The following is a 55,419-nucleotide window of genomic DNA, read 5'->3' on the forward strand; positions in this document are numbered from 1 at the left end:
ACTTCTTCGTTGAAATGGCCACCCAAGGTTCTTGGGTGGCCATTTTGCGTTAACGCGCAGTGTGCGTCAGGCAGTACGCCTGAGCACACGCACCGCGTGAAGTCGACGTCTCACGAGTAGCGTGGGATACAGGATTCAGCACACAGACGCCGGGTGACGGCGTTCGAACACCGTGGAGATCATCGTGAGTGACCAGTCAGCAGACCAGCCCGACAAGGGCGAGCGACGAGCACCGCGATCGTCCGGTGATGGACGCCCGAACACGAACGCTGGTCGACGAAACGACAGCCCGCGGGGCGACCGGCCGCAGCGTGGCGACGGTCCTCGAGGCGACCGGCCACAGGGCTCTGATCGCCCCGCTTGGCAGCGGGACCGTCCGTCGTCCGGCGACCGGCCGCAGCGATCGGACCGGCCGGCACGGAGTGGCGACCGTCCGTCGTCCGGCGACCGCCCGCAGCGGTCGGACCGACCCGCTTGGCAACAGGATCGTCCTGCCTCCGGTGATCGGCCGCAGCGTTCCGACCGTCCCGCGCGGAGCGGGGACCGCCCGTCGTCCGGTGACCGGCCGCAGCGTTCCGATCGGCCTGCTTGGCAGCGTGATCGCCCGGCGTCGGGTGACCGCCCGCAGCGTTCCGATCGTCCCGCACGAAGCGGCGACCGTCCTGCATCGGGCGACCGTCCGGATCGCGGGAACCGCACGGATCGCGGGCACTCGTCCGATCGTGGCGGCCGTGCCGACCGCGGACGCGACGGCGGCGCACGGAGCGGCGGCCGCGAGCTGTGGACGCGCGACGGTGCGCCGGCTCGGGGCGACCGCGACGCGTTCCGCAAAGAACGTGAGCTGACGGAAGAGGAGCGCATCGCGTTCGAGCTCAAGTCGATCCGTCCTCGTCACGACGACCCGGAGATCCCTGCGGACGTCACCCCTCAGGATCTGGACAAGGGTGCGCGGAACGAGCTCAAGACGCTCAGCAAGGAGAACGCCGACGGCGTCGCGCAGCACCTGGCCATGGCGGCCCGGTTGATCGACACCGACCCCGCGCTCGCTCACCTGCACGCCATGTCCGCTGCGCGTCGTGCCGGTCGGATCGCGATGGTCCGAGAGACCCTGGCGATCACCGCGTACGAGACCGGTGACTATGCCCTCGCGCTCCGCGAACTCCGGACCTACCGGCGGATATCCGGCAAGGATGATCAGCTGCCACTCATGGTCGACAGTGAGCGCGGTGTCGGCCGCCCTGAGCGTGCCCTGGAACTCGGCCGATCCGTCGACCGCTCCACGCTCGATGTCCCGGTCCGTGTCGCACTCGCGATCGCGATGTCCGGGGCCCGCCTCGATCTCGGCCAGACCGAGGACGCCCTGACGGAGCTGCAGATCCCGCAGCTCGACCCGAAGCGGGCGTTCTCCTACAGCCCCGCGTTGTTCAACGCCTACGCCGAGACGCTCGAGGTGCTCGGCCGGATGGACGAGGCAGCCGTCTGGCACGATCGTGCGACGATCGCCGCTGAGGCGCTCGAGCAGTCGGCCGCCGACGACGAAGGGGAGACCATGGTCGTCGTCGAGGAGTTCTTCGACATCGATGCTGATGCTGATGCTGATGCTGCTGCTGCTGCTGCTGCTGCTGCTGCTGCTGCTGATGTTCAGGACGACCTGCCAGAGGAGACGCCGGCCGATGAGTCCGCTGCTGACGAGAAGGCCTAAGCCCGTGACCCCCCTCGACGGTGTCGACGTCGTGCTCGCCGACCTGGACGGCGTCGTCTACGCCGGACCGAACGCGATCCCACATGCGGTGGAGTCGTTGAACCTCGCTGCGACACATGTGCGGGTCGGCTACATCACCAACAACGCCTCCCGCACCGACGCCTCGGTCGCGCAACACCTGACGGACCTCGGTCTCACCGTGGCACCCGCCGAGGTCGTGACGAGCCCCCAGGCCGCCGTGCGGCTCCTGTCGGGCCTCGTACCCGCCGGCTCCACCATCCTGGTCGTCGGCGGCGCCGGCCTCGTCGACGAGGTGGAGAAGGGCGGCTTCGTCGTCACCCGATCCGCCGAGGACTCGCCGGCCGCCGTCATCCAGGGCTTCGCCCCGGAGGTCGGATGGTCACACCTCGCCGAGGCGGCCTTCGCACTGCAGACGCCACGGCCGGACGGGACTGAACTGCCCTGGGTCGCCACGAACACGGACTGGACGATTCCCCAGGCCCGCGGTATCGCACCCGGTAACGGAACGCTCGTCTCGGCCGTCCACACCGCCATCGGACGACTCGCCACGGTCGCCGGCAAGCCCGAGGTGCCGATCTTCGACGAGGCCAAGGTGCGCTTCAGCGCGTCCAAGCCGCTGTTCATCGGCGACCGGCTCGACACCGACATCCTCGGGGCGAACCGCGCCGGCATCGCCTCCGCGCTCGTCCTCACCGGGATCGATCGAGCCAAGCACGTCCTCGCGGCTGACCAGCACTCCCGGCCGACGTTCATCCTCGAAGACCTGCGGCAGCTGCACGAGCCGTACCCGGTCACGACGATGTCTCGGGACGGCAAGGCGGCGACCGTCGGTGCGGCGACGGTCCGCATCCGCGGCAACGACGTCGTCGTGGAATCGAGCGGTCCGTCGAAGATCGATCTGCTCCGTGCCGCGTGCGCGGCGATCTGGGCCTCCGGCCGGGCGATCTACGGGCTCAATGTCCCGGAGCACCTCTACGCGGAATGAACGCGCTGCCGGCCGCTGCCGGCCGTGTTCGCCCTCAGCGCTCCCTCCCGATGACGGAGGTGGTGGCCGGTAGGGTTGCCCTGTGACGAATGAACCGGAGGACCCGAGCAACAGCCTCCTGTCCCGCGTCCGCCGCATCGACGAGCAACCGCTCGGGGAACGTGCCGCCGCCTACGGCGAACTCGTCGACGAACTCCGGGCAACGCTCGAAGGGAGCGACTCGCCGAGGACCTCGGCCTAACGCATGCAGAACCTACCCGAACCGCCCACAGTGCCGGACACCGCGGAGGATGACCGCTCGCCGGTCCGTCTCGACGCCGCCCTCGCCGCCCGTGGGCTCGCCCGGTCCCGAACCCACGCAGCCCAACTCGTCGCCGACGGGCTGGTCACCGTGGACGGACGCACCATCGTCAAAGCAGCGCACCGGGTGCGCCCCGACGCGAAGCTCACCGTCGCCGCGACCGACCACTACGTGAGCCGCGCCGCACACAAACTCCTCGCCGCGCTGGACGCCTTTCCGGTGTCCGTCGAGGACGCACTGGTCCTCGACGCCGGGGCCTCGACCGGCGGGTTCACCCAGGTCCTCCTCGAGCGCGGAGCCCGCCGGGTGGTCGCGCTGGACGTCGGCCACGACCAGCTCGTCCCGCAGCTGCGCGAGGACGAGCGGGTGCAGGTCGTCGAGGGCTGCAACGTCCGGTTCCTCACCCCTGAACAGTTCCGCGAGTTCACCGGTGACGACGAGCGACCGTCCGTCGTGGTCGGCGACCTCTCCTTCATCTCCCTCACGCAGGTGCTTCCTGCGCTCGTGAGCGTGGCAGCGGTCCCCGCCGAGCTCGTCCTCCTCGTCAAGCCGCAGTTCGAGGTCGGTCGCGGAGGGGTCCGGGAAGGCGTCGTCACCGACGCCGCGCTCCGTGCGGACGCCGTCGCCGGCGTCCTCTGGGCGGCCTGGGACCTCGGACTGGGCACGGCCGGGCTCATCCCGTCGCCCATCGTCGGCACGCACGGCAACCGTGAGTACGTCGTGTGGATATCGGCTGAGCACGGCCGCAATCCGACAGAATGGATGCAGCAGATCACCTCGATGGCTGGAGCGTAACCCGATGCCACACCCCACCGATCCGACCGTCGCGGCGAGGAACATCCTGGTCGTCGCGCACACGGGCCGTGACGACTCACGCGACGCCGCGGTCCTCGTCTCCCGATTGCTGCTGGACGCCGGCGTCCGCCCGGTGCTGAGCGCCCTGGAGCGCGCCGACCTCATCGCCGTCGACCCGGAACTCTCGGTCGTCTCCGTCCTCCACGACGAGGTCGGACTCGGCGACATCGAGCTGACCATCGTGCTCGGCGGCGACGGCACGATCCTGCGCGCGGCCGAGGTCACGCGCGGCTCGGCCGCACCGCTGCTCGGCGTGAACCTCGGCCACATCGGGTTCCTCGCGGAGAGCGAACGCGACGACCTCACCGAGACGGTCGAGCGGGTCGTCCGACGCGACTACTTCGTCGAGGAGCGGATGACGCTCTCGGTGCGGGTGAAGGTCGGGGCCGAGGTCGTCTACGAGACGTGGGCGCTGAACGAGGCCACGGTCGAGAAGGCGAGCCGGGAGCGCATGCTCGAGGTCGTCATCGAGGTCGACCAGCGTCCGCTCTCGTCGTTCGGTTGCGACGGCGTGGTCATCTCGACGCCCACCGGCTCCACCGCGTACAACTTCTCGGCCGGCGGGCCCGTCGTGTGGCCGTCGGTGGAAGCCATCACCCTCGTCCCGCTCAGCGCGCACGCGCTGTTCGCCAAACCGCTGGTCGTCGGCCCGGAGTCCGCACTCGCCGTGGAGGTGCTGGAGCGCACGGACGGGCTCGGTGTCCTCTGGTGCGACGGACGGCGCGCCCGCGACCTCCAGCCGGGCGCCCGGGTCGTGGTCCGACGCTCGTCGGTGCCGGTACGTCTGGCGCGTCTGCACGAGAGCACCTTCACCGACCGCCTCGTCAACAAGTTCCGGCTCCCGGTCACCGGCTGGCGTGGCCCCGTCGGTCGGGAGGAGCCCATGACCGGCACGATCCACCTGCCGGGTCCGACGACCACCGGCCACGACGACGATCAGGACGGCACTGCATGATCGAAGAGATCGAGATCCGCGACCTCGGGGTCATCGCCTCGGGCACCCTCCCGCTCGGACCCGGCTTCACGGCCGTCACCGGTGAGACGGGCGCCGGCAAGACCATGGTCGTCACCGCACTCGGCCTCCTTCTCGGACAGCGCTCGGACAGCGGCGTCGTCCGTGCCGGTCAGAAGCAGACGAGTGTGCAAGGACGCTGGCTGGTGCCGGCGTACGGCGCCGTCGCCGATCGGGTCCGCGAAGCCGGGGGAGACCTGGACGAGGCGGGCGAGGCGGCGGAGCTGTTGCTCGGACGCATCGTGACCGCCGAGGGACGCGGTCGCGCGATCGTCGGTGGGCGCACAGCACCCATCGGGATCCTGTCCGAGCTCGGCGAGCAGCTCGTCGTGGTGCACGGACAGTCCGATCAGATCCGCCTGCGGACTGCACCCGCCCAGCGGGACGCCCTCGACCGGTTCGCCGGCGAACCGCTCCACCAGGCGTTGGCCGCCTACCAGGAACGGTATCGCCGACTCATCGAACTGCGGACCGAGCTCGAGACCCTCACCGGGGAACGCGACACCCGCCTGCTCGAAGCCGAACAGCTGCGCGCCGCGCTGGCGGAGATCGAACAGGCGGACCCGCAGCCCGGTGAGGACGCAGAGCTCGCCGAGCGGGCGGACCGGCTCACGAACCTCGAGGAACTCCGGCTCTCGGCGGCCGGAGCACGCGAACTCGTCTCCGCCGAAGCCGGCGAGGAGAGCGACGTCGTCGGACTCCTCGAAGGCGCACGGCGGCAGCTGGACCGCGCCGCGGTCCACGACCCTGCCCTCGGCGCGATCGCCGCGAGTGTGGCGAACGCGAGCTACCTGGCTGCCGAGATCGCCGCCGAGCTCTCCAGCTACCTGGCCGGACTCGACGAGGACGGCGCCCGCGAACTCGAGGTCGTGCAGGAACGTCGCGCGACCCTCGCCACACTGGCCCGGAAGTACGGCCCGACCGCCGACGACGTCCTGCAGCTCCTCGAGACCGGGAGCACCCGCCTCCTGGAACTCGACGGCGACTCCGACCGCATCACCGAGTTGGAGGGTGAGGTCGAGCGCCTCGTCGGCGAGGTCGACACGGCCGCCGCGGCGCTGAGCGCGGTCCGGGTCGAGGCGGCGGCACGCCTCGGAGCGGCAGCCAGCACCGAACTGCGTTCGCTCGCCATGGCCGAAGCCGAGCTGGTCGTCGAGGTCACCGACCGCGACGACCTCACGGTGTACGGCAAGGATGTGATCGCCTTCCTCCTCCGACCCCACGCCGGAGCGGAACCGCGCCCGCTGGGCAAGGGCGCTTCGGGTGGAGAGCTCTCTCGCGTGATGCTGGCCCTCGAGGTCGTCATCGCCGGAGCGGACCCCGTCCCGACCTTCGTGTTCGACGAGGTCGACGCCGGTGTCGGCGGTGCTGCGGCGATCGAGATCGGTCGCCGTCTCGCGGCCCTCGCCGAACGATCCCAGGTGATCGTCGTCACCCACCTCGCGCAGGTCGCGGCCTTCGCCAACAACCATCTGAGCGTGGTCAAGGGCGGAGACGGGTCCGTCACTGCCTCGAGCGTCCGTCAGCTCGTCGGTGCGGAACGCGAAGCGGAGATGGCGCGGCTGCTCTCGGGCCTCGCGGAATCGGACAGCGGCCTCGCCCACGCCCGCGAACTGCTCGCCCTCGCCGCCTCATGACGACGGTCCGGTGCAGGAATCGACACGGAAGCCCGAACTGGATGGTAGGATAAAAGCCCGTGGTGAATACTTCTGAAGCGGGCAACCTGAACTCCTCGACCGACGACATCGTCCCGGGCTCCAACCGCACGACCAAGCACATCTTCGTGACTGGTGGTGTCGTTTCTTCGTTGGGCAAGGGGCTCACTGCCGCCAGCCTCGGCAACCTGCTGACCGCACGCGGGCTCCGGGTCGTCATGCAGAAGCTCGACCCCTATCTCAACGTCGACCCCGGCACGATGAACCCGTTCCAGCACGGCGAGGTCTTCGTGACCGACGACGGCGCCGAGACCGACCTCGACATCGGCCACTACGAGCGCTTCCTCGATATCGAGCTGAGCCAGGCGGCGAACGTCACGACGGGCCAGATCTACTCGACCGTCATCGCCAAGGAGCGCCGCGGTGAGTATCTCGGCGACACCGTGCAGGTCATCCCGCACATCACCGACGAGATCAAGCGTCGGATGCGCCTCCAGGCGTCCGAGACGCCGCAGCCCGACGTGATCATCACGGAGATCGGTGGCACGGTCGGCGACATCGAGTCACAGCCGTTCATCGAGTCGGCCCGGCAGATCCGTCACGAGCTCGGCCGGAACAACGTCTTCTTCGTGCACGTGTCCCTCGTGCCGTACATGGGCGCCTCGGGGGAGCAGAAGACGAAGCCGACGCAGCACTCGGTCGCGGCCCTCCGCTCCATCGGCATCCAGCCCGACGCCCTCGTGCTTCGCAGCGACCGCCCCGTGACGGAGAGCAACAAGCGCAAGATCGCGCTCATGTGCGACGTCGACGAGGACGCCGTCGTCAACGCGGTGGACGTGCCGAGCATCTACGACATCCCCACCATGCTGAACGACCAGGGCCTCGACGCGTACATCGCGGACCGGCTCGGCCTCGTCACCAACGACGTCGACTGGAGCGGCTGGGCGGACCTCCTCGAGGCCGTGCACCACCCGAAGCACGCGGTCACCATCGGCCTCGTCGGCAAGTACATCGACCTCCCCGACGCCTACCTCTCGGTCACCGAGGCGCTCAAGGCCGGCGGGTTCGCTCACGACACCAAGGTCAGCATCCGGTGGATCCCGTCCGACGACTGCGAGACCGTCGAAGGAGCGATCAAGGCCCTCGCCGATGTCGACGGCATCTGCGTGCCGGGCGGCTTCGGTATCCGCGGGATCGAGGGCAAGCTCGGCGCCCTGAAGTTCGCCCGTGAGAACGGCATCCCGGTGCTCGGCCTCTGCCTCGGCCTGCAGTGCATGGTCATCGAGTACGCCCGCAACATCGTCGGACTCGAGGGCGCGAGTTCCTCCGAGTTCGACCCCGACACGCAGTTCCCGGTCATCGCGACGATGGCCGAGCAGGTCGAGATCATCGCCGGCGGCGACCTGGGCGGGACGATGCGTCTCGGCCTGTACGCAGCGAAGCTCGACGAGGGCTCGATCGTCGCCGAGCTCTACGGGTCGAACGAGGTCTCGGAGCGCCACCGTCACCGCTACGAGGTGAACAACGGGTACCGCCAGCAGATCGCGGACGCCGGTCTGCAGTTCTCCGGCCTCTCGCCCGACGGCACGCTCGTCGAGTATGTCGAGCTGCCGCGCGAGGTGCACCCGTTCTACGTCGCGACGCAGGCCCACCCCGAACTCCGTTCGCGTCCGAACCACGCCCACCCGCTGTTCGCCGGCCTCGTCGGCGCCTCGCTCGAGCGCCAGCAGGCGAGCCGACTGTTCGACGTCGCCAATGGTTGAGTCGAACGACACCGTCGGAGCGTTGCGCGATGAGGCCCACCCGGTCGAGGTCGTCTCCTCGGAGCGCGCCTTCGAGGGCAAGGTCTGGGACATCCGTCGCGAGACGTTCCGGTACGGCGACGGCGAGGTCGTCCGCGAGTTCGTCGATCACACCGGAGCGGTCGCCGTGCTCGCGCTCGACGCCGAGGACCGGGTGCTGCTCATCCAGCAGTACCGGCACCCGATCGGTGAGCGCGACTGGGAGCTTCCGGCCGGGCTGCTCGACATCGCGGGGGAGGACCCTGCGGTTGCCGCCGGTCGTGAGCTCGAGGAGGAGGCCGACCTGGTCGCCGGCTCGCTGCAGCTCCTGACGGAGTTCTACACCACCCCTGGTGGCAGCAACGAGTCGATCCGCATCTACCTCGCCCGCGACCTCACGGCGACCACCGAGGCGTTCGCCCGCGCGGAGGAGGAGGCGGACATCCGCATCGAGTGGGTGCCGCTCGACGATGCGGTGGCGGCGGTGCTCGACGGCCGGCTCCACAACTCGATCCTCATGATCGGTATCCTGACCGCTGCCGCGGCTCGCGATCGCGGGTGGTCGACGCTGCGCGACAGCGGCGACTCCACGATCGGACCGGGCGGAGCCTGAAGCGTGGCGCTCGATCGCGCGGTCGCCGACTACCTGCGGCACATCGCGATTGAGCGCGGCCTGTCGGCCAACACGCAGGCCGCCTACCGGCGGGATCTCGAGGGGTACCTGGCCTGGCTCGGCACGCACGGCGTCGATGAGGCGGCCGCCGTCACCGCCGCGCACGTGTCGGAGTACACCGCTTCGCTGAAGACGCCCGAGGGACAGCCGGTCCGCGCGTCCTCGCTCGCCAGGGTCCTGTCCTCCATCCGTGGGCTCCACCGGTTCCTCCTCGACGAGCAGCTCGTCGAGGTCGACGTGGCACGGGAGGTGCGCCCGCCGAAGCTCCCCGGGCGCCTGCCGAAGGCGATCACGATCGACCAGGTCCGGGCCTTGCTCGAGACGACCGACGGCGACGAGCTGCTCGCCATCCGCGACAAGGCGCTCCTCGAGCTGCTCTATGCGACCGGCGCCCGCGTCTCGGAGGCGGTCGGCCTGAACGTCGACGATGTCATCGACACCGACATCGTCCGGTTGCTCGGCAAGGGTGGCAAACAACGGATCGTGCCGCTCGGGAGCTTCGCCCGCGAGGCGGTCGACCGCTACCTGGTCCGGGTCCGTCCCGTCTTCTCAGCCCTCGGTCGTTCCACGCCGGCACTCTTCCTCGGGCAGCGTGGCGCACGCCTGTCCCGCCAGAGCGCTTGGCTCATCCTGCAGCGTGCGGCCGAGCGCGCGGGACTCGAAGCGCACATCTCGCCGCACACGCTGCGGCACTCCTTCGCCACCCACCTGTTGCAGGGCGGGGCGGACGTCCGGGTCGTGCAGGAACTCCTCGGTCACTCCTCCGTCGCGACCACGCAGCTGTACACCCTGGTGACAGTCGACAACCTCCGCGACGTGTACACGCAGTCGCATCCGCGGGCCAGATGGACCGCGGGCGGAGCGGCACCCCGGGCCTGAGCCGCGGCCCGGTAGACTCGTCACTCGAACGACAGCAAGCGGGAGCGAGGCAACACCGGTGGCCGGTACGAAGCACACGAGCGCAGTGCAGCACGCTGCGCGCAAGACCGCCGCCGAAGCGAACCCGAACGGCCCCACCGGCCGGCCGCGTCGCGAATTCGCGGTCCCGCCGACCCTGGCCCAGCACGGCCCGGCACGCATCATCTCGCTCTGCAACCAGAAGGGTGGAGTCGGGAAGACGACGACCACCATCAGCCTCTCGGCCGCGTTGGCCGAGTACGGCCGTCGCGTCCTCGTCGTCGACTTCGACCCGCAGGGCGCCCTGTCCGCTGGTCTCGGCATCTCGACCCACGATTCGAACACCGTGTACGACCTGCTGCTCGGCACCGTGAAGGACCCGGCGGAGGTCATCCAGCACACCGCCATCGACGGTCTCGACGTCCTCCCGGCGAACATCGACCTCTCCGCCGCCGAGGTCCACCTCGTCAACGAGGTCGCACGCGAGACGATCCTGGCCCGGGTGCTGCGGAAGGTCTCCGACGACTACGACGTCATCCTGATCGACTGCCAGCCCTCGCTCGGCCTGCTCACCGTCAACGCCCTCACGGCGAGCCACGGCGTGCTCATCCCGCTCGAGTGCGAGTTCTTCGCGCTGCGCGGCGTCGCGCTGCTGATCGAGACCATCGACAAGGTCCGCGACCGCCTCAACCCGGCGATCGAGCTCGACGGCATCCTCGCGACCATGTACGACTCCCGGACGCTGCACTCTCGCGAGGTGCTCGAGCGGGTCGTCGACGCCTTCGACGACAAGGTGCTCGAGACGGTCATCGGTCGTACCGTGAAGTTCCCGGACGCGAGCGTCGCCGGAACCCCGATCACCGAGTTCGCACCGGAGCACGCGGCGGCGAAGGCCTACCGTCAGCTGGCGAGAGAGCTCATCTCCCGTGGCGCGATCGCCTGATCCCGCGCGGTCGTCCGTGGCCGTCCTCCCTCCGGCCGACGAGACCGGCACGCACCCCACCGAGGCGCCGTCCGTCGAACCTGCGGCGACTCCGTCGTTCCGGGTGTCGTTCGACGGCTTCGAGGGCCCGTTCGACCTCCTGCTGTCGCTCATCGGCAAGCACGAGCTCGACATCACCGAGGTGTCGCTCAGTCGCGTGACCGACGAGTTCATCGCGTACCTGCGCACCCTCGAGGCCGACGACGAGCTCGATCAGGCGAGCGAGTTCCTCGTCGTCGCGGCCACGCTGCTCGACCTCAAGATCGCCGGCCTGCTGCCGCAGGGCGAGCTGGTCGACGCCGAGGACGTCGCCCTGCTGGAGGCGAGAGACCTCCTGTTCGCACGCCTGCTCCAGTACCGTGCCTTCAAGCAGGCGTCGGCCTGGTTCGCCGAACGCCTCGAGCTGGAGTCCGCGCGTCATCCCCGTTCCGTCCGCCTGGAAGAGCGGTACCGACGCCAGACCCCGGAACTCGTGTGGACGCTGACGGCCCAGGACTTCGTGGCACTGGCGACGCTCGCGTTCACGCCGCGAGAGCTGCCGACCGTCGGACTCGACCACCTGCACGCCCCGCTCGTGAGCATCCGCGAGCAGGCGGCGCACGTCGTCGCCATCCTCCGCAGCGGCGGATCCCACACCTTCCGCGAACTCGTCGCCGGTGCCGAGCTGAAGGGCGTCGTCATCGCCCGGTTCATCGCCGTGCTCGAGCTGTACCGCCACGCCGCACTGTCGTTCGAGCAGATCGAACCGCTCGGCGAGCTCACCCTGCGTTGGACGGCCGAAACGTGGGACGACGACAGCCTCGCGAACCTGGGAGCCGATTACGATGCCTGAGCTCGCAGACGAGCCGATCGACCGGCCTGCCGACGTGGCGACGAGCCTCCCGCCCGAACCCGAGCCGGTACCGGCACCGGACGTCCCGAGGGCGCTCGAGGCGATCCTCATGGTGGCCGACGAGCCGCAGAGCCTCGTGAACCTGGCTGCCGCCGTGCACGTCCCGGTCGGGACGGTGCGGCGTGCCATCGCCGAACTCGTGGCCGACTACGACGGCGAACGCGGCGGCGTGCGACGCGGCTTCGAGCTGCGCGAGGTCGGTGGCGGGTGGCGGTTCTACGTCCGAGCGGACCACGACGCCCTCATCGCCGACTACGTGGTGTCCCAGAACCCGACGAAGCTCTCGCAGGCGGCGCTCGAGACCCTCGCGGTCATCGCCTACAAGCAACCGATCAGCCGCGGGGCGATCGCATCCATCCGTGCCGTCAACGTCGACTCCGTCGTCCGGACACTCCTCGGACGCGGTCTCATCACGGAGATGTTCACCGACAGCGAGACGGGTGCCATCAACTACGGCACCACCGATCTCCTGCTCACCCAACTTGGTATCAACGCCATCGAGGAGCTGCCGCGGATCTCGCCGTTGCTCGACGATGGCCGGGAAGGATTCGACAGTGACCAGCACTGAACCAGAGGGCATCCGCTTGCAGAAGGTGCTCGCGAACGCGGGCGTCGCCTCCAGGCGCGTCTCCGAGCAGCTCATCGAGGACGGGCGTGTGGAGGTGAACGGCGTCGTCGTGACCGAGCTCGGCTCACGCATCGACCCGGAGCACGACCTCGTGTCGGTCGACGGAAGCGCCATCCAGCTCGACGCGTCGAAGCGGTACCTCATGCTCAACAAGCCGGTGGGCATCTACAGCTCGCTGAAGGACGACCGCGGTCGCCCCGATCTGCGCCGCTTCACCGAGCAGTACGAGGAGCGGTTGTTCAACGTCGGGCGCCTCGACGCCGAGACGAGCGGCCTGCTCATCCTCACGAACGACGGCGATCTGGCCCATGTGCTGGCGCACCCGTCCTTCGGCGTCCAGAAGACGTACATCGCGAAGGTGACCGGCAAGGTGACCCCGCAGGTCCTCGCGAAGCTGACCGCGGGCATCGACCTCGAGGACGGACCCATCTCCGCCGACAAGGCGCGGCTCCTGGGCACCGAGGACGGCTTCAGCCTGGTGGAGCTCACGCTGCACTCCGGTCGCAACCGGATCGTCCGTCGCATGCTTGACGCCGTCGGACACCCCGTCGTGGACCTCGTCCGTCGCCAGTTCGGCCCCCTCCACCTCGGCACCCTCGGGTCCGGGCAGCTGCGGGAGCTCACCAAGGACGAGCTCGGCGCCATCCTCACCATCGCGCGTGCGCACGGCCCTGAGGCGCGCGCAGCCGACGGCACCGCGGCGGAGGCGTCGGAGCCGACCGAATGACCGACGTCGTCGCATCGCCACCGCGCGTCCAGGGTTCCGTCCGCATCGTGGGAGCCGGACTGCTCGGGGCGAGCATCGGTCTCGCGTTGCGCGCCAAGGGCGTCGACATCATCCTCGACGACGCGTCGCCCAGCCAGTTGCGTCTCGCGATCGACTACGGAGCGGGTCGTAGTGCCGAGGCGACCGACACCCCGTCCGTCGTCGTCATCTGTGTCCCGCCGGACGTCACGGCCCGTGTGATCGAGGCCGAGCTGGAGGCGTTCCCGGACGCGGTCGTCACCGACGTCGCGAGCGTGAAGCTCGAACCCTATCGGGCGCTGCTCGAGCGCGGCGTCGACCTCACCAGGTACATCGGCTCTCACCCGCTCGCGGGGCGTGAGCGCGGCGGGGCCATCTCCGCGCGTGCGGACCTCTTCCTCGGTCGTCCCTGGGTGATCTGCCGCGACGCGGAGACCCCCGCCTGGGCACTGGCGCAGGTCGAGGGACTCGCGCTCGACCTCGGCACCATCCCGATGGAGATGACCCCGGAGGAACACGACCGGTTCGTCGCCCTCGTCTCGCACACGCCGCAGCTTGTCGCGAGTCTCCTCGCCGCGCAGCTGCGGGACGCGGAGGAGGGTGCCATCCAGCTCGCCGGCCAGGGCCTTCGCGACACCGTCCGCATCGCCTCGAGTGCTCCCGAACTCTGGGTGCAGATCCTCAGCGCGAACCATGCCGAGGTGCTTCCGGTGTTGGAGCGGCTGTCCACCGACCTCGACTCGGTCATCTCGGCTCTCCGTGACCCGGAGGTGCCAGGCGCACGCCGCACGGTCGCGGACACGATCGCCGCCGGCAACACGGGCGTCGCACGGCTGCCGGGCAAGCACGGCCAGAACCGCCGGTTCGCCAGCATCGTCGTCCTCCTCGACGACCGTCCCGGCCAACTGGGCGCCCTGTTCACGGAGCTCGGCGAGATCGGCGTGAACATCGAAGACCTGCGTCTGGAGCACTCGCCCGGCGCGAACATCGGTCTCGCGGAGGTCCAGGTCCTCCCTGAGGTCAAACAGCGCACCGTGGATGACCTCGAGTCGCGCGGTTGGCGCATCGCAGAGGTATAGGAAGAGACATGACTGAACAGCACCCCACCAGCACCGACGCGTCGACGCACGCCGTACCCGTCGTGGTCGCGATCGACGGGCCGGCCGGCAGCGGGAAGTCGAGCGTCAGCAAGGCCGTCGCGCGCCGACTCGGCTACCGCTACCTGGACACGGGTGCCTGGTACCGCGCACTCGCCCTGCACACCGTGGAAGCAGGTGTCGATCCGGAGGACTCGGCGGCCGTCGTCGCGTCGCTCGAGGCCTTCGGCGAGGCGTTCTCCGTCTCGCTCGACCCGGATGTCACCGCCTTCTCGTTGGGCGGGCAGGACGTGACGGAGGAGATCCGCGGGCAGCGCGTGACGGCGGTCGTGTCGGCCGTCGCGAGGGTCCCCGAGGTGCGTGCGTGGATCAACGACACGTTCCGATCGATCATCGCGGGCGTCGATCGTCCGGGCATCGTCGTCGAGGGACGGGACATCACGACCGTCGTCGCACCGGATGCTCAGGCTCGGATCCTGCTCACGGCGTCCGAAGCGGCTAGAATGGCCAGGCGTTCAGCGGAATTCGAGAGCCACCCTGCCGGCGACGTCGCGGAACAACTGCAGCGGCGTGATCGGGCGGACTCCAGGGTCGTCGACTTCATGAACGCGGCGGACGGAGTGACCACGGTCGACTCCACGCACATCGACTTCGACGAGACGGTCGACGCGGTCGTCCGCGTCACCGAATCCCTCACAGCAAGGAACTCCCATGGCTCACGATGACGAGCAGTTCGACGGAGGCCCCGACGACCTCGCGGACCGCCTCCAGGACATGGACGAGGAGCTCGCGACCCAGCGGGCCGCGTCCCTCCGCTCCGGCCTGGCCGACTACGACCTCGAAGGCGACGACCTCGACATCCTCGACGGCGCGACGGAGGACCCCGACGAGATCCGGTTCCTGCCGGCCCTGCCCGTCGTGGCCATCGTCGGCCGTCCGAACGTGGGCAAGTCCGCGCTGGTGAACCGCATCCTCGGCCGCCGCGAAGCCGTCGTCGAGGACACCCCCGGCGTCACCCGCGACCGCGTCAACTACAAGGCCGAGTGGAACGACCGTCGCTTCACGGTCGTCGACACCGGTGGCTGGGAGCCGGACGCGAAGGGCATCGACGCGTCGGTCGCGGCGCAGGCCGAGATCGCCATCGACCTCTCCGACGTCGTCATCTTCGTCGTCGACGCCATGGTGGGTGCCACTGCGACGGACGAGCAGGTCGTCAAGCTCCTCCGCAAGACCGGTCGTCCGGTGTTCCTCGTCGCCAACAAGATCGACGACGCCCGCCAGGAGCCGGAGGCCGCTGCGCTCTGGAACCTCGGCCTCGGCGAGCCCCACCCGGTCTCCGCCATCCACGGTCGCGGCGTCGCCGACCTCCTCGACACGATCCTCAAGGTCCTGCCGCAGGTCTCCGCTGTCGCGAAGGACGAGTTCGGTGGGCCGCGCCGCGTCGCGATCCTCGGACGCCCCAACGTCGGCAAGTCCAGCCTGCTGAACAAGACGGCGGGGGAGGAGCGCGTCGTCGTCAACGACCTCGCGGGCACCACTCGCGACCCGGTCGACGAGCAGATCGAGCTCGGCGGCAAGATCTGGCGCTTCGTCGACACCGCCGGTATCCGTCGTCGCGTGCACCTCTCGCAGGGCGCCGACTTCTACGCTTCGCTCCGCACGAGCACCGCACTCGAGAAGGCCGAGGTCGCGGTCGTGCTCATCGACGTGACCGAGGTGATCAGCGAGCAGGACGTCCGCATCATCGACCTCGTGCTCGAGAGCGGCCGTGCGCTCGTCCTCGCGTTCAACAAGTGGGACCAGCTCGACGACGAGCGCCGCAAGTACCTGGAGCGCGAGATCGAGCAGGACCTCTCGCACGTCTCGTGGGCTCCGCGCGTCAACATCTCGGCCCGCACCGGTCGTCACCTCGAACGGCTCGTTCCGGCACTCGAGGTCGCCCTCGAGTCGTGGGACATGCGGATCCCGACGGGCAAGTTCAACGCCTTCCTCGCCGAGCTCACCGCGGCGCACCCGCACCCGCTGCGCGGTGGCAAGCAGCCGCGCATCCTGTTCGGGACGCAGGCGGCGAGCCGTCCGCCGACCTTCGTGCTCTTCACCACGGGGTTCCTCGACCCGGGCTACCGCCGATACGTCGTGCGGCGCCTGCGCGAGATCTGGGGCTTCGAGGGCACGCCGATCAACGTGAACATGCGCGTCCGCGAGAAGCGTCAGCGCTGATCCGACGCACGGTGCCCCGCCGCAACGGCGGGCGCTGACGAAGGCCCGGGACCGCTCGATGAGCGATCCCGGGCCTTCGTCGTGCGTGAGGCCTGGTCAGTCGCGCACGGGGGCAACGTCCATCGCCGGGGCGAGCACCGACTCCGCCTCCGTGTCGAACGGCCACCAGCTCGGCAGCAGTTCCCCGGTCAGCTGCAGGAACCCTTCGATGTCGCGTGGCTCCGGGGTGTCGAGCCACACCCGGAATGCGCCGACGAACCCGGCCGACACGAAGTTCGCCGCCGAGCGGATGAAGACGTCACGCTGTTCGGGGCTGAGTGACTCCTCATGCGGAAGCGTGATCGCCCCGCGGTCGAAGATGTCCAGGATCGTGGCGGTGAAGATCCGGTTGAGCATCGGTTGCAGGCTCGCTCCGATGACGTCGTCGTACAGCCCGACCCGGTAGATGTCGGCGCGGTCGTCGATGTGTCGGAGGGTCGCGACGGTGAGGCGCGCGATCGCGGCGGGTGCGTCGTCGGCCGATACCGTCGCGAGGTGGGTGACGCTCAGCTCCGTCAGTTCCTCGGCCAGCACCGACTCGAGCAGCTCGCATGGAGCCGCCGCGTGCTGGTAGAAGGTCGACCGGTTGATACCGGCACGGGCCGCGATCTCGGAGACGGACATCTCACTGGTGGGGCGCTTGGCGGCGAGTTCCAGGATCGTTTTGGCGAGGCGAGCCCGCGTCCTGCGTTGACGTGCATCCATGGTGGTCCTTCGCGTGAATCGTGGGGAGGGCGCGGCTGCGTCCGGTGTACTGATATTCAAGATACAACATACCCCGTCAGGTGGTGGAGAGTTTGTGCACAGCGGGCGTGCGGCGAGGGGTTTCGTGACAGGCTTGAAGCATGACCGACACGCATCCGCCGAGCGACCCCGTGCGCGACGCGGGCGACGCGTGGGTCGAATCCGGAGACGGCCGCAAGTTCTGGGGTCGCTTCGGAGCCGCGGGTCTCTTGGTGCACGATCCCGCGCGCGGGGTGTTGCTGCAGCATCGAGCCGGGTGGAGTCACTTCGGCGGGACCTGGGGCATCCCGGGTGGTGCTCGTCACCAGTTCGAGGACGCCGTCGACGGTGCCGTCCGGGAGTCGAACGAGGAGGCCGGCGTGCCGTCGGACTCGATCGAGCTCCGGTTCGCCTCCGTGCTGGACCTCGGGTTCTGGTCGTACACGACGGTGATCGTCGAGGCGGTCGCACCCTTCGAACCGGTCGTCTCCGACCCGGAGAGCATCGCGCTCGCCTGGGTGCCGGTGGCGGAGGTCGAGACCTTGCCGCTCCACCCTGGCTTCGCCGACTCCTGGCCTGAGCTCCGGGCCCAGCTCGACCGCCGGGTCACGGTCGTCGTCGACGTCGCCAATGTCGTCGGATCGCAGCCGAACGGGTGGTGGAAGGACCGCGCGGGCGCCGCGCAGGGGTTCGTCTCTCGCCTGGTCGGCCTCGCCCATGACGGTGTCGACGCGTCCGCCCTCGGGCTGGACTTCGACCGGTGGTGGCCGGCATACGTCGCCGTGGTCGAGGGTCAGGCTCGTGGAGCCCGGCCGGATGCGACCGCAGCCGGCACCGGTCCGGAGTTGCGCGCAGGCGTCTCTGTCGTGGATGCGGCGGGGAGCGGCGACGACGCGATCGTCGACGTCGTCGCCGGGCTCCAGGGTGCCGTCGTGGTGGTGACCTCGGATCGCGGACTCCGCGAGCGGGTCGAGCGACTCGGCGCGACGACGCGTGGCGCAGCCTGGTTGACCGACAGGCTCGACCACACCGTCTGACCCCGGAACCGGACGCGGATCTGCGGTTGTCAAGCGGTCCGGTCGCATCCCCGGCGGAGCATACGGGTCCACCTATCCTGGGATGATGCGTGCGGTGTGCACGGCTCGTCTGGAGGATCAGCGTGGACCATCGAGGAAAGACACCCGAGCAGCGCGAGGGCGAATCGTCGTCGGAGCCGACCGAGGCCGGCGAGGCGCAGCGTCAGCGACTGGCCGAGCGGCCGTGGTTGTCCTCCTACGCGAGCGGCGTGCCGGCCGACATCGACGAGGTCACCGAGACGCTCGTGGACCTGCTCGACACCTCGGTGAAGCGGTTCGGCGATCGCATCGCTCTCGAGTTCTTCGGGGCCGAGACGAGCTACGCGGAGCTGGGCGAACAGGTCGCTCGGGCGGCCGAAGGGCTCCGGAAGCTCGGCGTGAAGCCCGGCGACCGCGTGGCGCTCGTGCTGCCGAACTGCCCGCAGCACGTCGTCGCCTTCTATGCGGCCCTGCGGCTCGGTGCGACGGTCATCGAACACAACCCGCTCTACACGGCTCGTGAGCTGCGCCATCAGTTCGAGGACCACGGCGCGCACGTCGCGATCGTGTGGGACAAGGTCTACGACCTCGTGGCAGACCTGCCGGCCGACGTCATGCGCGGCCGGATCGTCTCCGTCGACATCACCCAGGCCCTGCCGTTGTCGAAGCGCCTGGCGCTGCGGCTGCCCGTGAAGCGTGCGCGCGAGTCGCGTGCGGCGATGACCGCGACCCCGTCGGCGAAGCATGTGCTCCCGTGGGAGCGGCTGATCGGCGGGCGGAAGCTCTCGAAGCGGGTCGTGCGTCCGACGCTCGACGACACCGCGCTCCTGCAGTACACGAGCGGGACGACGGGGGCGCCGAAGGGCGCCATCCTGACGCATCGGAACCTGCGGGCGAACGCCGCCCAGGGGCGTGCTTGGGTGCCTGGGCTGAGCGAGGGCGAAGAGATCTTCTATGGGGTGCTGCCACTGTTCCACGCGTACGGGATGACCCTGTGTCTGACGTTCGCCATGAGTATCGGCGCGCGGCTCGTGCTCTTCCCGAAGTTCGATCTGGAACTCGTGCTGACGGCGGCGAAGAAGTCACCGCCGACGTTCCTGCCGGCGGTGCCGCCGATCTACGACGCGTTGTCGCGTGCTTCGACCCGGAAGGGTGTCGACCTGACGAGTGTGCGGTTCGCGATCTCCGGGGCGATGAGTCTCCCGGTGTCGACGGTCACGCGCTGGGAGGAGGCGACCGGCGGGCTGCTCGTCGAGGGCTATGGAATGACGGAGTCGTCGCCGGTGGCGCTCGGCAACCCGATCGGTCCGTCGCGTCGGCCGGGCACCGTCGGCGTGCCGTTCCCGAGCACCGAGATCCGCGTCGTCGATCCGGAGCACCCGGACGTCGACCGCCCGGCGGGGGAGGCCGGCGAGTTGCTGCTCCGTGGGCCGCAGGTGTTCCAGGGGTACTGGGGCCGCGCCGATGAAACCCGCGAAGCGCTGCTCGAAGGCAGCTGGCTGCGGACCGGCGACATCGTGACGGTGTCGGCGGACGGTTTCGTGACCGTCATCGACCGGGTGAAGGAGCTCATCATCACCGGTGGGTTCAACGTGAGCCCCTCCGAGGTGGAGGAGACGCTGCTGTCGCACCCGGACGTCGAGTCGGCCGCCGTCGTCGGACTACCGCGCGATTCCGGCGGTGAAGACGTGACGGCCGCGGTCGTCATGCGTGCCGGAACGGTCTTCGACGCCGGTTCGCTGCGCGACTACTGCCGTACGCGCCTGACGGCGTACAAGGTGCCGAAGCGGGTCGAGCAGCTCGACGAGCTGCCCACGTCGCTCATCGGCAAGGTGCTGCGCCGCAAGGTGCGCGATCAGCTCGTCGAGGCGCGCAAGGCCGAGTAGCGGCTGCCGGCGGGCGAGCGCCGGTGGTCAGCCGCGCGATTCCGGGTGCAGCCAGTGGCGCACCACGGGGATGAGCAGTGACAGCGCGACGAAGGTGATGGCGCCGCCGATGATGGCGTCGTCGATCGGCGTGTTGCGGCTGACCTGCACGATGCCGGAGACGATCGCGACGGGCAGGGCGGTGAGTGCCGCGACGCGGACCTCTTTCCAGTAGTGGCTGTAGCGCATGATGGTCCTTCGTCGGGCGGCCGCAATGGCCGGTTCATCCTGTCGCGCGGGTGCGGACGAGTCACGGTAGCGTGCCCCGTTCGAGGGTGGGCAGGGGGGACCTCCCGTGTGTCGTGACGGCGGTGCGCTCGCTCGCCGGCACGACCGTCGGAGACGTGTCACGAGGTGGTCGCCGGATCCGCTAGACTGTTCGAGTTGTCTTCTCCGCCCAGCGGAGATGGCATCGGGCTGTGGCGCAGCTTGGTAGCGCACTTGACTGGGGGTCAAGGGGTCGCAGGTTCAAATCCTGTCAGCCCGACCATGAAGTCCCGGAAACCATCTGGTTTCCGGGACTTTTTCGTTGTTCGCAGGGCGGCAACGGTCAGAACCGCTCGTCGTACGCGTTCCGATTCGCTTCGATCGTCGGGACGTGCTCGCCGGCCCACTCGGCGAGCGCCACGGCGTGGGGGATCAGCGATTCGGCGAGGTCCGTCAACTCGTACTCGACCCGCGGTGGCACCTCCGCGAAAGCGGTGCGGGTGATCAGTCCGTCGCGTTCCAGGTTTCGCAGGGTGAGGGTCAGCATGCGTCGGGAGATGCCCGGGATGCGCTGCTCGAGCTCGGTGAATCGGAATGGGCCGTCGTGGAGTGTCGCGATGAGGAGGAGCGCCCACTTGTCGGCGATGCGGTCGAGGAGGGAGCGGATGGCTTTGCCCTGATCGCCTCGGACGGAACACAGCTTCGCGTAGCGGAACATGACACCTCTCGGGACTCGGGTACACGCGTGTGCCTTTTGTACGCCGGTCGATTCCGGCCCACACTTGCTTTGGTTACTCATCGTAACCCTCACGAGACGCAAACGGAGGTAGCTGATGGTCATCGCTTATTGGATCGTGGCAGGACTGCTCGCGGTCATGTACCTGTACTCGGGCGGCGTCAAGCTCGTCCGCTCGGCGGAGCAGCTCCGCCCGATGATGGCGTGGGTCGACACGATGCCGCTCGCAGCGGTCCGAGTGATCGGGCTCCTCGAGATCCTGGGCGCGGTCGGTCTCATCCTGCCGCCACTCGCCGGCGTCCTCACCTGGCTGACCGTCGCTGCGGCGGTCGGGCTGGTCCTGGTGCAGATCGGCGGCATCACCCTGCACCTGCGTCGCGGCGAGGTCCGCGTCCTCGGGCTGAACGTCGTCCTGCTGGTGCTCGCCGCGATCGAGGTCTGGCTGGCGACCGTCTGGCTGTAGGGGTGGCGGATCGGTGCCTGCCTCGTCAGCCGACTCAGGGGACGAGCACGACGCGCCCGAACACGTCCCCGGCGTCCATGAGACGGTGCGCCTCGGCTGCGTCGCTCAGCGGCAGGATGTCGTGGACCACCGGCGAGAGCGCGCCTCGGACGGCGTCATCGAACACCTCGGCTCGCACCCGGGAGAGTTCCGCGCGCGGCACGGTGTCGAGGCTCAGGGTCCCGAAGGTGATCGATCTGCGGAAGCCGGCCAGGAGAGCCGTGCCGAAGTCGGCGGGCGGGAACCCGCCCACCACGCCCACGGCGATCAGGCGGCCGTTCGGCGAGAGCCGCTCGATGAACCGGGGGAGATCGGGACCGCCGACGATGTCGAGGATGACGTCGAACTCCGCCGGGGCGTCCGCATCGCCTGCGCCGGAGCGGTCGAGCACGTGGGTTGCACCGAATGCCCGCAGACGTTCCCCGCGTTCGGAGGACGAGGTGGTGACGGCGATGACGTCGGCGCCGGCACGGGCGGCCAGCTCGACGCCGGCCAGGCCGATACTCCCGGCGGCCCCGCGCACGAGGACGGATTCGCCCTGGGCCAGGCGAGCGCGTTCGAGCGCGAAGTGCGCGACCGGGAACGCACTGCCCAGCGTGACCGCCTGGACAGACGTAAGGTCTGACGGCAGCTCGACGATCTCGTCGGCGCGCGCGATCAAATATTCGGCGTACGCGCCCGAGGTCCCCGTGAATGCCCAGACCCGTCGACCGACCCATGCGGGGTCGACGTCGGGCCCGGTCGCGGTGATGACGCCGGCGGCTTCACTCCCCGGGATCATCCCCGAGTCCCGGGCGGCTTCGGCGATCCCGCCCCGGCGGATCACGACGTCGACCCCGCCGACGCCGGCGGCCTCCGTTCGAACGAGGACCTCACCGGCCCCGGGCGTGGGGACGGGCAGGTCCGCCACCTCCATCCCACTCGGGTCACCGAAGGTCCGGATGATCACTGCGCGCATGGGTGCACTCCGTTTCGCGGCGGGGGATCTGACCCGCCTCCCGAAACGTAACGGACGCACCCGTCCACTTGAGTAATGTGAGACACATGTCCGCGACACTGCCTCAGAACCTGCGTTCCGACGCGCAGGAGAACCGTGACCGCGTCCTCGCGGCAGCCCGCGAACTGTTCGGGACCGACGGTCTCCACGTGACGATGCGAGAGATCGCCCGACGAGCCGGTGTCGGGCCGGCCACCCTCTACCGACGGTTCCCGACCAAAGCCGATCTCGTCAGAGCCGCCTTCGAGAACGAGCTCGACGACTGCCGCTCGATCGTGGTCGGCGCCCTCGCGGACGTCGACCCCTGGCGTGGCTTCCGCAGCATCGTCGAGGAGGTCCTGGTCCTCAACGCTCGGAACCAGGGGTTCACGGACGCGTTCCTCGCCGCTTACCCCGATGCCGTCGACTTCCGGACCCAGCGCGAACAGGCCGTGCGGGCGATCACAGCCGTCGCTCGTCGTGCCATCCACGCCGGTGCGCTGCGCGCGGACTTCGTCCTTGACGACTTCCTCGTGATCCTGCTCGCGGCTCGCGGACTCTCGAGGACGACGGAGACGGAGCGCGTCCGAGCTGCGCGACGCTACGCCGCACTCGTGATCGACGGACTGCGCACGTCCGACCGGCACGGACCGCTCCCTCCAGCGCCGCGACTCATCCCGACCGTCATCCCGGTGTAGCCCGCGGCTGCAGGTTCACGATGCGACGCGTTCACTTGCGTCGGCGGTGATCGGGGTGAAGACGTTCACGAGGTTGCCGTCGGGGTCGCGGAACAGGAGCGACCGGTTGCCCCACGGCATGTCCGTCGGCTCGTTCACGAACGTCTCCACGACGCCCTGCAGCGTCGCGTAGATCGCATCGACGTCGTCGACGAGCAGGTCGAGGATGACGGACCGATTGGCACGGGGCGCGGCGGCGTTCTCACCCAGCAGCGGAATGGTCGCCGAACTGGCGATCGCGAGGGTGCCGGTGTCGGTGCGCACCTCGGCGAACAATGGGTGCAAGCGTGCCGCGATCACGCCGGTGACCCGCTCGTAGAACGCGACCAGGGTGTCGACGTCGTCAGTGATGATCCGGGTGGCTGCGAGTTGCATACGTGTCTCCTTCAGATGGGGTTCCCCGCGGGTGCGGCGGCGGTGACGACGATAGGACGAATACCGGACGTTTTTCGCCCGGTATTCTGATCGCATGGGAACCGCCGGCTCGCCGATCGCTCGCGCGCTGCAGCTCCTCGAGTTGCTCCAGTCGGCGGAGATCCGCACCGTGCCTGAGCTGGCTGAACGGTTGGGCGTCGATGAGCGCACCGTGCGCCGCACCGCGCAGCGTCTCGTGGACATGGAGGTTCCGATCGAGTCGGTGCGCGGCCGCTACGGCGGGTACCGCCTGGCCGGCGGACGCGGAGTGTCGCCGCTGATGCTCACTGACGAGGAGGCGGTCGCCGTCTTCCTCGGCTTGAGCGAAGCCCAATCGACCGCTGGCTCCCCGGACGTCGCGGCGCAGATCGCGCTCGCGAAGATCCGGCGTTCCCTCCCCGCCGCATCCCTGGACCGCATCGAAGCGGTCATCGACGCCGCAGCGCTGAACCCGTCGCGCCTCGACGTCCCTGATGCCGGCATCCTGCTCACCGTGTCGGACGCTGTTCGCTCGAGACGTCCCCTGGAACTGCGGTACCGCGACGTCGAGGAAACGCCTTCGCGCCGCAGGGTGCATCCACTCGACCTGCTCGTCCTTGCCGGTCGTTGGTACCTGGACGCGTTCGACGTCGAGCGAGCGGAGGAGCGCACCTTCCGTGTCGACCGCATCCGATCCGCGCGGACCCTGCCCGGCGTGATCTCGACCCCGGTGACTCGAGTGGAGCGTCCTCGACTCGTCGACCGCTTCGCGGGAGCGGACTACCGATGGAACGTTCGATTGCGCATCCAGGCGACCGTCCCGCAGATTCGGGCCCGCTTCCCGGAGAGCGTGGCCATGGTGGAGCTGATCGAGGACGCACCCGGCTGGCATCGGCTTTCGATCCGAGCCAAACGCCTCGACTGGCTTCCAGCGGTCATCGCGGGGCTGGGAGATCACGCGGTGATCGTCGACGAGCCAGAGGATCTCCGTGAGCTTCTCCGCGCGACGGCGACACGGATGCTCGACACCGCTCGCGGTGCTGACACGGCACCACCGGTCGCCGACTAGCGTGCGGTGGACGTCGAGGGGCTGATGCTCAGCGCACCTCATCAGCGAGCCCGGCCACGGCAGCGCCGACACGAGCACGCCCCCGAGCCCGAAGGCAACCCCCTGTCCCGTCGACGACGCCGGCGGCCGCACCGGGCTACAGTGCGAGCCAGGCACCACCACGTCCCGTGACTCGCGGGACAGGCACGCACATCGAAGGAGAGCACCCCATGTCAGACCTCCGTATCGCCATCATCCTCGGCAGCACCCGCCCGGGCCGCAACGGCAAGGCCGTCGCCGACTGGGTCGTCGAGCAGGCTGCCGGTCGGAGCGCCAGCTACGAGCTCATCGACCTGCTCGACCACCCCCTGCCCCTCCTCGACGAGCCGACGCCGCCGTCGTTCGGGGCGTATGAGAACGAGCACACGAAGGCCTGGGCGGCGACGATCGCGCCCTACGACGGATTCATCTTCGTCACGCCCGAGTACAACCACTCCACGTCCGCCGTCCTGAAGAACGCCATCGACTACTTGTACGCCGAGTGGAACAACAAGGCCGCCGGGTTCGTGGCATGGGGCAGCCTCGGCGGTGCGCGCGCGATCGAACACCTTCGTGGCATCAGTGCCGAACTGCAGATCGCGGACGTGCGGCAGCAGCTGAGCTTCTCGCTCTTCTCCGACTTCGAGGACTTCAGCACCTTCACGCCCGGACCCCAGTACGCCGAGGCAGCCGGAGTCCTCTTCGACCAGCTCGAGGCGTGGGCAGGCGCTCTGAAACCACTCCGCGGCTGATCGAAGGACTGCACGCTCGGCGATTCCGCAGTGCACCGAGGTAGGCGGGCACGTCAACGTGCCTGGGGATCCTCCGCTCGGGTGTCCGCTCAGCCCGTCGGCTTTCTACGCGTCCGGGAAGGGGCGCAGCTCCAAGCGGCCGTTGCGGGCCATCGGGTGACGGCCGGCGATGTCGAGCGCCTCGTCGAGGTCGGCGCAGTCGAGGATGTCGAAGCCCCAGAGGGTGTCGGTCGCGCCCGGGATCGGGCCCTTGGTGACGAGCCGTTCGCCGGCGCGGACACGGACGCCGCGCGCCTCACTCGGATCGAGCACATCCCCGAGGAGACGTCGGCCAGTCGAGTCCAGTTCCTGGACCCAGTGGTCGACATCCGAGTCGTCGGTCGGTTCGTCGGGCACGGGGTCCGCGAGGACGAACATCATGAAACGCATCAGGTGGTTCCTCTCTCTCGGCACGCGTGGTCGCGCACTCGTCGTTGGTCTCAGATCTCGGCGGCGAGCGGTGCTGAGCTGTCGTCGCGCCACAGGGTGTCGACGGGGATCGGCTGGCCGAGGACGCGTTCGGCGGCGCGATGCCCGGAGTGCAGGGCGGCCGACACCGTCGCCGGGTCGTCCGTCCACGTCGCCTCTCCCGCGAGGTGCAGGACGCCACCGACCGGCGTCGCGAGGGCGTCGTGGTCGTCGGTCGTCGAGCCGACGGTCATGTAGGCGTAGGACCCACGGGTGAACGGATCCTCGTGCCAGCGGGTGATGTGCACCTCCGTCGGTTCCTCGACGCGCTCGCCGTACAGGCGCCGCAGCTGCTCGAGGATCGACTCCACGACGCGCGAGTCCTCCCAATCCCGGATCTCCACGGCCGTCGGGCCGGCGGCGAAGGTGAGCAGTGTCGGTGAGCCGTGCGCCGACGTCAGGTCGTACCAGGAGTGCCAGCGACGACTCTCCGGCCCCTGCTGCCTGACCGCGTAGACGTCCTCATCCCAGAACCGCCGCTCGAACCGGAGGAACACCTTCTCGAACGCGTTCATCCGCAACCGGGAGAGCGCACCGGCCACCGGCTCCGGCAGTGGGGGATCGATCGTGAACGCCTCCGACTGCAGCACCCCGACCGGCACCGTCACCACCGCCGTGCCCGCGTGCAGCACCACTTCGCCCGAGGGACCCTGGGCAGCGACCTCGACGCCGTCCGCAGACCACCGGACGCTCGTCACCACGTGCTCCAGGCGCACGTCGAGCCCCTCGGCCAGCCGTCGGGGGAGCACGTCGTAGCCGTCGGGGAACACGACCTCGTCGCCGTCGATCGCGTCGTCGTCGAGGCCGTGCGCCGCGAGATCCTCGATCGTCGCGCCGTACTGCTCCTCCGAACGATGCTCCAGGTACTCGCGGACCCGCTCCACCCGCTCGGCGTCCCACCCCTGCTGCGCGAGCGCTACCTCGGTCACGTCGCGGTACGACGCGTCAGGAGCGGACTCGGCGACGACCCCGAGCAGGGTCGCGTCGAGCGTGTGGACGTCCTCGGCGAAGCCGCGAGCGTCGGCGTCCGACAGGCGCTCGCCGTCGGGACCGTAGTAGGCGATCGGGCGGCTGTCGGGTTGGTAGCCGCCGACGGTGAACTCCACCGTCCGCATCCCGAACGCCTCGGACGCCGCCGCGACCGCACTGCCAGTCACGCCGTGCACCCACGACGCACCGAGATCGGTCGCCAGGCCGTCGCGGCGCTGGGTCGACACGCGCCCGCCGACCCGGTCCCGCGCCTCGAGTACGACGACCGTCCGACCGGCAGCCGCGAGGAGCCGTGCGGCGACGAGGCCGGCGACACCCGCGCCGACGACGATCGTGTCGAAGCGGGCGTCCGCGGGCGGGCGGGATGCGGACGCGTCGTCCGACCCGCTCATCGAGGATCACCCATGTCGCCGGTCGCCGGTGCGCCCTCCACCCGCTCATAGCGGAGGTGGACGGTTCCTGCGGGCGAGGTGGTCGCCGGTCCCAGGAGCCGCAACGACGACGGCACCGTCCCGTCGGCGAAGACGCGCTTGCCCGTACCGAGCGTGATCGGGTACACCCAGAGGTTGAGCTGATCGAACAGGGCCTCCGCAAAGAGGGTCTGCACGAGATCGAGACTGCCGATGACGTGGATCTGCGCGTGACGCTCGCGCAGGTCCCGAACGGCCTTCGGGAGGTCGGGTCCGAGCTGTGTCGAGTTCGCCCACGCCAGGTCCCGCGGCTCACGCGACGCGACGACCTTCGGCAGGCGGTTGAAGAGCCTGGCGATGCCGTCGTCCTGACCGCCTTCCTGCTGCGGCCAGTACGCGGCGAAGATGTCGTAGGTCCGTCGTCCGAGGAGGAGGGCGTCCATGCCGACCATGCCGGCATCGATCTGCTGACCGTCGACCTCGTCGATGAGCGGCGCCTGCCACCCGCCGAACGCGAACCCGCCGCTGGGATCCTCCTCCGGCCCGCCCGGCGCCTGAGCGACGCCGTCGAGGGTCATGAAGAGGTCGATGTGGATGCGTCCCATGTCCTGCTCCGATCTGCTGCACTCACGATCCACCGGAGGGTGGGCGGTGTCAACGCCTGTCGGCTGAGAACGCACTGACGAAAGGGCGCCGGGCACCTCGCGGGCGAGTAGCGTTCGAGGAGGCACGCACGCGCGTCACGACGCTCGTGGACGAAGCCGTTCCGCTGATGAGAGGCACCGCACCATGACCGATCTGGACACCATCCCCGTCACCACCCTCGACGGCCGCGACACCACCCTGGCGGAGTGGGACGGTAAGGCGAAACTCGTCGTCAACGTCGCCAGCCGCTGTGGTCTCGCCCCGCAGTACGAGAAGCTCGAGGCCCTCCAGAAGGAGTACGCCGACCGCGGCTTCACCGTGATCGGCTTCCCGAGCAACCAGTTCCTGCAGGAGCTCGGCGACAACGAGAAGATCGCCGAATACTGCTCGGCCACCTGGGGTGTCACCTTCCCGATGATGGACAAGGTGAAGGTCAACGGCCGGAACCGCCACCCGCTCTACCAGGAGCTCGTGAAGACCGCCGACGCCAACGGCAAGGCCGGCAACGTCAAGTGGAACTTCGAGAAGTTCCTCATCGCCCCCGACGGCACCGTGCACCGCTTCCGTCCGACGACCGAACCCGATGCTCCCGAGGTCATCGCGGCGATCGAGGAGAGCCTGCCCGCGTAGCGGTGTGGCGTCCGGCGCCGATCAGGGGAAGGTGACGCCGGTGAGCGTCTCAGCCTTCGTCCAGAGCTCGGCGGCGACGCGTTCGTCGCGCGCCGCCGTGGTCCGGCCGACGGACTTCGGATCGCCGCGCATCTCACCGAAGCCGCTCGGTCCGTAGTAGCCGCCCGGTTCGACGTCCGGCGACACCGCCGCGTAGAGCGTCGGGAGCGCGCCCATCTCGGCGCTCTGGCCGAGGAGTCGCGTTCCCCAACCGAGGAGCGGTCCTTGCGCGGACTCGGTGTGCGACTGGAGTTCGGTCGACGCGAAGCCGGGGTGCGCCGCGACGGACAGCACGGGGGAGCCGTTCGCCGTGAGGCGTCGCTGCAACTCGGCCGAGAACATGAGGTCGGCCAGCTTCGACTGGCCGTAGGCGGCCCAGCGTCGGTACGTCCGGCTGCGCCAGTTGAGATCGGCCAGGTCGATGGTGCCGGCCCGGTGGGCGGCGCTCGACAGGGTGACGACCCGCGTCGTGATGCGGTCCAGTAGCAGACCGGTCAGCGCGAAGGGGCCGAGGAAGTTGGTTCCGATCTGCATCTCGAAGCCGTCGGCCGTGCGTCGTTCGGGAACCGCCATGACCCCGGCGTTGTTCACGAGCACGTCGACGCGCTCGACGCCCTCGGCGAAGCGGCGGACCGATCCGAGGTCGGCGAGGTCGAGCCGGCGCACCTCGACGTCACCCGTCATCGTCGCCGCGGCCCGCGCGCCCTTCTCGGTGTCGCGGCAGGCGACGATGACGGTTGCGCCGTGCGCGGCGAGTTCGCGAGCCGTGACGGCTCCGATCCCGCTGTTCGCGCCGGTCACGATCGCGATGCGGCCGTGCTGGTCGGGAATGTCTGCTGTCGTCCAAGCGCTCATGAGGCTGAGGTTACGCCATGGATTTCTCGTGACTACACATATCGTTCACAGCTTCACCGATATATCGTTGAGCATCGTTCACGAACTACGAAGGAGAGCAATCATGGGTGGATTCCCAAGCGGTGGCGCAGGTTTCGGTGGCGCAGGATTCGGGAACGGCGGCGGATTCGGCAGCGGAGCCGGCTTCGGTACCGAGAACATGTGGCAGATGATGGAACAGCTGCGTTCCAAGTTCGAGAAGAGCGCCGGATCGCGCGCCGGGCGCGGCGACGTCCGCTCCGCCGTGCTGGCCCTGCTGGCAGAGCAGCCGATGCACGGCTACCAGATCATCCGCGAGATCGACGAGCGCAGCGGCGGCTCCTGGAAGCCGAGCGCAGGCTCGGTCTACCCGACCCTGCAGCTGCTCTCCGACGAGGGCATCATCACGGCCGAGGAGTCGAACGGCCGGAAGACCTACGCGCTGACCGAGGCCGGCCGCGACGAGGTCGCCGAGTCCGGAGCGACCGCTCCGTGGCAGACCGGTGAGCCGACCGAGCACCCCGGCATCACCGCGCTGCCGAAGGCCGGCGTCGAGCTGGCGCAGGCTGCAGCGCAGGTCGGCCGGACCGGTTCGCCCGAGCAGGTCCAGCAGGCCGTCGCGGTCCTCGACGAAGCTCGCAAGCGCCTCTACGCGATCCTCGCCCAGGACTGACCGGGTGTCGTCGACCGGCGGGACGCCCAGCGACTCAGCGTCTCGTTTCGGCGACGTCCCAGGCGTCGTGCGGGCCGGTGTCCACACCGGCCCGCCCGCCGACGGGCGCGCGCGGTACCGCCGCATCCTCAGGTTCGCGAGTTGGCATCTAGCCAACGCATGGTGGTTCGAGATCGTGCTGCCGCGCTTCGGGCTCATCAAGCTGACCGAGCGCACCCGTACGCGCCGCATGCAGCGGTTCGCCCGCCGCTTCCACGTGCTCGCCGTCGATCTCGGCGGACTCATGATCAAGGTCGGGCAGTTCATGTCGTCCCGGCTCGACGTCCTGCCGCCGGAGATCACCAAGGAGCTCGAAGGCCTGCAGGACGAAGTGCCGCCGGTCGCGTTCCCGGAGATCCGCGCGCTCGCCGAGTCGGAACTCCGTGTGCCCCTGTCGCAGGTGTTCGCCACCATCGACGAACGGGCAGTGGCCGCCGCCTCCCTCGGCCAGGCCCACCGCGCGCATCTCGTCCCCTCGCTCGCCGCGGATTCCGGCCTCGACGCCGTCGTGCTCAAGGTGCAGCGTCCCGGTATCGACCGGATCGTCGCCGTCGACCTTGCCGCGCTGCGGAAGGTCGGCGGATGGCTCCGGCGCGTCCGCCTCGTCTCGGACCGCGTCGACATGCCGGCGCTCGTCGAGGAGTTCGCCGCGACAAGCCTGGAGGAGATCGACTACCTCCACGAGGCAGCGAGCTCCGAGCGGTTCGCCGCCGACTTCGCCGGTGACGACCGCGTGGGCGTCCCCGCCGTCGTGTGGGAACGGACCTCGCAACGCGTGCTGACGCTCGAGGACGTCACCGCGATCAAGATCACCGACACCGAGGCGCTCCTGGCCGCCGGGATCGATCCGGTCGAGGTGGCCCCGGTGTTCGCGGCGGTCATGTTCGACCAGCTGTTCACCAACGGGTTCTTCCACGCCGACCCGCATCCGGGCAACATCTTCGTCACGCCGATCGCCGCCGCCCCGGGTGAGCGCTCCTGGAAACTGACGTTCATCGACTTCGGCATGATGGGCGAGGTCCCGCCGACGACGCGGCGCGGCCTGCGGAAGCTCCTCATCGCCGCCGCCTCCCGCGACGGCAAGGGACTCGTCGGCGCGATCCGCGACCTCGGGGTCCTCCTGCCCTCGGCGGACACGACCGAGCTGGAGCGCGCGATGACCGCCCTCTTCGGGCGGTTCGGCGGCATGGGCTTCGCCGAGCTCCGCGACGTCGACCCGAAGGAGTTCCGTGACTTCGGCAACCAGTTCAGCGAGGTCGTGCGAGCGCTGCCGTTCCAGCTGCCGGAGAACTTCCTGCTCATCATCCGTGCCATCTCGCTCACCTCGGGCGTCTGCAGTTCGCTCGATCCCCAGTTCAACCTGTGGGACTCCGTCGAGCCGTACGCGGCGCAGCTGCTGCGCGACGAGCGCGGCAACGTCGTCCAGGACCTCGGCCGGGAGGCGCTCGAGATCGCGACGGTCGCGGCCCGACTGCCGAAGCGTCTCGATGCGATGATCACGCGGGTCGAAGACGGCTCCGTCGCCGTCACCAACCCGCGGCTGGAGCAGCGGATCGCGCGACTCGACCGCACGACGGGCCGGGTCGTCTCGGCGGTGCTGTTCGCCGCACTGCTCGTCGCCGGCACCGTTCTCCGCATCGACGACGCCGTGCTCGGCACCGTCTTCATGTCGGTCTCCGCCCTGCCGCTGCTCCACGCGCTGTTCTCCGGACGTCGCGGGCGGTAGGCGCGCGGCATGTGCCGCGACCGTCGCGCAGGCGTCGGTTGTGGTGCCGGAGGACATGTCGATGCCCTCGTCCGCGGTGACAGGATCGCCACGCACCGGCGGGACCGGTCCGCGGTGCAGAGCGGAGTGACATGCGCAGGCGACCACAGACCACCGTCCCGACGTGGGGTGGCACCCGATGATCGACGAGGATCTGCGTGTCCGGCTGGCCGACCTCGGCGGGTTCGACACGGAACGCGGCTCGCTCGCCGGGGTGGTCGTGGTCGACGTGACCCGGGTCGTCGCCGGCCCGTACTGTTCGATGGTCCTCGCGGACCTCGGAGCCACGGTGATCAAGGTCGAACACCCGGACGAACCCGACTACACCCGCACCTTCCCGCCGTTGCTGCCGGCTGCGGACGACGCCGACGGGCAGCCGGTCGAGGACCCGGCGCTCAGCGGGTTCTTCGCACAGTACAACCGCAACAAGTTGGGTGTCACGGCCAACCTCCGGCACCGGTCCGGCGCCGCGCTCCTCGAACACCTGGTGGCCAGGGCCGACGTCCTCGTCGAGAACTTCCGACCGGGCACGATGGACCGACTCGGACTCGGGTACGAGCGGCTCCGCGAGATCAACCCGCGCCTCGTCTACGCCGCGCTCAGCGGATACGGCCAGACCGGACCGTCCCGTGGTCGACCGGCCTACGACAACAGCGCCCAGGCGACCGGTGGTCTCTGGTCGATGAACGGGCCGGCCGGCGGCCCACCGACACGGGTCGGCACGATCATCGGCGACCTCGCGGCCAGTCTCTATGGCACCATCGGCGTCCTCGCGGCGCTCCGGCATGCGGAGAGCACCGGGCACGGGCAGCTCGTCGACATCTCGCAGCAGGACTCGGTGCTCACCCTGACCGAGAACGCCGTCGTCGCATACACGACCGAGGGCACGGTACCGACTCCGCTCGGGAACGCCCACCCGTTCGTGCGCCCGTACGAGGCGTTCCCCTGCCGGGACGGGTTCGTCTTCTTCGGCGGGTACACCGACAAGTTCTGGAAGCTCTCCTGCGAGTTGTTCGGCGGTCCGGACGAGTACGACGCCCATCCGGACCTCCAGGCGATGGCCGACCGGTTCGACGAGGAGGTCTACGAGCGGGCGGTCCGTCCGATCGTCGAGCGCTGGTTCGCGGATCGCACCAAGGCGGAGTTGGAAGCGCTCGCCGGCGACCTCGTTCCGCTGAGTGCTGTGAAGGACATCGGCGAGGTGGTCGCCGACCCGCAGATCGTCGCCAGGGACATGGTCGTCGAGACCGCCTACCCGGGCTTCGGCCCGCTCCGGACGTTCGGTTCCCCCGTCAAGCTCCAGGCGACCCCACCGCGGACGACCGGCCGGGCGCCGGCGACCGGGGCCCACACGGCCGCGGTCCTCCGGGAGCTGCTCGACTACGATCAAGCCGCCATCGATGAGCTCCGCTCCGCCGGGACCATCTGATGGACGGCGTCCGCCTCGACCGTTCCGGAGCGACGGCCGTCATCACCATCGATCGCCCGGACAAGCTCAACGCGCTGACCCTCGCGATGTACGACCAGCTCGGCGCGGCATTCGTCGAGGTCCGCGACGATCCCCGGATCGGCGTCGCGATCCTGACGGGGGCGGGGGAGCGGGCGTTCTGCGTCGGCGCCGACCTCGGTGAGTCGATCCCGGCGCTTGCCGAGGGGCGATTCGACATCAGCGAGTGGGACGCCGCCCACCAGAAGCACACCACCCTCGACAAACCGGTCATCGGGGCGGTCAACGGCCTCTGCCTCGGAGGCGGGTTCGAGATCCTGCTGTCCACCGATATCCGTGTCGCCGCCGACCACGCGACGTTCGCGCTGCCCGAGACGGGGATCGGTGTGGTGCCTGCAGGAGGCACCCTCAGCCGGTTGGTGCGCCAGATCCCGTACGCCTTCGCCGTGGACCTCATACTGCGCGGCGGGCGGATCGACGCTGCGACGGCCGCCCGGTACGGCATCGTCAACCGGGTGGTCCCGGCCGTCGAGCTGACGGACACCGCGCACCGCCTCGCGGACGAGCTCCTCGCGCGGAGCGGTACCGCGCTCGCCACGGTCAAACGTGCGGTGCGGGAGCTGTCCGCGTTGCCGCTGGAGGAAGCCTTCCACCGTGAGGCGGTGCTCGGACAGGCCGCGTTCACGAGCGACGATGCACGGGCCGGCCTGGCGGCGTTCGCCGCGCGCACGCCACCGGTCTTCCCGTCACGGGCGTCCTAGACTGAGGCCACCCTGCTCGAGGTGGACGCGGTCCGCCCCACGCTCATGGAGGCCTCATGCGTCCCCCGGCCGCTTCCGACGACGTCCGCGCGGACGTCGAGCCCTCCTCGGCGACCGCGACGTTCGCGCTCGACCTCCTCGCCGCTTCCCGCGCGGAGCCGGGACGCCCGGGCGCCGGCGTCGAGGACCTCCTCAGCCGGGCGGGACTCGACGGGGCCGACGCCGAGGCCGTGGTCGAGTCCGTCCGCGAAGCACAGTTACGGGGTGCACGGCAGCGCCGTCGGGCGAGCGAGCTCGAGGCGCTCTTCTCCACCGCTCGTGAGCTGGTCCGCCTCCAGGACGTCGACGAGGTCCTCGGCCGTCTCGTGGAACGGGCCCATCAGCTCATGGGCACCGACGTCACGTACCTCTCCGAGGTCGAGAACACCTGGGGCGACCTCCGCGTCCGACACTCCGTCGGCACGGTGACCCCGGGGTTCCGGGACCTCGCGGTGCCCGCCGGGGTGGGACTCGCCAGCCTGGTCGCCGGCACGCGGGAACCCGCCTGGGTAGCACGGTACGAGACGATGACCGAGGCCGGGCACGACGACCGCATCGATGCCGCCGTCCGGGCCGAAGGACTCGTGTCGTTCCTCGGCGTCCCGCTCGCGGTCGGTGACGAGGTGCTCGGTGCGTTGTTCGCGTGCAACCGCTTCGGCTACGACTACACCCCGGACGACGTCCTCCTGCTCTCCGCGTTCGCCGACCACGCCGCAGCGGTCCTGCACACCGCACGGGCGCTCGCCGAACGCGCTGCGGCCGTCGTGCGCGCCGAGGAGGCTTATCGCGAATTGGAGCGACACCTCGCCGCCACGGAGCTGGCGAGCGGTATCCACGAGGAGCTCACCTCGGCGGCGATGTCGGGCGGGACCGTCGTGGACCTCGTCGCCACCGTGTCGCGCCGGATCGGTCGGCGGGTGTGGGTGCTCGACGACCAGGCACGACTGCTCGACGGCACGGGGGAGCTGCCGAGTCGGACCGTGCTCCGCGACGCGGTCGCCCGGAGCCAGGTGAGCGGTCATGCCGAGTCGATCGAGGCGCGGGACCGCGTGTGGCTCGTCGTCGCGATCGTGGGCGCCGATCGGGTGCTCGGGTCCATCCTCTCGGAGGACGGACCCGGGCCCGCCGACCGGGTCGTCCGACGCACCCTGGAACGGGCCGCCCAGGTCGCCGCACTGGTCTCCTTCAAACGCGACGCCGTGGTCGCCCTGCGCGCCGAGCGTCGTGCGCACTGGCTCCTGGCCGTCGTGGACGGCGGTGCCTCGGAGCCGTCCGCGGACGTCGAGCCCGCTCTGCTCGCGCTGACGCTCGGGGCGTGCGCCGTGATCGACGTGTTGGAGCGGGACGTCGCCGATGCGGCGTTCGTCGCCGCCGGTGCCGTCGGCGATGACGGCGTCGTCGCCCGACGCGACCATCGGGTGATCATCGCCTGGGCGGTCGACGATGCGATCGAGGCCACCGAGCGGGTCCGGCGGCTGCTGGCCGACCGGCTGCACGAGCCGGCGCTCACCGCGGTGGTCTGTACCGGACTGCTCGAACGCGCGGACCTCGGGCCGGCCGTTGAGCGTGCCGCCGCCGATCTGCGGTTCCTGCGACCGCTGGGCATCGAGGCGGCCACGGTCCCCTCCGCCGGTCTCGCGCCGTATCACGCACTCTCCTCCGGGGAACCGACCTCGGTGATCCGCTTCGTCGAGGAGCTCCTCGGACCGGTGCTCGGGTGGGACGAACGCCGTGGGACCGCGCTCTTCGACACCCTGGCCTGCTACTTCGACTGCGGTGAGAGCCGGCACGCCGTGTCGAAACGGCTTCGGATCCACCCGAACACCGTGCAGCAGCGGCTCGATCGCATCCGGTCCCTCCTCGTCGGCGACTGGGACGACAGCGAGTTCCGGTTCCGGGTGCAGGCGGCCGCCCGACTCGAACGCCTGCGGCGGTCACTGCGTGAGGCCCACCCGACGCGCTGAGCGGCTCAGGGACGGCTCGCCTCCGTGGACCGGTCGTTCCGACACATCGTCAGCGCGCAAACATGGGTCGAGGATCCATAGGACGCCCTTCCGCGCTCCACCACACTTGCCTGAATCGAACGGGCAAGTACGAGGGAGCACCACGGATGGAATCATTCGACGTCGCGGTTGTCGGCATGGGAGCCCTCGGCAGTGCGGCCGCCTACCACCTCGCGAGGCGGGGCGCGAAGGTCGTCGCCTTCGAACAGTTCGAGCTCGGACACGTCCGCGGTGCATCGCACGACACCTCGCGAATCGTCCGGACGTCGTACGGCGCTCCCCAGTACGTGCGACTCGCGCAGTCGGCCTACCGTGACTGGGCGGACTTGGAGCAGGAGTCTGGCGAACGGCTGCTCACCATCACCGGCGGCGTCATCTTCCTCCCGGTCGACGGACCCTACTCCGCCTCGGACTTCACCGCGGCGCTCGAGGAGTGCGGGGTTCCGCACGAACTCCTGACGCCCGCCGAAGTGCAAGCGCGGTGGCCGCAGTTCCGGATCCCGGAGAACGTCGAGACGGTGTACACCGCGGACACCGGTATCGCCCATGCGGCCCGCACCGTGGCCACGCTCCAGCTCCGAGCTCGGGCGCTCGGCGCCGACATCCGTGACCGGACCAGAGTCGATGCGCTGACCCCGGACGGACAGGGCGTCGTCGTGCAGACCTCGGCCGGCGCCGTCCGCGCCGGCAAGGTCGTCCTCGCCGCCGACGCCTGGGCGAACGAGCTCCTCGAACCCCTCGGCGCCGCGATCCCGCTCGACGTCATGCAGGAGCAGGTCACCTACTTCCGCCCGGCCGACGCCGAGCAGCTCGACCGCGAGCGGTTCCCGGTGTGGATCTGGGAGGACGAGGAGTGCTACTACGGGTTCCCGACCTTCGGCGAACCGACCGTGAAGGCCGCCCGTGACGTCTCGGAGAACCGTATGTCGCCGGCCGAGCGCACCTTCGTGCCGTCGCCGGAGCTCACCGGACAGCTTGCCGACTTCATGGCGGACCTCGTGCCGGCGTCCGGACCGGAACTCCGCACCGTGACCTGTCAGTACGCGCTCACGCCCGACCGGAACTTCGTCCTCGGGCCCCTCGAGGAACATCCCGACGTCATCGTCGCCCTCGCCGCCGGGCACGGATTCAAGTTCACGCCCGCGTTCGGCCGGATCCTCGCGGAGCTCGCCCTCGACGGTGAGACGAGCGACGACGTCTCGAGCTTCCGCCCGTCGCACGCGCGCAGCGCCGACCGCGTCTCACCGATGCCGACCTCCGCGAGCTGATCCCCATGGCGCGATACCTCGTCTCCCGGATCCTGTCGTCGCTGTTCGTCCTGTTCGTCCTCTCCGTCCTCGTGTTCTCGATGGTGCGGGTCATCCCGGGCGACCCGCTGTCGGCGTTCGCGGACCCCTCGAACCCCGACCCCGCGGCGCTCGACGCTCTCCGCACCGAACTCGGCCTCGACCGGCCCTGGTTGACCCAGTACCTCGTCTGGCTGCTCGGCGTGCTGCAGGGGGACTTCGGCCGGGCCATCACCGTCCCGAACGAGGTCTCCAACCTCATCGCCCAGCGCCTCCCACTCAGCCTCACCCTCGCCGTCATGGCGACGCTGTTCGGGACGGTGCTCGGCATCCCGGCCGGGGTGCTCGCCGCGACCCGGTGGCGTCGGGCACCGGACAACACCGTCCGCGGGCTGTCCTTCGTGCTCCTCGCGACCCCGCCGTTCGTGCTCGGCACCGTCCTCATCCTCGTGAACTCGCTCACCCTGCGCCTCCCGCTCGTCGGCACCGCCGGAGCGAGCGGTGATCCGTTGCGACTGATCGGCGTGCTCATCCTGCCGGCGCTCCTCATCGGACTCGTCCTCGCGGCGATCGTCGCCCGGTACACCCGGGGCACCCTGCTCGACACGCTCGGCCAGGACTTCGTCCGGACCGCCAGGGCCAAGGGGGCGTCGCCGTCCCGACTGGTCGGCCGACATGCGCTGCGCAACGCGCTCATCCCCGTCACGACCGTCATCGGGATCGAGCTCGCCGCGCTCGTCGGCGGGACGGTCGTCATCGAGACCGTGTTCGCGCTCCCGGGGATGGGCTCGCTCCTCCTCACCGGCATCCGCTCATCGGACTACCCGATCATCCAGGCGACCGTCCTGCTCATCGGCGCGGTCTACGTGCTCATCAACTTCATCGTCGATCTCATCTACCCGCTGATCGACCCACGAGTGAGGGTCCACACGTCATGACGGTCACCCGCGCCATCGCGCTCGCAACGGTCGCCGGCAGACGCCGACGCCGCAACCGGTTCGGCCCCGCCTTCTGGAGCGGATCCATCATCCTCGTCGGCATCCTCCTGCTCGCCGCCTGGATGACCCTCGCGCCGCCACACGACCCGTTCGCGGCGTCCGGACCGGCACTTGCCGGGCCGAGCCTCGACCACCTCCTCGGCACCGACAACCTCGGCCGCGACAACCTCACCCGGCTGGCGCTCGCCGCGCGGACCAGTCTGCTCATCTCGGGGGCCGCCGCGCTGCTCGGTGCCGTCATCGGGACGGCCCTCGGGCTCGTGGCCGGGTACCTCGGCGGCTGGGTCGACGCGATCATCATGCGGATCGTGGACGCGGCGCTCGCCCTGCCGGCGATCCTCGTCGCCCTCGTGGTCGGGGTCGTCATCGGCACCGGGCCCTGGCCGCTCATCATCGCGCTGGGGCTCGTCTTCGCTCCGGGCTTCGCCCGTGTCATGCGGGCCCCGGTCATCGCCCTGCGCGAACGGGACTTCGTCCTCGCGGCCACGCTGAGCGGCGTGCGCGGACACCGGGTGATCGCGGAACACCTGCTGCCCAACGTGCTGACGCCGCTGTTCGTGCAGTTCGCCTCCGTCGCCTCGCAGGTGGTCCTCATCGAGGCCGCCCTCAGCTACCTCGGGCAGGGCGTGCAGGCCCCCGAGCCATCGGCTGGTCGCATGATCAGCGAGTTCACGCGGTTCATGCAGGTGCAGCCGCTGCTGATCATCCTCCCCTCCCTCGTGATCATCCTGCTGTCGGCGGCGTGGAACCTCCTCGCCGACGGGCTGCAGGACTACTTCGCGCCGAGACGGGAACCCGCCTTCTCGCTCGGTCGCCCACGTCGGCGACGGGCAGCCGCGGCAGCACAGCACGGTACGTCATCCAGCACCACCATCGACGCGGCGTCCACGGACGACGCTCCAGAGAAGAGGCAGCAATGAAGACTCGCATCCTCGTGGGGACGGTCGCCATCGTGGCGGCGTCCCTCGCGCTCAGCGGCTGTGCGCCGGCCGGTCCCGCCGGCGACACGGGCGGCGACCCCGTCGCCGGCGGCACCCTCCACTGGGGCGTCCCGGCCGAACCGTCCGCGGGCGGTCTCGACCCGATGGCCGCCAGTGCGATCGCCGCCGAGGTCATCAACGCGGTCGCCTACGACACGCTCCTCGCGAAGGACGACGACGGTGAGGTCGTCCCCGCCCTCGCCACCGAGTGGTCCCAGCCGGACGAGCTCACCTGGGTGTTCGAGCTGCGCGACGACGTCACCTTCGCCGACGGCAGTGCGTTCAGCGCCGACGACGTCGTGTACTCCTTCAACCTGATGAAGGAGGCGACCACCTCCGCGAGCACGTACCTCGCGAACGTCTCGAGCATCGAGAAGACCGGTGACACCCAGGTCACGTTCCGGTTCAGCGCACCGGACGGCACGTTCCTGGACGCCGTGTCCGCCCGCCAGACGTTCTTCATCGTGAGCGAGGAGGGGTACGGGGCTGCGACGCCCGACGAGCGGCAGCGGACGACCTTCGGGACCGGCGCGTTCCAGGTGACCGACTGGAGCGACGGTGTCAGCGTCACGATGGAGAAGAACGAGAACGCCTGGCAGGACACGAAGCCGTACCTGGACGAGATCGTCTTCGACTTCATCCCCGACGAGTCCGCGCGCCTCGCCGCGCTGCAGCAGGGGAGCATCCAGGCCGCGTACTTCATCGACGGCAGCCTCGCCGATCAGGCCGTCCAGGCGGGCTTCACCCTCGGTGAGGCCTCCTACCGTCAGAACCTCGCCATCTACATCAACCCGGAGACCGGACCGCTCGCCGACATCGACGTCCGACGGGCCGTCGCGCTGTCCCTCGACCGACAGGCGCTCGTCGACACGGCGATGCTCGGCTACGCCGCGCTCTCGTTCGTGCCCCCGGCCGGTGACCCCGGTGCCCTCGACCCGTCAGGCCTGCCCTACTACGAGCGCGACGTCGACCAGGCGAAGCAGCTCCTCGCCGACGCCGGCCAGCCGAACCCGACCATCACGCTCAGCTACATGGGCGACATCGCGCAGTCGCACCACCCCGTCTACGAGATGATGCAGCAGCAGCTCGCCGAAGCGGGGATCACCCTGAAGCTCGACGCGAAGCCGCTGTCGGAGATCGCTCCGGTCTTCACGACCGGCGAGAGCTGGACGGACCTCGTCGCCATCCCGGGCAGCCCCCGCGCCGCGTCGCTGTTCTACTACGACCCCGTGCTCGTCGACGGCGGCGTGTACAACCACTGGGAGGGCAACCCCGAGGCGGACGCCGCACGAGAGCTGTTCCAGCAGGCGAAGAGCGCCTCGGATCCGGCGGAGTACGCGAAGCTCGTCGACCAGCTGGCGGAAGAGGCGGCCGAGCAGGTGTTGGAGATCGTGCCGGTCGCGGTCCCCGTCTACTTCGAGGTCTGGGACAGCGCGAAGCTGCACGACTACCAGAGCGACGCGTACTACTCCCGGTACCGGCTCGACGAGGCCTGGCTGAGCCAGTAGCGCCGTCGTCCGCCGCTTCATCCCTCCCGCACCACCCGAGCGAAAGCTGGTCTGACTCATGGATCGAGATGTCGACGCCCTCCACGTGGAGGGGCTGAGCATCGCCTACGGCGGCGCTGCGCCATCGGTGCAGGACGTGTCCCTGCGGGTCGGCCCGGGGGAGATCGTCGGGGTGATCGGCGAGTCCGGGAGTGGCAAGTCCAGCATCGCGCTCGCGATGATGGGGCTGCTGCCGGACTCGGCGACGGTCACCGCGTCCCGCCTCGACGTCGCCGGGACCGGCATGCAGGGCGCCACGGAACGCGACTGGTCCAGGCTTCGCGGCGCGCGTGCCTCGATGGTGTTCCAGGAGCCGATGTCGGCCCTCAACCCGTGTATGCGGATCGGGGCGCAGATCGCCGAGGTCCTCCGGATCCACGGCGTCGCCGACAAGCGGACGGCCAGGGCACGGGCGTTGGAGATCCTCCACCTCGTCCGGATGCCCGACGCGGAACGTCGGCTCGGCTACTACCCCCACCAACTGTCCGGCGGCCAACGCCAGCGAGTCGTGATCGCCATCGCGGTGGCCGCCGGACCGACCCTGCTCGTCGCCGACGAGCCGACGACCGCCCTCGACGTGACGGTGCAGGCGCAGATCCTCGAGCTGCTCCGGACCCTGCGCGACGAGACGGGGATGGGCGTGCTCTTCATCAGCCACGATCTCGGGGTCGTCGGACAGCTCTGCGAACGGGTCGCCGTCATGTACCGCGGTCGGATCGTCGAGACCGGCCGCGCCGAACGGGTCCTCGCGGACCCGCAGCATCCGTACACGAAGGCGCTGCTCGAGAGCATCCCGCGGCCGTCGGTTCCGGTCCGGTCACCACTGGCGGTCATCCCCGCCGACAACGACTTCGCCGACGCCCCGGCGGTCCTGGAGGAGGTCCGATGAACGACACCCTGCTCCGCGTCGACGGCGTCACGCAGCGGTTCGGCCACGGCGAGCACGCCACGCTCGCTCTCGACGACGTGTCCCTCGAGGTGCGTCGCGGCGAGACCCTCGGCCTCGTCGGCGAGTCCGGTTCCGGGAAGAGCACGCTCGCTCGCGCGATCCTGCTCATGCGCCGCCCGAGTTCTGGCCGTGTCGAGTTCGACGGCGAGGACGTGTCGCGGCTCCGCGGGTCCGCGTTGCGCACGCACCGTCGACGGGTGCAGATGGTGTTCCAGGACCCCAACGACTCCCTCGACCCTCGGTTCACCGTGGCACGGTCCATCGCCGAACCGCTCGTGGCGGCGGGCATGGGTGCGGCCGGGCGTCGGGCACGGGTCGTCGAGTCGCTCCATCAGGTCGGACTGCCCGGGGACGCCGCCGGTCGGTTCCCGCACGAGTTCTCCGGCGGACAACGGCAACGCATCGCGATCGCTCGGGCCATGGCGGCGAAGCCGGAGTTCGTCGTCCTGGACGAGCCGACCTCCGCCCTCGACGTGTCCGTCCAGGCCCAGGTGCTCAACCTGCTCGTCCGACTCCAGGAGGAGACGGGCGTCACCTACCTGTTCATCACCCACAACCTCGCGGTCGTCCACCACGTGGCGCACCGGGTGGCGGTCATGCGGAACGGCCGCGTCGTCGAGGAGGGCACGGGGGAGCAGGTCATGACGAGGCCGCAGGACGCCTACACGCGGGAACTCCTCGAGTCGATGCCCGTCCTCTACCGGACCTGACCCCACCACCGATCGACGACCAGCAGGAGGAACCCGATGCGCGTGCAACGACTCGGCGACAACGCCCATGAGGTGGCGCTGTACGAGGGTCCCGGCCGGATCGATCTGGAGTGGTACTTCCAGCAGACCACGGCCCTGCCGTCGTCGGTCATGCGGTACCGCCTCGAACCGGGAGCGGCCGAGGGTGAGCATCTCCACCTGGAGGGTGACGACGCGAGCTGTTCGCCGAACAGCTCCGACGAACTGTACGTCGTCACCGCCGGTGAGCTCGTCGTGACCTCGGGCGAGCATCGGAGGCTGTTGCGATCAGGCGACGCGTTCTACGCGCCGGCCGGGCTCGTCCACGGGGTCCGCAACGAGTCCGACGCCGTCGCCGAGATGATCCTCGTCTTCGGCCCGCCGACGGGGAACCCGTTCCCGCAATCCGGCGAGGAGGCCTTCCCCACGGATGCGGATCGCTGAACCGGCGACCTCGGCTACCGTCCGGCCTGCAACTGCTCCCGGAGCTCGTCGAGGCGGACCGCGATACCGAGCCGGAACATGCGCTCGTCCTCGCGCCACGAGGCGCCGAGCACCTGGTCGAGGCGGTCGAGCCGCTGCAGGATCGTGTTCGTGTGGAAGTTGAGGGCCCGCGCGGTCCGGGTGGGGCTCGCGTTGTTCCGGACGAACGCGCGCAGGGTGCCGAGCAGGTCGGCGTTCCGCTCTGCGTCGTACCGCCGGACGAGTCCGATGGTGTCGCGGAGGAAGTCCGCCAGCGCACGCGCATCGGTGTCGAAGATCGCCGAGTACGGGAGGAAGTCGTCGGTCGACGCGGTGAGGTCCGTCAGTTCGAGCGCCGCGATGAGCCTGGCGGTGCGCATCGCGGTCGTGAACGAGGAGGCGAGGGCACCGGGGGCTGTCCGCGGGACGACGGCCACCACCGGGTGCTGGAGGCCCGACGCGATGTGCCGGCGGAGCGCCTCGGCGTCGAGGGGCCGACGGTCGGAGGCGTGCGCCGCGACGACGTACCCGCGGTATTCGCCCACGAGGGCGTGGTCGTCCAGTTGGCGGCTGAGCGCGCGGGCGGCCGCGGTCTGCTGATCGCCCGGGACCGCGAGCAGCAGCAGGGAGTCGAGCGCCTGCAGGTCTATCCCCAGGCGACGCGCACGTCGCTCGACGTCGGTCCGTCGTTCGGGCACGTCGTCCAGGAGATCGGCGATGAGTTCGCTGCGGATCCGGTGGTCGGCGCCGGACGCGGCCTCCTGCTGCAGTTCCAGGAGCGCTGCGACCTGGGCGGCGCGTTCGACGGTGCGGATGTCGACGGCACCGAGCTCGAACGCCCCGTCGCCGAGGATCAGCGCACCGAAGTGCCGCGTCCCGGCCGACAGGGCGGCGATCGCCCCGACACCACCACTCGCGACCGTGACGCAGTGCCCGGAACGCCGGCTCTCGGCGATGGCCGCTCGGGCGTCGTCGTCGAGGTCGAGCATGCCGGCCGAGAGGGGCAGCCCGGCGGCGGCGATGACGCGGTCCTGCGCGTCCGTCACGGCGACGGCCCGGCCGAGTGCGGTGGCGAGCGTCTCCGCGACCGGCGCGAACCCGCCCCCGGCGAGGACCGCCTGCACCAGTTCCTGGTGGACGGTGTTCGCCCGGTCGCGCTCGACGAGGTGCGCCGTGAGGTCGGCGAGCGTCCGTCGGCTGGCGTCCTCCGAGTCCTGCAGATCGCGCAGGGTCTGCGTCGTCTGCAGGATCACCGAGGCGTGGTCGGCGAGCGCCGAGAGGAGGGCGACCTCCTCGGCGGAGAAGTCCTTCCGCTCGCGGTTGCCCACGAACAGCACGCCGAGCACGTCGTCGCTCGTGAGCATGGGGACGCCGAGCAGCGACACGAGCCCTTCCGCGGCGACCGCGTCGTCGATCCCGCGTTCGTGTCGATCGGTCGTGTAGTCGGAGTACTCGGCGACCCACTGCGCCGTCCGTGATTCGACGACGACGCTCGCGAGCCCACGACCCGGCGGCACGCGGAGCGTCTGGAACGAGGCGCTGACGGAGCCGCTCGTCTCACGGACCCGCAACTCGTGGGTGACCGGATCGAACTCGGACAGGTAGGCCAGATCCACACCCATCATCTCGTGCGCGCGCTGGACGAGCCGCGCGAGCACGGCATCGCTGTCGCGCAGCTCGGCGAGTTCGCGGGCGCTCGAGAACAGGGCCGACAGCTCGTGTTCACGGCGTCGCAGCCGGATCAACTCCTGCTGGGGATCGGCATCGGTGTGATCGAAACCGGTGGCCGTTCGCGCGTCGGCAGGCTCTCGCATCGGGTCTCCTGACTGGTCCCTCAGGAGTCTAAGGTGATCGTCCATCGAGCGGCGTGTGTCATCCACCCACACGATCGCCGATCCACTGAGTCATCCGCCCATCGCCGCCGATGATCGCCGCTCGTAGGGTCATCATGACCGCAGCGCCGAGGACCCGGTGTCTGCCTGTACCGAAGGGCGAGCCATGCCGAGAAACAGCCGAATCCAAGGGCTGCGCGACCACACCACCGACGAGCGACTCGAGCTCGTCGCCCAGGGTGCCGGCGTGCCGGCCGAGGCGCTCGCCGCCCTGCATCCCGACGCCGGGCTGTCGATCGCCCAGGCGGACCACCTGGTCGAGAACGTCGTCGGCGTCATCGCCATCCCGGTGGGCGTCGCCACCAACTTCACCGTCGACGGCGAGGACCGCCTCGTCCCCATGGCGACGGAGGAACCGAGCGTCGTCGCCGCAGCCTCCAACGCGGCCCGGATCGCACGGGTGCACGGCGGGTTCCGTACCTCCTCGTCGGGCGACGTGATGATCGCGCAGATCCAGATCCTCGACGCGGTCGACCCGCACGCCGCACGACTCCGGGTCCTGGAGGCGCGCGAGGAACTCCTCGCCCTCGCGAACGAGTTGGACCCGATCCTCGTCTCCTTCGGTGGGGGTGCCAGGGACATCGAGGTCCGGGTCCTGCCGACGCGGGTGGGCACACAGGTCATCGTCCACCTCCACGTCGACGTCCGTGACGCCATGGGCGCGAACGCCGTCAACACCATGGCGGAGGCGATCGCACCGCGTCTCGCCGAGATCGCCGGCTCGCGCACCCTCCTGCGGATCCTCACGAACAAGGCCGACCAGCGCATCACCCGTGCCCGGGCCGTGTTCGACGCCGAACTCCTCGGCGGCCCACAGGTGGTCGCCGACATCGTCGCCGCGAGCGCCTTCGCCGAAGCCGACCCGTACCGGGCGGCCACGCACAACAAAGGCATCATGAACGGCATCACCGCCGTCGTCCTCGCCACCGGCAACGACACCCGCGCGGTCGAAGCGGGATGCCACTCCCACGCCGCGCGATCCGGCCGGTACTCGGCGCTGTCGCAGTTCGAACAGGACGCCGACGGGAACCTCGTCGGCACGATCGAGGTCCCGCTGGCCGTCGGGCTCGTCGGGGGAGCCACGAAGGCGCACCCGACCGCGCAGGCGGGCGTCACCCTCCTCGGCGTGGAGACGGCCCGGGAACTGGCGGCCGTCATCGCCTCCGTCGGCCTCGCGCAGAACCTGGCCGCCTGTCGGGCGCTCGCCGCCGAGGGTATCCAGCGCGGACACATGACCCTGCACGCGAGGACGATCGCGGCGAGCGCCGGTGCGACGGTGGACGAGATCGGAGCGGTGGCGGCGAGGATCGTCGCCGACCGTCGGATCCGGGTCGAGTACGCGCGCGAGGTCCTCGACGAGCTCCGGGCCGGAACCGTATGAGCGGGCTCCCGCGGCCACGGGTGGAGCCGGTCGACGGGCTGCCGACGCGTGTGCGCGTGTACGAGGTGGCGCCGCGTGACGGGTTGCAGGCCGAGACGGACATCCTGCCCACCGCGGTGAAGGCTGAGCTGTGTCGGCGCCTGTACGACGCGGGGTCGCGCGACGTCGAGGTGACGAGTTTCGTGCCGGCCACGTGGATCCCGCAGTTCGCGGATGCGGAACGACTGGTCGCGGGGCTCGAGGTGCCGCCCGGGGGCCGCGCCGTCGCCCTCGTTCCGAATCTGCGAGGCCTGCATCGTGCGCTCGATGCCGGGATCCGTGAGGTGTCGGTGGTCGTCAGCGCCTCGGAGTCCTTCGCGCGGGCGAACCTCAACACCTCCCGCGAGGGTGCCATCGATCGGGCGGAGGAGGTCGTCGCAGCGGCGACCGCCGCCGACGTCCCGGTGCGTGGCTACGTGTCGATGGCGTTCGGTGATCCGTGGGAGGGTGCCGTGGATCCGGCGACGGTCGTCGACGCGGTCGTGCGTCTGCACGGTGCCGGTTGTACGACGGTCGCCATCAGCGACACGATCGGTGTGGGGACGCCGGGGCTCACGACGCGGATGGTCCGGGACGTGCTCGACGCCGGGATCCCGGTGGACGCGGTCGCCCTGCATCTCCACGACACCTACGGTCAGGGACTCGCGAACGTGTACGCGGCGCTCTCCCTCGGGGTCGCGGAGTTCGACTCGTCCGTCGGTGGGCTGGGTCGGTGTCCGTACGCGAAGGGCGCCACCGGTAACCTCGCCACGGAGGACCTCGTGTGGATGCTCCACGGTCTCGGCATCGAGACCGGTCTCGACCTCGAGGCCCTCGCCGCGACGACCGCGTGGTTGTCGCGTGTCCGGGGCGTCGGAGCCCCGTCGAACGTGGCGACGGCCTTCGCGGCCGCAGCGTCAGCGGTCGACACCCCGAACGCCCCTGGAGGCAGCAGATGAGGCACACCGACGAGTACGTGCTCGACGACGTCGAGGCGGTGCGCGCCCTGGTGCGTGAACACCCCTGGGCCACGGTGGTCAGCCACGTGCCGGGTCGGGGTCTCGTCTCCTCGCACTACCCGATGCTCCTCGACGAGGATGAGGACGGGATCGTCCTCCTCAGTCACGTCGGGCGTCCGGACGAGCGGTTGCACGAGCTCGGACAGCATGAGGCGATGGTGATCGTCTCCGGTCCGCAGGGGTACGTGTCGCCGAGTTGGTACGACACGACGCCGGCGGTGCCCACCTGGAACTTCGCGGTCGCCCATCTCCACGGCGTGCCCGAGCTGCTGTCCGACGAGGAGAACCTGCGGGTGCTCGACCGCCTCGTGGCCCACTTCGAGCGGGTCCTGCCCGAGCCGTACCTGATGAACGGGACGATCGCGAACAGCGAGTACGCGGCCCGGATCGTCCACGGTACCGTCGGCTTCCGCATGCGTGTCACCCGGTTCGAGGCCAAGGAGAAGATGAGTCAGGACAAGCCGGCCGAGGTCGTGGAGCGGGTGATCGCGGCCCTCGGCGAGCCAGGACCGTATCGGAACCCGGCGCTGGCGGCACGGATGGGCGCGATCCACGGCATCGACACCGGGGCCACCGCGGGGGCCACCGACCGCGGGGTCACGGCATCGTGACGGACGCCGCACTGACGCTGCTGAACGCGCGGCCGTACGGCCAGGAGCCCGTCGACCTCGTGATCCGCGACGGTCGCATCGCCGCGGTCGGAGCGCCCGGAACCCTCGAATCGGCCGGTGAGGTCGTCGACGTCGCCGGTCGCAGCATCGGGCCGGGCCTGTGGGACGCCCACGTCCACATGACCCAGTGGGTGATCCAGCGGCGCCGGATCGACCTGACGGACACCGCGAGCGCCGCCGACGTCCTGGCAGCCGTCCGTCGCGCGGTCGACACCGGCGCACCGCTCACCGACGGGTTCCTCATGGGGTACGGCTTCCGCGACGGTCTGTGGACGCAGCCGGCGACACTCGCCGCGTTGGAGGCCACCGAGTCGGACCTCCCCGTGATCCTCGTCAGCGGTGACCTGCACTGCGCGTGGATGAACACCCGGGCCGCACACCGGCTCGGCCTGGACCTCGATGCGAGCGGTATCGTCGCCGAGGCACCGTGGATCGACGCCCTGCAACGGATCGACCAGCACTCCGGGCTCGCCGTCCACGCCTATCGGGACGCCGCCGAGGCCGCGGCCCGACGCGGCGTCGTCGGGGTCGTCGAATTCGAGAACACCGACAACCTCGGCGAGTGGTCCGAACGCATCGCCGGCGGGGCGACGAGCCTGCGCATCGAGGCCGCCGCCTGGCCGGACCGCCTCGAATCCGTCATCGCGGCCGGTCTCCGGACCGGGGACCCGATCGACCCGGCCGGTCTCCTCACCATGGGCCGCCTGAAGGTCGTCGTCGACGGTTCCCTCAACACGCGCACCGCCTGGTGCTGGGACCCGTACCCGGGCGTCGACCCGTCGAGCCCGCACGCTTGCGGTGTCGAGAGCGTCTCGATCGACGAACTCCGCCGGCTGCTGGAGCGTGCGAGGGGCGCCGGGATCGAGGCGGCCGTGCACGCCATCGGCGACCGTGCGAACACCGAGGTCCTCGACACCTTCGAAGCGCTGGGGATGCGCGGCGTCGTCGAACACGCGCAGCTCGTCCGCGAACACGACTTCGCCCGGTTCGCCGAGCTCGGACTCATCGCGAGCGTGCAGCCCGAGCACGCGATGGACGACCGCGACGTCGCCGATCGCCACTGGAACGGCCGCACGGGTCGTGCCTTCGCCTTCGGGTCGCTGCACCGTGCCGGTGTCGGGCTCCGGCTCGGATCCGACGCCCCGGTCTCACCGCTGGACCCGTGGCTGGCGATCGCCGCTGCGACGACCAGGAGTCGCGACGGCCGCGACGCCTGGCACCCCGAACAACGGCTCCCGATGGACGTCGCCCTTGCCGCGAGCGTCCGGACGTCGATCGCGGTCGGCCAACCCGCCGACCTCGTGATCAGTGACGTCGACCCCCTGGGCGCCGACGCCGAACGGCTGCGGTCGATGCCGGTGTCCGCGACCCTGCTCGGCGGCCGGTTCACGTGGAGGGCCATCTGATGCGCGGGTCACAGCTGTTCAGCAACGCGCGGGTCTTCACCGGCGCCGACGAGACGGGGTTCGCCTCGGCGTTCCGCATCGTCGACGGACGCTTCGACTGGGTGGGCGACGCGGCGGACGTCGCAGGCGAGCCCGCCGTCGACCTCGGCGGACGGACGGTCCTGCCCGGCCTCATCGACAGCCACACCCATCCGGCGCTCATCGCCGCCACGGCCGTGGCAGCCGAGTGCTTCCCGCCGTCCGTGGTGTCGATCACCGGCCTGGTCGAGCGCCTCCGCGAGCACGCGATGACGCTGAGCTCCGCGAGCGCCTGGGTCCTCGGTCGCGGCTTCGACGACACGAAGTTCCCCGAGGGGCGCATGCCGACGGCGGCGGACCTCGACGCCGTGTCCGCCGAGCGGCCCGTCCTCGTCTGGCGCTGCGACGCCCACTCCGCCGTCTGCAACAGCGCGGCGCTCCGGCTCGCGGGCATCACGGCCACGACGCCCGACCCGGCAGGGGCCCGCTTCGAGCGCGGACCGGCCGGCGAGCCGAACGGCGTCCTCACCGAGATCGCCGCGGTCGAGGCCGTCTCGCGGTTCATCCCGGTCCCGGAGCGCGAGGAACAGCTCGCCTCCCTCGTGGCGATCGGTGAGGAACTGGCGTCCCGGGGGATCGTGGCGGTGTGCGACCTGCTGTCGAACCGGCTGCACGACCCGCTCGACGCCTTCCGGAGTGCTGCCGACCATGGCCTGCGCACCCGTGTCGCCCTCTACCCGGGGTGGGATCCGTCCGCGCCGCTCGCCGAACTGACCGAGGATGACCGCGAGGGTCGGGTCCGCATCGGCGGGGTGAAGGTCGTCCTCGACGGGGCCTACTCGAACCGCACCGCCTGGGTCGCCGAACCCTACCCGGAGTCCTGCGACCACGGACTCCGCCTCGTCGACGACGAGGACGTCCTCGCTGCAGGCGCCTGGGCTCGCCGCAACGGGGTCCAGCTCGCCGTCCACGCCATGGGCGACCGCGCCCTCGACCGCGTCGCGAGCCTCTTCGAACATGAGGAACCGTGGCTCGACGGGATCCCGTCGGTCCGGATCGAGCACGCCACCATCATCAGCGAGCCCTACGCCGAGCGGCTCCGGTCCGCGCGGATGACGTTCGGGATCGCCACCCACACCGTCTTCTTCTTCGCCGAGTACGACGGGTACGAGTTGGCCCTGCGCGCCGAACAGGTGCCGGACGCCTACCCGATCGCGCGGCTGTACCGTACGATCGAACCGCTCGCGCTCTCCTCCGACCGCCCCGCGACCGCGTGGAGTGGCGCGGACGACGTCATGCTCAGCGTCGAGGCCGCGGTCCGACGTCAGGCCTACAACGGTGCCGACTTCGTCCCGGCCGAGGCGATCAGCGTCGCACAGGCGCTGCTGCTGTACACCGGCCGGGCCGCGCTGCTCTCGCCGCTCGAGGGCGTCGGCCGGATCGCTCCCGGATACGACGGCAGCTTCGCCGTCCTCGACCGCGACGTCTTCAGCGTCCCCACGGACGAGATCGCCGCCGTCCGGGTCGCCGAGACGTGGATCGACGGTGAGCAGGTGTACCGGCGTCCGCCGGAGGACGAGGAGGACCGGACATGACGACGTTCCAGGAGGACGCGACCGCATTGCTCGAGGAGCTCGTGGCCGTCCGGCGCGAACTGCACCAGGCCGTCGAGGTCGGGCTGGACCTGCCGGCGACCCAGCAGATCATCCTGCGCGAGCTGGCCGACCTCGGGCTCGAGATCACGACCGGGGACGGCATCTCCTCCGTGGTCGCCGTCCTGCGCGGCGAGCTCCCCGGGCCGACCGTCCTCCTCCGAGCCGACATGGACGGGCTGCCCGTCACCGAGGCGACCGGGCTCCCGTTCGCGGCGACGTCGGGGGCGATGCACGCCTGCGGTCACGATCTGCACATGACCGGCCTCCTCGGTGCGGTCCGTCTCCTCGTGGCCCGTCGCGACCGGCTCGCCGGCACCGTGGTGTTCATGTTCCAGCCCGGGGAGGAGGGGCAGGCGGGCGCCAGGGTCATGCTCGAAGCAGGACTCCTCGACGTCGCGGGGGAGCGACCCGTCGCCGCCTACGCGCTCCACGTCGACCCCAGCACGCGCCGCGGCGACCTCGTCACCCGGGAGGGCGCGATGATGGCGAGCGCCAACGCGCTGCGCGTCACCGTCCGGGGGACGGGCGGTCACGCGGCGTTCCCCCATCTCGCCGTCGACCCGGTGCCGGTGGCCGCGCACCTGATCCTGGCCGTGCAGACCTTCGCGGCCCGTCGATTGCCGGCCACCGATCAGGCCGTCATCTCGATCACCCGCCTCGCCAGTGACTCTGAGGCGAGCAATGTCCTGGCCTCGGCGGTCAGCCTCGAGGCGAACATCCGCACGCTGTCGAAGGCGACGCTCGCGACCGTCCGCGAGCAGTTGCCCGAGCTCCTGCGGGCCATCGCAGAAGCGCACGGCTGCACCCTGGAGTCGACGTTCATCGAGTCCTACCCGGTCACCGTCAACGACCCCGCCGAGACGCGGTTCGTGCTCGGTACCCTCGACGCGCTCGTCGGGCCCGTCCGGGTCGTCCGGCAGGAGGCCCCGTCGATGGCGTCCGAGGACTTCGCCTACGTGCTCGACGAGGTCCCCGGGACGCTCGTCTTCGTCGGCGCGGCACCAGAGGGTGGGTCTCCAGCGCTCCACTCGGAGCGGGCCGTCTTCGACGACAGCGTCCTGGACCTCCAGGCCACGGTGCTCGCGGAACTCGCCTGGCGACGCCTCCAGCTGGGCTGACCCGCGCGTCGTCGGCCTGGCCGACACCGCGAGAGATCAACGACGCTTGGGGGGTTGCGTGTCCCCTGAATGGGTAGCATTGGGTCGTTCCGGGTTCCGACGACGAGAGGGCACGCGTGATCACCGCAGAGGACATCACGAGGCGTGCCGCGATCGCCGAGTACCACATCGTCGGCCGCCCGCCCGAGACCGATCTGCAGAGCCTGGTCCAATTGGCGGCGACGATGTGCGACGTGCCGACGGCGGTCATCAACATCATCGACGACCGCTTCCAGCACCAGGTCGCCGCGGTGGGGCTCGAGCCCGCGAGCTGCTCACGTGAGGACTCGATGTGCGCGGTCGTGTTCCAGCAGCAGGCGCGGACGATGGTCCCCGACGCCCGCGAGGACGAGCGGTTCGCGTCGAACCCCTTCGTCACCGGCGAGGTCGCGAACGTCCGCTTCTACGCCTCGAGTCCGCTCGTCACGCCGGACGGGGTGCCCATCGGGACCCTGTGCATCTTCGACGACCGGGTGCGCGAGCTCGCCCCGGAGCACGGCCGGGCGCTGGACCTGCTCGCCCGGCAGGTCGTCGACGTCCTCGAGCTGCTCCGCCTCACACACGAACTCGGCCAGTCGAACGAGCAGCTCGCGCAGTTCGCCGGACAGGTGAGCCACGACCTGCGCAACCCGCTCATGGCGGTCTCGGGGTTCCTCGAACTCGCGACCGACAGTCCTGAGATGGCGAACGCACCGCACGCGGCGCAGGCGCTCGCCAGGGCCGAGTCCGCCGCCGACCGGATGGCCGTGATGATCACGGACCTCCTGGACTTCGCCCGGATCGGTGGCGCCCGTCCGCGGCGCGAGACGATCGACCTCGAGCCGCTCGTCTCCTCGGTGATCGAAGACCTCGATGCGGTCATCGTCGCGACCGGTGCGACCGTCGTCGTCGACACGCCGCTGCCGGTGCACGGCGACGAGACGCTGCTGCGCGCGCTGCTGCAGAACCTGATCGCCAACGCGGTGAAGTTCAGTGCGGCGGACGGGGCCGTCCCGCATGTGCTCGTGCAGGCCGAACGGGTCTCCGCCGGGGTGCTGGTCGCGGTCGAGGACAACGGTCCCGGTGTCGCCCCGGAGCAGCGCGAACGCGTCTTCGATCTCATGGAACGTGCGGCGGGGAGCGAGGTCGCCGGCCTCGGCATCGGCCTCTCGACCTGTCGGCGGATCGTCGAGGCGCACGGTGGCCGGATCGAGATCGACGAGTCCGGGCTCGGGGGAGCGAGCGTCTGGTTCCTGCTGCCAGACCCCCGTTCAGCGGGCTGAGCCTCCTGCGCGCGCCCGGTGCCGACGCACGCCTGACCGGTTGGCGCAGCGCACCGAGCAGTATCGCTGCCGACCGTTGCGGGTGACATCGACGACGACGTTCCGACAGGTGTCGCCCGGTTCCGACCCGGCGGCACAGCGGCTGAGACGCTGCATGCCCCGGGTCGTGAGGTGCAGGGCCGTCCCGACGCTGATCACGGCGGCGAGCACCGCCGGCAGGGTCTGATGCTCGTCGCGGTAGTGGAGGTGCCAGCCTTCGCCGTCATGGTCGGTCAGCCGCGGGAACGCGGCCGCTGAGGCCATCTGTCGGTTGAGCGCCGCCGCCCTGGCCTGGTCGTCCGTCGCGTCCACGACCGTCAGCCACTCGTCGACGACGGCGCGCACCCGCCGATGGTCGTCGACCGCCTCGGTGAACGGCATCGTCATCCCGTGCTCGCGGGTGCGATCGACGATGCCGTCCCGGTCGTCGGGCCAGGCGTTCGCGAGTGACGCGGCGAGCAGGACCGCGTAGGATCCGTAAGGGTTGAGATGCATAACGCCATTACATCATGGTTGGTGCATGACCATCCTCGAAGCACCACCACAGCCGTCCGCTCCGACCACCGAGCTGTCCGATGAACACCCGCACACCTGGACGACCGAGTCGGCGCACACCACCTCGGAGGGCCGCCTCCGCTACCTCCGGTGCGCCTCCTGCGGGTCCCGCCGGATGGTCCTCGAGCCACACGCGGAGCTTCCTGCCGTCGCCGTCACCCGCCACGACATCCCGTCACGGTGACGTCCCGCACGCCGTCCGCGTTAGCGTTGGACCGAGGGGCTGCGGGACCGCGCCCACCGAGCGAGGAGAGGAACCCCATGAGCGCCGACGTCTGGCTCGACAAGGAATCACCCGAGGTCTACCAGGCACTCGTCGAGACCGGTCGTGCAGCCGGCCGTGCCGCGCTCGCCGCCGGCATCGACAAGCGCCTCATCGAGCTCGTCCGGATCCGCGCCTCACAGATCAACGGGTGCGCCTACTGCCTGCGCATCCACGTCGCCGACGCGATCGCGCTCGGCGAGACCACCGAACGCCTGGCGATCCTCTCCGCCTGGCGGGACACCACTTATTTCAGCCCCGTCGAACAGGCGGCGCTCGCGATCACCGAGGACGTCACCCTCATCGCGGACGTGCAGCACCGTCGGCGACTTCCGGACGACGACCTGTCGACGCTCACGAACGGGCAGATCGCCGCGGTGAGGTGGTTGGCGATCGTCATCAACGCCTTCAACCGCGTCTCGATCACGAGCCACCACCCGGTGCACCCGGACGCGGCGCACTGACCCGGGTCAGTCCTTCCGGCGCCTCGCCCCGCGGAACCACGCTGCGACGCGGGTGCCCAGGGAGTCGGAGTACTCGTTCGACAGGTCGAGCGTCTCCTTGCCCAGATCGCCACCGTTCCTGATCGCCTCGAGCGCGCGGAGCGCTCGTGCCTCCTGCTCGGCCGCCCGTCTCCTGCGCTCGTCCTCACCCATGCGCCCAGCCTAGACGCGGTCGACGCCCGCACCGGGCCCGACGGTGACGTGGTGTCGGCCGATGGGCAGCATGAGCGGT

58 protein-coding genes and 1 tRNA gene (1 of these 59 only partly in view) are annotated in these 55,419 nt (G+C 70.1%); 46 read left to right on the forward strand and 13 right to left on the reverse strand.

Annotated features, from left to right (window positions below; translation table 11 throughout):
• The first annotated feature begins 557 nt into the window (after positions 1–557).
• The 17 genes from QRN27_RS17535 to der all read left to right on the forward strand — a co-directional run bounded on the left by QRN27_RS17535 (position 558) and on the right by der (position 16,446).
• A complete protein-coding gene (locus QRN27_RS17535; RefSeq protein WP_285043320.1) occupies positions 558–845 on the forward strand; it encodes a hypothetical protein in 288 nt (95 codons plus the stop codon).
• A 164-nt stretch (positions 846–1,009) separates the two neighbouring features.
• Positions 1,010–1,702 carry a hypothetical protein gene (locus QRN27_RS17540; RefSeq protein WP_285043321.1) on the forward strand — a complete coding sequence of 231 codons (693 nt, stop codon included), beginning with the start codon at positions 1,010–1,012 and terminating at the stop codon, positions 1,700–1,702.
• Positions 1,674–2,708, forward strand: coding sequence for an HAD-IIA family hydrolase (locus QRN27_RS17545; protein WP_285043322.1), 1,035 nt, complete (start codon positions 1,674–1,676; stop codon positions 2,706–2,708). The genes QRN27_RS17540 and QRN27_RS17545 overlap by 29 nt, the downstream gene beginning before the upstream one ends.
• Before the next feature lie 82 nt (positions 2,709–2,790).
• Positions 2,791–2,949: a hypothetical protein gene (locus QRN27_RS17550; RefSeq protein WP_285043323.1), complete on the forward strand. Its 159-nt coding sequence runs from the start codon at positions 2,791–2,793 to the stop codon at positions 2,947–2,949.
• 3 nt (positions 2,950–2,952) lie between these two features.
• The gene (locus QRN27_RS17555) at positions 2,953–3,804 is read left to right on the forward strand and encodes a TlyA family RNA methyltransferase (protein ID WP_285043324.1); all 852 of its coding nucleotides are present in this window, start codon (positions 2,953–2,955) and stop codon (positions 3,802–3,804) included.
• A gap of 4 nt (positions 3,805–3,808) precedes the next feature.
• Positions 3,809–4,819 carry an NAD kinase gene (locus tag QRN27_RS17560; RefSeq protein WP_285043325.1) on the forward strand — a complete coding sequence of 337 codons (1,011 nt, stop codon included), beginning with the start codon at positions 3,809–3,811 and terminating at the stop codon, positions 4,817–4,819.
• Entirely contained in the window at positions 4,816–6,513 is a 1,698-nt protein-coding gene (gene recN / locus QRN27_RS17565; protein WP_285043326.1) for a DNA repair protein RecN, read from the forward strand. Before QRN27_RS17560 ends, recN begins: the two co-directional genes overlap by 4 nt.
• Positions 6,514–6,599: 86 nt before the next feature.
• On the forward strand, positions 6,600–8,294 hold the full coding sequence (pyrG, locus tag QRN27_RS17570) for a CTP synthase (protein ID WP_285043388.1): 1,695 nt from the start codon (positions 6,600–6,602) through the stop codon (positions 8,292–8,294).
• Positions 8,287–8,925 (forward strand): NUDIX domain-containing protein, encoded by a 639-nt coding sequence (locus tag QRN27_RS17575; protein WP_285043327.1) that lies wholly within the window; start codon positions 8,287–8,289, stop codon positions 8,923–8,925. Before pyrG ends, QRN27_RS17575 begins: the two co-directional genes overlap by 8 nt.
• A 3-nt stretch (positions 8,926–8,928) precedes the next feature.
• Positions 8,929–9,864: a site-specific tyrosine recombinase XerD gene (xerD, locus tag QRN27_RS17580; RefSeq protein WP_285043328.1), complete on the forward strand. Its 936-nt coding sequence runs from the start codon at positions 8,929–8,931 to the stop codon at positions 9,862–9,864.
• 85 nt (positions 9,865–9,949) lie between these two features.
• A complete protein-coding gene (locus tag QRN27_RS17585; RefSeq protein WP_056011089.1) occupies positions 9,950–10,825 on the forward strand; it encodes a ParA family protein in 876 nt (291 codons plus the stop codon).
• A 16-nt stretch (positions 10,826–10,841) separates the two neighbouring features.
• The gene (locus QRN27_RS17590) at positions 10,842–11,696 is read left to right on the forward strand and encodes a segregation and condensation protein A (protein ID WP_502929546.1); all 855 of its coding nucleotides are present in this window, start codon (positions 10,842–10,844) and stop codon (positions 11,694–11,696) included.
• Positions 11,689–12,324: an SMC-Scp complex subunit ScpB gene (gene scpB, locus QRN27_RS17595; protein ID WP_285043330.1), complete on the forward strand. Its 636-nt coding sequence runs from the start codon at positions 11,689–11,691 to the stop codon at positions 12,322–12,324. The genes QRN27_RS17590 and scpB overlap by 8 nt, the downstream gene beginning before the upstream one ends.
• On the forward strand, positions 12,290–13,111 hold the full coding sequence (locus QRN27_RS17600; RefSeq protein WP_285037842.1) for a pseudouridine synthase: 822 nt from the start codon (positions 12,290–12,292) through the stop codon (positions 13,109–13,111). The genes scpB and QRN27_RS17600 overlap by 35 nt, the downstream gene beginning before the upstream one ends.
• Positions 13,108–14,208 carry a prephenate dehydrogenase gene (locus QRN27_RS17605; protein WP_285043331.1) on the forward strand — a complete coding sequence of 367 codons (1,101 nt, stop codon included), beginning with the start codon at positions 13,108–13,110 and terminating at the stop codon, positions 14,206–14,208. Before QRN27_RS17600 ends, QRN27_RS17605 begins: the two co-directional genes overlap by 4 nt.
• An 8-nt stretch (positions 14,209–14,216) precedes the next feature.
• The gene (gene cmk, locus QRN27_RS17610) at positions 14,217–14,951 is read left to right on the forward strand and encodes a (d)CMP kinase (protein WP_285043332.1); all 735 of its coding nucleotides are present in this window, start codon (positions 14,217–14,219) and stop codon (positions 14,949–14,951) included.
• Complete coding sequence (gene der, locus QRN27_RS17615) at positions 14,938–16,446, forward strand: ribosome biogenesis GTPase Der (RefSeq protein WP_285043333.1); 1,509 nt, start codon at positions 14,938–14,940, stop codon at positions 16,444–16,446. The genes cmk and der overlap by 14 nt, the downstream gene beginning before the upstream one ends.
• Before the next feature lie 96 nt (positions 16,447–16,542).
• On the opposite strand, the gene QRN27_RS17620 is transcribed toward der, so the two are convergent.
• A complete protein-coding gene (locus tag QRN27_RS17620; RefSeq protein ID WP_285043334.1) occupies positions 16,543–17,190 on the reverse strand; it encodes a TetR/AcrR family transcriptional regulator in 648 nt (215 codons plus the stop codon).
• A gap of 140 nt (positions 17,191–17,330) precedes the next feature.
• Between QRN27_RS17620 and QRN27_RS17625 the strand changes: the two genes are divergently transcribed.
• Together QRN27_RS17625 and QRN27_RS17630 are read left to right on the forward strand one after the other, a co-directional pair.
• Positions 17,331–18,245: an NUDIX domain-containing protein gene (locus QRN27_RS17625; RefSeq protein WP_285043335.1), complete on the forward strand. Its 915-nt coding sequence runs from the start codon at positions 17,331–17,333 to the stop codon at positions 18,243–18,245.
• 209 nt (positions 18,246–18,454) lie between these two features.
• Positions 18,455–20,149 carry a long-chain-fatty-acid--CoA ligase gene (locus tag QRN27_RS17630; protein ID WP_502929547.1) on the forward strand — a complete coding sequence of 565 codons (1,695 nt, stop codon included), beginning with the start codon at positions 18,455–18,457 and terminating at the stop codon, positions 20,147–20,149.
• 27 nt (positions 20,150–20,176) lie between these two features.
• Here QRN27_RS17630 and QRN27_RS17635 read toward each other — a convergent pair whose 3' ends face one another.
• Positions 20,177–20,377: a hypothetical protein gene (locus QRN27_RS17635; RefSeq protein WP_056005177.1), complete on the reverse strand. Its 201-nt coding sequence runs from the start codon at positions 20,375–20,377 to the stop codon at positions 20,177–20,179.
• Between the two features lie 224 nt (positions 20,378–20,601).
• On the opposite strand from QRN27_RS17635, the gene QRN27_RS17640 reads away from it, so the two are divergent.
• Positions 20,602–20,678: transfer RNA gene (locus QRN27_RS17640), tRNA-Pro, on the forward strand.
• 60 nt (positions 20,679–20,738) lie between these two features.
• On the opposite strand, the gene QRN27_RS17645 is transcribed toward QRN27_RS17640, so the two are convergent.
• Positions 20,739–21,113, reverse strand: coding sequence for a winged helix-turn-helix transcriptional regulator (locus QRN27_RS17645; RefSeq protein ID WP_194670200.1), 375 nt, complete (start codon positions 21,111–21,113; stop codon positions 20,739–20,741).
• 115 nt (positions 21,114–21,228) lie between these two features.
• Here QRN27_RS17645 and QRN27_RS17650 point away from each other — a divergent pair, with 115 nt between their 5' ends.
• Complete coding sequence (locus QRN27_RS17650) at positions 21,229–21,594, forward strand: DoxX family protein (protein WP_285043337.1); 366 nt, start codon at positions 21,229–21,231, stop codon at positions 21,592–21,594.
• Between the two features lie 34 nt (positions 21,595–21,628).
• On the opposite strand, the gene QRN27_RS17655 is transcribed toward QRN27_RS17650, so the two are convergent.
• Positions 21,629–22,591: a zinc-dependent alcohol dehydrogenase family protein gene (locus QRN27_RS17655; RefSeq protein ID WP_285043339.1), complete on the reverse strand. Its 963-nt coding sequence runs from the start codon at positions 22,589–22,591 to the stop codon at positions 21,629–21,631.
• Positions 22,592–22,677: 86 nt separating this feature from the next.
• Between QRN27_RS17655 and QRN27_RS17660 the strand changes: the two genes are divergently transcribed.
• Positions 22,678–23,307, forward strand: coding sequence for a TetR/AcrR family transcriptional regulator (locus tag QRN27_RS17660; RefSeq protein WP_285043340.1), 630 nt, complete (start codon positions 22,678–22,680; stop codon positions 23,305–23,307).
• Between the two features lie 15 nt (positions 23,308–23,322).
• Here the strand turns inward: QRN27_RS17660 and QRN27_RS17665 are convergent, their stop codons facing one another.
• A complete protein-coding gene (locus tag QRN27_RS17665) occupies positions 23,323–23,721 on the reverse strand; it encodes a VOC family protein (RefSeq protein ID WP_285043341.1) in 399 nt (132 codons plus the stop codon).
• Positions 23,722–23,815: 94 nt separating this feature from the next.
• On the opposite strand from QRN27_RS17665, the gene QRN27_RS17670 reads away from it, so the two are divergent.
• Together QRN27_RS17670 and QRN27_RS17675 are read left to right on the forward strand one after the other, a co-directional pair.
• Entirely contained in the window at positions 23,816–24,808 is a 993-nt protein-coding gene (locus tag QRN27_RS17670; protein ID WP_285043342.1) for a helix-turn-helix transcriptional regulator, read from the forward strand.
• Positions 24,809–25,017: 209 nt separating this feature from the next.
• On the forward strand, positions 25,018–25,578 hold the full coding sequence (locus QRN27_RS17675) for an NADPH-dependent FMN reductase (RefSeq protein WP_285043343.1): 561 nt from the start codon (positions 25,018–25,020) through the stop codon (positions 25,576–25,578).
• A 105-nt stretch (positions 25,579–25,683) separates the two neighbouring features.
• Here QRN27_RS17675 and QRN27_RS17680 read toward each other — a convergent pair whose 3' ends face one another.
• The 3 genes from QRN27_RS17680 to QRN27_RS17690 are packed head-to-tail and all read right to left on the reverse strand — an operon-like array spanning position 25,684 to position 28,090.
• Entirely contained in the window at positions 25,684–26,007 is a 324-nt protein-coding gene (locus tag QRN27_RS17680; RefSeq protein ID WP_285043344.1) for a YciI family protein, read from the reverse strand.
• 50 nt (positions 26,008–26,057) lie between these two features.
• Positions 26,058–27,467 carry a flavin monoamine oxidase family protein gene (locus QRN27_RS17685; protein ID WP_285043345.1) on the reverse strand — a complete coding sequence of 470 codons (1,410 nt, stop codon included), beginning with the start codon at positions 27,465–27,467 and terminating at the stop codon, positions 26,058–26,060.
• A complete protein-coding gene (locus QRN27_RS17690) occupies positions 27,464–28,090 on the reverse strand; it encodes a dihydrofolate reductase family protein (protein ID WP_285043346.1) in 627 nt (208 codons plus the stop codon). Before QRN27_RS17690 ends, QRN27_RS17685 begins: the two co-directional genes overlap by 4 nt.
• A 184-nt stretch (positions 28,091–28,274) precedes the next feature.
• Here QRN27_RS17690 and QRN27_RS17695 point away from each other — a divergent pair, with 184 nt between their 5' ends.
• The gene (locus tag QRN27_RS17695) at positions 28,275–28,760 is read left to right on the forward strand and encodes a glutathione peroxidase (RefSeq protein ID WP_056005205.1); all 486 of its coding nucleotides are present in this window, start codon (positions 28,275–28,277) and stop codon (positions 28,758–28,760) included.
• Positions 28,761–28,781: 21 nt separating this feature from the next.
• On the opposite strand, the gene QRN27_RS17700 is transcribed toward QRN27_RS17695, so the two are convergent.
• Positions 28,782–29,654, reverse strand: a complete 873-nt coding sequence (locus QRN27_RS17700; RefSeq protein ID WP_285043348.1) for an oxidoreductase — start codon at positions 29,652–29,654, stop codon at positions 28,782–28,784.
• Between the two features lie 199 nt (positions 29,655–29,853).
• Here QRN27_RS17700 and QRN27_RS17705 point away from each other — a divergent pair, with 199 nt between their 5' ends.
• The 12 genes from QRN27_RS17705 (at position 29,854) to QRN27_RS17760 (ending at position 43,331) form a co-directional block, all read left to right on the forward strand.
• Positions 29,854–30,345 (forward strand): PadR family transcriptional regulator, encoded by a 492-nt coding sequence (locus QRN27_RS17705; protein WP_285043392.1) that lies wholly within the window; start codon positions 29,854–29,856, stop codon positions 30,343–30,345.
• Positions 30,346–30,412: 67 nt separating this feature from the next.
• The gene (locus tag QRN27_RS17710) at positions 30,413–32,110 is read left to right on the forward strand and encodes an ABC1 kinase family protein (protein ID WP_285043393.1); all 1,698 of its coding nucleotides are present in this window, start codon (positions 30,413–30,415) and stop codon (positions 32,108–32,110) included.
• Between the two features lie 178 nt (positions 32,111–32,288).
• A complete protein-coding gene (locus QRN27_RS17715) occupies positions 32,289–33,578 on the forward strand; it encodes a CaiB/BaiF CoA transferase family protein (protein WP_285043349.1) in 1,290 nt (429 codons plus the stop codon).
• Complete coding sequence (locus tag QRN27_RS17720; RefSeq protein WP_285043350.1) at positions 33,578–34,357, forward strand: enoyl-CoA hydratase/isomerase family protein; 780 nt, start codon at positions 33,578–33,580, stop codon at positions 34,355–34,357. The genes QRN27_RS17715 and QRN27_RS17720 overlap by 1 nt, the downstream gene beginning before the upstream one ends.
• A gap of 56 nt (positions 34,358–34,413) precedes the next feature.
• The gene (locus QRN27_RS17725; protein ID WP_285043351.1) at positions 34,414–36,360 is read left to right on the forward strand and encodes a helix-turn-helix domain-containing protein; all 1,947 of its coding nucleotides are present in this window, start codon (positions 34,414–34,416) and stop codon (positions 36,358–36,360) included.
• Positions 36,361–36,506: 146 nt separating this feature from the next.
• Positions 36,507–37,667, forward strand: coding sequence for an N-methyl-L-tryptophan oxidase (gene solA, locus QRN27_RS17730; RefSeq protein ID WP_285043352.1), 1,161 nt, complete (start codon positions 36,507–36,509; stop codon positions 37,665–37,667).
• 5 nt (positions 37,668–37,672) lie between these two features.
• Positions 37,673–38,623, forward strand: coding sequence for an ABC transporter permease (locus QRN27_RS17735; protein WP_285043353.1), 951 nt, complete (start codon positions 37,673–37,675; stop codon positions 38,621–38,623).
• Positions 38,620–39,603, forward strand: coding sequence for an ABC transporter permease (locus tag QRN27_RS17740; protein ID WP_056005226.1), 984 nt, complete (start codon positions 38,620–38,622; stop codon positions 39,601–39,603). The genes QRN27_RS17735 and QRN27_RS17740 overlap by 4 nt, the downstream gene beginning before the upstream one ends.
• Positions 39,600–41,171: an ABC transporter substrate-binding protein gene (locus tag QRN27_RS17745; RefSeq protein ID WP_285043354.1), complete on the forward strand. Its 1,572-nt coding sequence runs from the start codon at positions 39,600–39,602 to the stop codon at positions 41,169–41,171. The genes QRN27_RS17740 and QRN27_RS17745 overlap by 4 nt, the downstream gene beginning before the upstream one ends.
• A 58-nt stretch (positions 41,172–41,229) precedes the next feature.
• Entirely contained in the window at positions 41,230–42,099 is an 870-nt protein-coding gene (locus QRN27_RS17750; protein WP_285043355.1) for an ABC transporter ATP-binding protein, read from the forward strand.
• Complete coding sequence (locus QRN27_RS17755; protein ID WP_056777198.1) at positions 42,096–42,869, forward strand: ATP-binding cassette domain-containing protein; 774 nt, start codon at positions 42,096–42,098, stop codon at positions 42,867–42,869. Before QRN27_RS17750 ends, QRN27_RS17755 begins: the two co-directional genes overlap by 4 nt.
• A 36-nt stretch (positions 42,870–42,905) precedes the next feature.
• Positions 42,906–43,331 (forward strand): cupin domain-containing protein, encoded by a 426-nt coding sequence (locus QRN27_RS17760; protein WP_285043356.1) that lies wholly within the window; start codon positions 42,906–42,908, stop codon positions 43,329–43,331.
• Between the two features lie 14 nt (positions 43,332–43,345).
• Here the strand turns inward: QRN27_RS17760 and QRN27_RS17765 are convergent, their stop codons facing one another.
• Entirely contained in the window at positions 43,346–45,163 is a 1,818-nt protein-coding gene (locus tag QRN27_RS17765) for a GAF domain-containing protein (protein ID WP_285043357.1), read from the reverse strand.
• A 184-nt stretch (positions 45,164–45,347) separates the two neighbouring features.
• Here QRN27_RS17765 and QRN27_RS17770 point away from each other — a divergent pair, with 184 nt between their 5' ends.
• From QRN27_RS17770 to QRN27_RS17800, 7 genes are all read left to right on the forward strand, one after another.
• A complete protein-coding gene (locus QRN27_RS17770; protein WP_285043358.1) occupies positions 45,348–46,622 on the forward strand; it encodes a hydroxymethylglutaryl-CoA reductase, degradative in 1,275 nt (424 codons plus the stop codon).
• Complete coding sequence (locus QRN27_RS17775) at positions 46,619–47,599, forward strand: hydroxymethylglutaryl-CoA lyase (protein WP_285043360.1); 981 nt, start codon at positions 46,619–46,621, stop codon at positions 47,597–47,599. Before QRN27_RS17770 ends, QRN27_RS17775 begins: the two co-directional genes overlap by 4 nt.
• Positions 47,596–48,270, forward strand: a complete 675-nt coding sequence (locus QRN27_RS17780; protein ID WP_285043362.1) for an FMN-binding negative transcriptional regulator — start codon at positions 47,596–47,598, stop codon at positions 48,268–48,270. Before QRN27_RS17775 ends, QRN27_RS17780 begins: the two co-directional genes overlap by 4 nt.
• The gene (locus QRN27_RS17785) at positions 48,267–49,736 is read left to right on the forward strand and encodes an amidohydrolase (RefSeq protein ID WP_285043363.1); all 1,470 of its coding nucleotides are present in this window, start codon (positions 48,267–48,269) and stop codon (positions 49,734–49,736) included. Before QRN27_RS17780 ends, QRN27_RS17785 begins: the two co-directional genes overlap by 4 nt.
• A complete protein-coding gene (locus tag QRN27_RS17790) occupies positions 49,736–51,349 on the forward strand; it encodes an amidohydrolase (protein ID WP_285043365.1) in 1,614 nt (537 codons plus the stop codon). The genes QRN27_RS17785 and QRN27_RS17790 overlap by 1 nt, the downstream gene beginning before the upstream one ends.
• A complete protein-coding gene (locus QRN27_RS17795) occupies positions 51,346–52,527 on the forward strand; it encodes a M20 metallopeptidase family protein (protein ID WP_285043367.1) in 1,182 nt (393 codons plus the stop codon). Before QRN27_RS17790 ends, QRN27_RS17795 begins: the two co-directional genes overlap by 4 nt.
• Positions 52,528–52,643: 116 nt before the next feature.
• Positions 52,644–53,828, forward strand: coding sequence for a sensor histidine kinase (locus QRN27_RS17800; RefSeq protein ID WP_285043368.1), 1,185 nt, complete (start codon positions 52,644–52,646; stop codon positions 53,826–53,828).
• Here the strand turns inward: QRN27_RS17800 and QRN27_RS17805 are convergent.
• The gene (locus tag QRN27_RS17805; RefSeq protein WP_285043369.1) at positions 53,817–54,362 is read right to left on the reverse strand and encodes a CGNR zinc finger domain-containing protein; all 546 of its coding nucleotides are present in this window, start codon (positions 54,360–54,362) and stop codon (positions 53,817–53,819) included. The two genes, QRN27_RS17800 and QRN27_RS17805, sit on opposite strands and share 12 nt — an antisense overlap.
• Positions 54,363–54,387: 25 nt before the next feature.
• On the opposite strand from QRN27_RS17805, the gene QRN27_RS17810 reads away from it, so the two are divergent.
• Positions 54,388–54,606 (forward strand): hypothetical protein, encoded by a 219-nt coding sequence (locus QRN27_RS17810; protein ID WP_285043371.1) that lies wholly within the window; start codon positions 54,388–54,390, stop codon positions 54,604–54,606.
• 77 nt (positions 54,607–54,683) lie between these two features.
• Positions 54,684–55,148 carry a carboxymuconolactone decarboxylase family protein gene (locus tag QRN27_RS17815; RefSeq protein ID WP_056005268.1) on the forward strand — a complete coding sequence of 155 codons (465 nt, stop codon included), beginning with the start codon at positions 54,684–54,686 and terminating at the stop codon, positions 55,146–55,148.
• A 6-nt stretch (positions 55,149–55,154) separates the two neighbouring features.
• On the opposite strand, the gene QRN27_RS17820 is transcribed toward QRN27_RS17815, so the two are convergent.
• Together QRN27_RS17820 and QRN27_RS17825 are read right to left on the reverse strand one after the other, a co-directional pair.
• Positions 55,155–55,340 carry a hypothetical protein gene (locus tag QRN27_RS17820; protein WP_056005271.1) on the reverse strand — a complete coding sequence of 62 codons (186 nt, stop codon included), beginning with the start codon at positions 55,338–55,340 and terminating at the stop codon, positions 55,155–55,157.
• Positions 55,341–55,349: 9 nt separating this feature from the next.
• A protein-coding gene (locus tag QRN27_RS17825) for an ABC transporter ATP-binding protein (protein ID WP_285043372.1) crosses the window boundary here: on the reverse strand, positions 55,350–55,419 show its 3' end. The gene runs 761 nt beyond the window's last position; the window shows 70 of its 831 coding nt (coding positions 762–831); the start codon falls outside the window, past its right edge; its stop codon occupies positions 55,350–55,352.

The organism is Plantibacter sp. LMC-P-059a (assembly GCF_030209505.1).
Taxonomy (GTDB): Bacteria; Actinomycetota; Actinomycetes; order Actinomycetales; family Microbacteriaceae; genus Plantibacter.

Bases quoted from the DNA above. Each gene is read 5' to 3' on its own strand.
- QRN27_RS17540 (WP_285043321.1), top strand. From the start codon at position 1,010: ATGGCGGCCCGGTTGATCGACACCGACCCCGCGCTCGCTCACCTGCAC.
- QRN27_RS17545 (WP_285043322.1), top strand. From the start codon at position 1,674: ATGAGTCCGCTGCTGACGAGAAGGCCTAAGCCCGTGACCCCCCTCGAC.
- QRN27_RS17555 (WP_285043324.1), top strand. From the start codon at position 2,953: ATGCAGAACCTACCCGAACCGCCCACAGTGCCGGACACCGCGGAGGAT.
- QRN27_RS17560 (WP_285043325.1), top strand. From the start codon at position 3,809: ATGCCACACCCCACCGATCCGACCGTCGCGGCGAGGAACATCCTGGTC.
- recN (WP_285043326.1), top strand. From the start codon at position 4,816: ATGATCGAAGAGATCGAGATCCGCGACCTCGGGGTCATCGCCTCGGGC.
- QRN27_RS17575 (WP_285043327.1), top strand. From the start codon at position 8,287: ATGGTTGAGTCGAACGACACCGTCGGAGCGTTGCGCGATGAGGCCCAC.
- scpB (WP_285043330.1), top strand. From the start codon at position 11,689: ATGCCTGAGCTCGCAGACGAGCCGATCGACCGGCCTGCCGACGTGGCG.
- QRN27_RS17600 (WP_285037842.1), top strand. From the start codon at position 12,290: ATGGCCGGGAAGGATTCGACAGTGACCAGCACTGAACCAGAGGGCATC.
- QRN27_RS17605 (WP_285043331.1), top strand. From the start codon at position 13,108: ATGACCGACGTCGTCGCATCGCCACCGCGCGTCCAGGGTTCCGTCCGC.
- cmk (WP_285043332.1), top strand. From the start codon at position 14,217: ATGACTGAACAGCACCCCACCAGCACCGACGCGTCGACGCACGCCGTA.
- der (WP_285043333.1), top strand. From the start codon at position 14,938: ATGGCTCACGATGACGAGCAGTTCGACGGAGGCCCCGACGACCTCGCG.
- QRN27_RS17620 (WP_285043334.1), bottom strand. From the start codon at position 17,190: ATGGATGCACGTCAACGCAGGACGCGGGCTCGCCTCGCCAAAACGATC.
- QRN27_RS17625 (WP_285043335.1), top strand. From the start codon at position 17,331: ATGACCGACACGCATCCGCCGAGCGACCCCGTGCGCGACGCGGGCGAC.
- QRN27_RS17635 (WP_056005177.1), bottom strand. From the start codon at position 20,377: ATGCGCTACAGCCACTACTGGAAAGAGGTCCGCGTCGCGGCACTCACC.
- QRN27_RS17645 (WP_194670200.1), bottom strand. From the start codon at position 21,113: ATGTTCCGCTACGCGAAGCTGTGTTCCGTCCGAGGCGATCAGGGCAAA.
- QRN27_RS17650 (WP_285043337.1), top strand. From the start codon at position 21,229: ATGGTCATCGCTTATTGGATCGTGGCAGGACTGCTCGCGGTCATGTAC.
- QRN27_RS17655 (WP_285043339.1), bottom strand. From the start codon at position 22,591: ATGCGCGCAGTGATCATCCGGACCTTCGGTGACCCGAGTGGGATGGAG.
- QRN27_RS17660 (WP_285043340.1), top strand. From the start codon at position 22,678: ATGTCCGCGACACTGCCTCAGAACCTGCGTTCCGACGCGCAGGAGAAC.
- QRN27_RS17665 (WP_285043341.1), bottom strand. From the start codon at position 23,721: ATGCAACTCGCAGCCACCCGGATCATCACTGACGACGTCGACACCCTG.
- QRN27_RS17670 (WP_285043342.1), top strand. From the start codon at position 23,816: ATGGGAACCGCCGGCTCGCCGATCGCTCGCGCGCTGCAGCTCCTCGAG.
- QRN27_RS17675 (WP_285043343.1), top strand. From the start codon at position 25,018: ATGTCAGACCTCCGTATCGCCATCATCCTCGGCAGCACCCGCCCGGGC.
- QRN27_RS17680 (WP_285043344.1), bottom strand. From the start codon at position 26,007: ATGCGTTTCATGATGTTCGTCCTCGCGGACCCCGTGCCCGACGAACCG.
- QRN27_RS17685 (WP_285043345.1), bottom strand. From the start codon at position 27,467: ATGAGCGGGTCGGACGACGCGTCCGCATCCCGCCCGCCCGCGGACGCC.
- QRN27_RS17690 (WP_285043346.1), bottom strand. From the start codon at position 28,090: ATGGGACGCATCCACATCGACCTCTTCATGACCCTCGACGGCGTCGCT.
- QRN27_RS17695 (WP_056005205.1), top strand. From the start codon at position 28,275: ATGACCGATCTGGACACCATCCCCGTCACCACCCTCGACGGCCGCGAC.
- QRN27_RS17700 (WP_285043348.1), bottom strand. From the start codon at position 29,654: ATGAGCGCTTGGACGACAGCAGACATTCCCGACCAGCACGGCCGCATC.
- QRN27_RS17705 (WP_285043392.1), top strand. From the start codon at position 29,854: ATGTGGCAGATGATGGAACAGCTGCGTTCCAAGTTCGAGAAGAGCGCC.
- QRN27_RS17715 (WP_285043349.1), top strand. From the start codon at position 32,289: ATGATCGACGAGGATCTGCGTGTCCGGCTGGCCGACCTCGGCGGGTTC.
- QRN27_RS17720 (WP_285043350.1), top strand. From the start codon at position 33,578: ATGGACGGCGTCCGCCTCGACCGTTCCGGAGCGACGGCCGTCATCACC.
- QRN27_RS17725 (WP_285043351.1), top strand. From the start codon at position 34,414: ATGCGTCCCCCGGCCGCTTCCGACGACGTCCGCGCGGACGTCGAGCCC.
- solA (WP_285043352.1), top strand. From the start codon at position 36,507: ATGGAATCATTCGACGTCGCGGTTGTCGGCATGGGAGCCCTCGGCAGT.
- QRN27_RS17735 (WP_285043353.1), top strand. From the start codon at position 37,673: ATGGCGCGATACCTCGTCTCCCGGATCCTGTCGTCGCTGTTCGTCCTG.
- QRN27_RS17740 (WP_056005226.1), top strand. From the start codon at position 38,620: ATGACGGTCACCCGCGCCATCGCGCTCGCAACGGTCGCCGGCAGACGC.
- QRN27_RS17745 (WP_285043354.1), top strand. From the start codon at position 39,600: ATGAAGACTCGCATCCTCGTGGGGACGGTCGCCATCGTGGCGGCGTCC.
- QRN27_RS17750 (WP_285043355.1), top strand. From the start codon at position 41,230: ATGGATCGAGATGTCGACGCCCTCCACGTGGAGGGGCTGAGCATCGCC.
- QRN27_RS17755 (WP_056777198.1), top strand. From the start codon at position 42,096: ATGAACGACACCCTGCTCCGCGTCGACGGCGTCACGCAGCGGTTCGGC.
- QRN27_RS17760 (WP_285043356.1), top strand. From the start codon at position 42,906: ATGCGCGTGCAACGACTCGGCGACAACGCCCATGAGGTGGCGCTGTAC.
- QRN27_RS17765 (WP_285043357.1), bottom strand. From the start codon at position 45,163: ATGCGAGAGCCTGCCGACGCGCGAACGGCCACCGGTTTCGATCACACC.
- QRN27_RS17770 (WP_285043358.1), top strand. From the start codon at position 45,348: ATGCCGAGAAACAGCCGAATCCAAGGGCTGCGCGACCACACCACCGAC.
- QRN27_RS17775 (WP_285043360.1), top strand. From the start codon at position 46,619: ATGAGCGGGCTCCCGCGGCCACGGGTGGAGCCGGTCGACGGGCTGCCG.
- QRN27_RS17780 (WP_285043362.1), top strand. From the start codon at position 47,596: ATGAGGCACACCGACGAGTACGTGCTCGACGACGTCGAGGCGGTGCGC.
- QRN27_RS17790 (WP_285043365.1), top strand. From the start codon at position 49,736: ATGCGCGGGTCACAGCTGTTCAGCAACGCGCGGGTCTTCACCGGCGCC.
- QRN27_RS17795 (WP_285043367.1), top strand. From the start codon at position 51,346: ATGACGACGTTCCAGGAGGACGCGACCGCATTGCTCGAGGAGCTCGTG.
- QRN27_RS17805 (WP_285043369.1), bottom strand. From the start codon at position 54,362: ATGCATCTCAACCCTTACGGATCCTACGCGGTCCTGCTCGCCGCGTCA.
- QRN27_RS17810 (WP_285043371.1), top strand. From the start codon at position 54,388: ATGACCATCCTCGAAGCACCACCACAGCCGTCCGCTCCGACCACCGAG.
- QRN27_RS17815 (WP_056005268.1), top strand. From the start codon at position 54,684: ATGAGCGCCGACGTCTGGCTCGACAAGGAATCACCCGAGGTCTACCAG.
- QRN27_RS17820 (WP_056005271.1), bottom strand. From the start codon at position 55,340: ATGGGTGAGGACGAGCGCAGGAGACGGGCGGCCGAGCAGGAGGCACGA.